Below are 43199 nucleotides of genomic sequence, written 5' to 3' on the forward strand. Positions count from 1 at the left end.
CTGACGCAAGGTCGTTTGTGCCTGAACCAGCACGGCGCGACGGCGCAGTAGACGCTGGACCGTGGCATAGCCCGCTGGCGGCGGGGTCCACGCCCGCAGATCGCTCTTCTCATGCGTGAGGTAGCGCAATAGCAAGGCGGCGTCCGACGCATCGGTCTTGGCTCGTCCGCCGATGCTTTCGCGGTAGCGCTTCAGCCGCAGGCCATCAATCACGTAGATCGAATGCCCCAACGCGTGAGCCCGCTCGACCAGCAGGACGTGAAAGACGTTGGTCGCTTCCACCGCCAGGCACACGGGGCCGGCCAGCGTCTTGAGGTAGCGGTCGATCGCCTTGCGTTCATTGCTCAACTTCACCCCATCCGACGACCAGGACTGGCGAATCACCAGCTCCGCCTTGGCCACATCGGCGCCAATCAATCGAGCTTCAACATGCATTGCCATGAGGGGTTCTCCCGGGTAGCTTTCAGGGCGCTTGCCGGGAACTCACCTGCGCTGGCTTGCCACAAATCGTCGGTCCCAAAGGCCGATAGATTCCTTATTGGCGCTGGTGGTGAGGGGCGGGACGAAGTCTCCTACCGTCTGTGCCTTTGGCCAGATGCGAACCTGGTCCCTCCACCCCGGCAAGCTCTTTCTCGCTTGCCGGGACCAAACATACAAGCGCACCCTGTGCGCGATGCTCTGATGTCGATCGAAGTGGAGAGCATCGCGCACAGGGTGCGCTCCTACACGATGTTTTGGAGCTGGATGTTCTGGAGCAGGGTGCGGACTGGGGCGGGTAGTCCCAGTGCGCCCAGGTCGTCGGCACCGCACCAGCGTAGCTGCGGATTATCGGCGATGCCGCGCTGCGCTGTCGCGTGGTCGAACAGCAGCGGCTCGATGGCGAGCCGGTAGTGGCTGAAGACGTGGGTGAACGGGGCTAGCGCCTGCGCGTCGTCGACCCGTGCGTGCTGCTGCGCGATGCGCCAGGCACCATCCGGGTCGCTGGCCTCGGGCAGGCTCCACAGGCCGGACCACACGCCATGCGGACCGCGCCGTTCCAGCAGCACGCGGCCATGGCGGTCGCGCAGGACCAGCATCACGGTGGCGCGGGTGGGAATGGATTTCGCCGGTTTGCGGCTGGGCAATAGCGCGGTGAGGCCGTCGCGGCGGGCGACGCAGTCGGCGGCCAGCGGGCAGGCTTCGCAGTGCGGGCGCGCGCGCATGCAGACGGTGGCGCCCAGATCCATGATCGCCTGGGTGTAGTCGGCCACGCGGGCCTTCGGCGTGTGCGCCTCGGCGTGTTGCCACAGCTGCTTTTCCACCGCGCTGTCGCCGGGATAGCCGTGGATGCCGTGCCAGCGCGCCAGCACGCGCTTGACGTTGCCGTCGAGGATGGGGAAGCGCAGCCCGTGCGCCTGGGCGAGGATCGCGCCAGCGGTGGAGCGGCCGATGCCGGGCAGGGCGGCGAGTGCGGCGAAGTCGCGCGGCAGTTCGCCGTCGTGCCGTTCCGCGCAGATCAGTGCGGCGCGATGCAGGAAGCGCGCGCGACGGTAGTAGCCGAGGCCCGACCACAGCGCCAGCACGGTGTCCTCGTCGGCGGCGGCAAGATCGCGCAGGGTGGGCAGCGCGCGGACGAAGCGCTCGAAGTAGCCGATCACGGTGGCCACCTGGGTCTGCTGCAGCATCACCTCGGACAGCCATACGCGATAGGCGTCGCGCCGACCGTCGTCGAGCGCGTGCTGCCAGGGCAGGTCCTTGCGGCCGTGCCGGTCGAACCAGCGCAGCAGGCGGGCAGCCAGCGACGCACTCATGGCGATGGTTTGCCGGCGACAGGCTTGCTCGCCGGCGCGGCGACCGTGGCGGCAGCCGCGGGCACGTCCGTGCCGGCACGGATGGTCAGGCCTTCGATGCTGATGCTGCCGGCCTGGAATTGCGCGATCTCGGCACGACCGCTGCCCGGCGGCACGCTCAGCTGCGGCCCCTGCGGGTTGTCCAGCTGGCTCCACCAATGCGCCAGCGCCAGCGGCGGCAGGCGCAGGTCGGCGTGATTGGCGGGGCCGTCGAGCTTCAGCGCAAGCAGCAGTGGATTGCTCTGGTCGGCAGGAGTCAGCAGCAGCGAGACGTCGTACTGGCCGGCATTGGCCTGGTCGAGTTTGCCGGCGAGGTTGGCGGCGGCGTCGGCGGCGCCGTGCCAGTGCGCATTGCCGGTGAGCGCTAGCGTGGTCGCGCTGCCCTGCGACAGGTGCAAGGTGATGTTGTCGAGCTGCAGCGCGTTGCCCTCGATGCGCGGCGTGGCGGACAGCCGCAGCCGCAGTGGCGTGCCCGCGGCGGTGGTGGCGGACAGGCTGAGCGGGAACGGCTGGCCGGAAACCAGGCTGCCGGCTTCGAGCGAGACATTGCCGAGCAGCACCTGGTTGCCGCGCACCACGCTGCCGCGGCTGACGCTGACACCGGTGTCGATGCGCGGGATGTTCGGCGGCACGCCGTCGGGCTGCGCGGGCAGCGCGGCGAGCCATTCCTGCAGCGCGTCGAGGTCGACCCGCGGCGACTCGATGTGCAGTTGTGAGATGACCGTGGGGCCGCCCAGCACGGTATGCCACGGCAGCACCAGCTGGCCGTGTGCGGCCAGCAGGATCGGTGCGCCGGCGCCTGCGGCATTGAGCGTGATGCCGTCCAGGTCCAGCGCCGGCCGCGGGAACAGGGTCGGGCTGGCCGGGCTGGCCAGGTTCAGTTCGAGTCCGGCGCTGCGCGCCTGGGACTGCAGCATGTGGGTGAAGCGTTCCGGCTGCAGCAGGATATAGACCGCGATCACCGCGGCCAGCAGCAACGCCAGCGCGAAGCCGCCGAGGACCAGCAGGGTCAGACGCAGTCGGCGCGGCATGCGCTCAGCCTCGCCGGCATGATTCAGTCATGGCCCTGCGCCCCGCCGCCGAGGCTGGCCGGCAGCAGACCGTCAACGAACGCCGCGGCCTCGAACGGACGCAGGTCGGTGGCGCTTTCGCCCAGGCCCACGAAGCGGATCGGCAGGCCGAACTCGCGTGCCAGCGCGAACACCACGCCGCCCTTGGCGGTGCCGTCGAGCTTGGTCACCGCCAGCCCGGTGACGCCGACGATCTGGCGGAACTGGCGCACCTGGCTGACCGCGTTCTGGCCGGTGGTGCCGTCGATCACCATCAGCACCTCGTGCGGCGCGTCGGCGTCGAGCTTCTTCAGCACGCGGGCGATCTTGCCCAGCTCGTCCATCAGCCCGCCCTGGGTGTGCAGCCGGCCGGCGGTGTCGGCGATCAGCAGGTCGGCGCCGCGCGAGCGCGCGGCCTGCAGCGCGTCGAAGATCACGCTGGCGGCGTCGGCGTCCTGGCCCTGCGAGATCACCGGCACCGCGTTGCGCTCGCCCCAGGTCTTCAGTTGCTCGACCGCGGCGGCGCGGAAGGTGTCGCCGGCGGCCAGCATCACCGCGCGCTGCTCGTCGCGCCAGCGGCGCGCCAGTTTGCCGATGGTGGTGGTCTTGCCGGCACCGTTGATGCCGACCACCAGCACTACGAACGGCTTCCTGCCGTCTACCTGCAGCGGCTGCTCGACCGGCTTGAGCAGGGCCAGCAGCGCCTGGCGCAGCGCGGCCAGCAGCGCCGGCGCGTCGGCGAATTCGCGCTTGTGCATGCGCTTGCGCAGGCTCTCGACCAGCTCGGTGCTGGCCTCGATGCCGACGTCGGCGGTGATCAGAGCGGTTTCCAGCTCGTCGAGCAGGTCGTCGTCGAGCTTCGGATGGCGCACGAACAGCGAGCCGAGGCTGCGTGCGAAGCCGCTGTCGGCCAACCGTTCGCGCCAGCTGCGCCTGGTCGGCGCCGCCGCTTCGGCAGCCACGGCGGCCGGCGCCACGAAACGCTCGGTTTCAGGCCAGGTTTCCGCCGGCGCGGCGATTTCGGCCAGCGCCTCGTGCAGCACGCCGTCGCCGCTTTCCGGCGCAACGGCGGCGGCGTGCTCTGCCTGCTTGTCGGCGGGCCCCGCTTCGGTGGGCTTTTTCTTCCAGAACTTGAGCATCGCGGCGGTGATTCAAAGACAATGGGCGGCATGCTAACACTCCAACCCGTACTGGCCGCTGAGGGCGCGACGGCATGAACGGTGCGCGCCGCAGCGCGTCGGGGCGCATCCGCATCATCGGCGGCAGCCTGCGCAATTCGCGGCTGGAAGTGCCGGAGCTGCCCGGCCTGCGGCCCACCCCCGAGCGGGTACGCGAAACCCTGTTCAACTGGCTGGCGCCGGTGCTCGGCGGCGCGCGTTGCCTGGACCTGTGCGCCGGCACCGGTGCGCTCGGCATCGAGGCGCTGTCGCGCGGCGCGGCCAGCGTGCAGTTCGTCGAGCGTGACAGGCAGGCGGCGCAGGCGCTGCGCGCAAACCTCGCGCGGCTCAAGGCCGACGGCGGCCAGGTGGCGGCGCTGGAGGCGGAGGCGTTCCTGCACGGCGCGGCGCAGGTGTACGACCTGGTCTTCCTCGACCCGCCGTTTGCGCTGCAGTTGTGGCCGACGCTGGCGCGCCAGTTGGAACAGGGCGGCTGGCTGGCCGAACGGAGCTGGATCTACGTGGAGTCGCCGCGCGGCCAGGCCCCGACCCTGCCGCCGACCTGGCAGCTGCATCGCGAGGGTCACGCCGGCGAGGTGCGCTTTGCGCTCTATCGGCGCGCGCTTCCGTTAAGCTAGGGCCACAACCACTGCCGCTTCCCTACTCGTGAGCAAAACTTTGGGCAACTCGCGCCTGGCCGTCTATCCAGGCACCTTCGATCCGATCACCAACGGGCACACCGACCTGGTGACGCGCGCCGCGCACCTGTTCGATCACGTGGTGGTGGCGGTGGCCGACAGTTCCAACAAGGGTCCGGGTTTCAGCATCGGCGAGCGGATCACCCTGGCGCGGCTGGCGCTGGCCGACCTGCCGAACGTGGAGGTGCGCGGCTTCGATTGCCTGCTGGCCACCTTCGTGCAGGAGGTCGGTGCCGGCGTGATCATCCGCGGGCTGCGCGCAGTGTCGGATTTCGAATACGAATTCCAGCTGGCCAGCATGAACCGGCATCTGATTCCGCAGGCGGAAACGCTGTTCCTGACGCCGGCCGAACAATACAGTTTCATCTCGTCCTCGCTGGTGCGCGAGATCGGTCGCCTCGGCGGCGACATCTCCAGTTTCGTGCATCCGGCGGTACAACAGGCCATGCGGCAGCGCTGGCAACAGAGCCGTTCCGACTTCAACAAGCAACCCGAAACAAAAGGTGACCACCATGCGTAAGTTCGCTCTCATCGCTGCCCTCGCGCTGACCGCCAGCCTGATCCTGAGCGCCTGCGGCAAGCAAGAATCCGCCGAGCAGGCCGGCCGGCAGACCAGCCAGCAGGCGACCAAGCCGACCGACCCGAACGACACCAAGGCGTGGAACGCCTACCTCGGCCAGATCGTGCAGAACAACATGCAGGGCATGAAGGCCGACCGCCCGTACCCGTACCTGGTGCCGGGCGGCGATTCGGAGGAGGCGGTGGCGGGTCGTGGCCGTCAGCTGTCGAACGTGGAGGACACCGTGGCTCGCGGCGTGCTGCCGGGCAACATGCTGGTGTTCGCCGGCCCGGATTCGGCCAAGACCGCGGACCTGGTGGCTGCGGCGTTCAAGGATGCCAAGCCCGGTTCGTTCAAGGACGTGATTGTCCTCTTCATCGGCAACCAGGCCGACCAGCAGCGCGTCGATGACGTGCTGAAGCCGACCGGCGCCACGGTGCGCTTCGTCGCGATGTAAGCACGCCGCCGCGGGTACAGGTGGGGGAAGGGGAGGCTGCGCGGTGGCCGTTTCTCCTTCCCGTTTCCCTCGTCCGCCGCGGCTCCGACCCCATGTCCCTGAAGATCCTCGACACCTGCGTCAATTGCGACGTCTGCGAACCGGCCTGCCCGAACCAGGCGATCTCGCTGGGCGAGGAGTTTTACGTGATCGACCCCTCGTTGTGCACCGAATGCGTCGGTCATCATGACGAACCGCAATGCGTGGCGGTATGCCCGGTCGAATGCATCGTCAGCGATTCCGAGCATGCCGAATCGCGCGAGCAGCTTGAACTCAAGTACCGTCAGCTGATGGCCAAGGAGTCCGCGGCATGAGGTTTTCCATGAACTGGCGCGTGCTCGCCCTGAGCCTGCTGCTGGCTGGCGGCAGCGCGTTCGCCGCCGACGGCGCGCCGAAGGCGGCGCCGCCCGCACCGGCCCACGCCGCGTCGCTGCGTCCCGGTCACGCGGCCGTCGCCAGCGCGAACTTCCACGCCACCGAAGCCGGCCTCGAAGTGCTGGCCAGGGGCGGCAATGCGTTCGACGCGGCGGTGGCGGTGGCGGCCACGTTGTCGATCGTGGAGCCGGAAAGCTCCGGCACCGGCGGCGGCTTCATGGCCGTGCTGCACCTGGCGAAGGACGGCCGCGACGTCTTCATCGACGCGCGCGAGACTGCACCGGCGGCAGTGAACCCGAAGGATTACCTCAACCCGGACGGCAGCCCGAACCGCGACGCCGCGCTGCGCGGACCGCTGTCGGCCGGCATTCCGGGCCAGCCGGCCGGGCTGGCGCTGCTGTCCAGCCGCTATGGACGGCTGCCGCTGGCGCAGTCGCTGGCGCCGGCGATCCGCATCGCGCGTGACGGCTTCCAGCCGGACGAGCGCCTGCGCGGCGCGATCGCCGGCACGCAGAAGGATCTCGAGCGCTGGCCCGCGTCGGCCGCCAAGTACCTGCCGGGCGGCAAGCCGCCGGCGGAAGGCGCGGTCTGGCGCGACCCGGACCAGGCGCGCACGCTGGAACTGCTCGCTGCGCACGGTCACGACGGTTTCTATCGGGGCGAGGTCGCGCAGAAGCTGGTCGAGGCGGTACGCGCCGCCGGCGGCAACTGGACGCCGGCCGACCTGGCCAGTTACCAGGCGAAGGAGCGCACGCCGATCAGCGTCGACTACCGCGGCTACAGGATCGTCACCGCACCGCCGCCGTCCTCCGGCGGCGTGGCGATCGCCGAGATCCTCAACATCCTGTCCGGCTACGACCTGACCAAGATGGATGCCGCCACGCGCGCGCACTACATCATCGAGGCGATGCGCCGCGCGTTCCGCGACCACAACGACTACCTGGGCGACCCGGACTTCGTGCAGATGCCGCTGGACATGCTGCTGTCGCCGTACTACGCCGCCGGCCTGCGCCAGGGCATCCTGCCCGACAAGGCCACGCCGTCGTCGATGCTGCCGCGCGCCGAGGCGCCGGAGCCGGGCATGCACACCACCCACTTCTCGATCATCGACGCCGACGGCAACATGGCCGCGGTGACTTCCACGGTGAACTACACGATGGGTTCGGGCTTCGTCGCCGCCGGCACCGGCGTGCTGCTCAACGACGAGATGGACGACTTCGCGCTGGTGCCGGACAAGCCGAATGTGTACGGCCTGCTAGGCAGCACGGCGAACGCGCCGAAGGGCGGCAAGCGCATGCTGTCGTCGATGTCGCCGAGCATCGTGATTGGCGCCGGCCGCACCGCGGTGATCGGCTCGCCTGGCGGCTCGACCATCATCACCCAGGTGCTGGAAGGCATCCTGCATTTCATCGACGGCGAGAGCGCGCAGCAGATCGCCGCGCACAAGCGCTTCCACCACCAGTACCTGCCGGACGTGGTGATGGTGGAGGACGGCACGTTCGACGCCGCCGCCAGCGGGGCGCTGACGAAGATGGGCTATACGTTGAAGCCGCGCGAATCGTGGGGCTTCATGAACGTGGTCACCTGGGACCGCAAGGCCAACCGGCTCGACGCCGCCAGCGACCCGCGCCGGCCCTCGGGGCTGGGCAAGGTGCAGTAGGCCCTTCGAAAACTGGCCATTGCTCGTCATTCCGGCGAAAGCCGGGATCCAGCGCCAAGGGTTTCGGTGAGCCAGAGTCACTGGGTCCCAGCTTTCGCTGGGACGACGGTCCAAATCGAGGTTTTTTCGAAGTTCCCAGCAAGGTCAGACCATGGAATTGTTCTCGCTCACCGGCAATTCGCAGCAATTGGACGGCGGCGCCATGTTTGTTCGGCCCATCCATGGGCCTCACCCTTCGGGCCAGCCTTCGGCTGTCCAAATCCGCTCCTTGCGGATTTGTGTTCGGCCCATCCATAGGTCTCACCCTGCGCTGCGCGCAGGGCCGCCTGCGGCGTCCGGATTCGTTCTTGACGAATCCGTGGCAACGCGAGGTATCTGAAAATGGAACTCTGGTCTCTGCTGGGCAACTCACAGCAATTGGACGGCGGCGCCATGTTTGGCAACGCTCCTCGGGTGCTGTGGTCGCGCTGGATTGCGCCGGATGCGGAGAACCGCATTCCGCTGGCCTGTCGCTGCCTGCTGGTGAAGGGTCTGGATGGGCGCAACGTGCTGTTCGAGGCCGGCATCGGCGCGTTCTTCGAGCCGGCGCTGCGCGAGCGTTACGGCGTGGTCGAGTCGCGGCATGTGCTGCTGGATTCGCTGGCCGAGGCCGGGCTCGGCCACGAGAACATCGATGTGGTGGTGCTGTCGCACCTGCACTTCGACCATGCCGGCGGCTTGCTGGCGGCGTGGGAAGAGGGCCAGCCACCGCGGCTGCTGTTCCCGAACGCACAGTTCGTAGTGGGCGCGGAGCACTGGCGCCGCGCGCTGCAGCCGCATCCGCGCGACCGCGCCTCGTTCGTGCCGGAGCTGCAGCCGCTGCTGGAAGCCAGCGGCCGGCTGGAGCTGGTCGATGGCGAACATTCGCGGACGCTGGGCGAGTCGGTGCGCCTGTTCTTTTCGGATGGCCATACGCCCGGCCTGATGCTGGCCGAGGTCGGCGGCGTGGTGTTCTGCGCCGACCTGATCCCCGGCCGCTTCTGGGTGCATCTGCCGATCACCATGGGCTACGACCGCTACCCGGAGAAGCTGATCGACGAGAAGCGCGTGTTCCTGGAGGACAAGCTGGCGCGCGGCGTGCAGCTGTTCTTCACCCATGACCACGATTGCGCGCTGGCGCGGGTGACCCGCGATGGGCGCGGCCGCTTCGGCACCGCCGACGAGCAGCGCATCCTGCGCGGCATGCCGCCGCCCCGCCAGGCGGAAGCGGGCTGATGAAAGGGCGCAGGACGGGCTCCCTGCAGGGGCTGGCATGGAACGTTATCGGTGCGCTGCTGCTGCTGGCCGGCATCGGCCTGGCGGCAACCACCGAACGCAGCCTGCTGAACTACCGCGTGGTAGCCGGCCTGCATGGTGGCGCGGTGATCGACCTCGGCACCAACTCGCCGCCAGCCGGCGGCGAGCACGGTGCGATGGCGCGCGTGACCGGTACGCCGACGGTGGTGGAGGCGCCGCGCGATCCGGATTTCAACCTGCGGGCGAATACCCCGGTGCTGGTGCGCCATGTGGAGATGTTCCAGTGGCGCGAGGTGCGCGTCGGCAGCGGCGTGCACTACGAACTGGACTGGGTCGACCACCTGCTCGACGCCGACCGTTTCGAGGAACCGCAGGGCCACGCGAATCCGGTTGGCTTCCCGCTCAGCGGTAAGCAGTTCGACGCCGGCCTGGTGCGACTCGGCGGGTTCGGGTTGGGGCCCGTGCTACTGCATGCGATACCGGGCACGCAGCAGGTCACGCCGGACCCTGGTGCACTGCCGGCGAATCTGGCGGCCAGCTTCAGTCGCTACCAGGACTACCTGGTGACCAGCGCGCAGCCGGGCGACCCGCGGCTGGGCGATGTGCGGGTGAGCTGGAGCGAGGTGCCGCTGCAGGAGCTGACCGTGGTCGCGCGCGTGGATGGCGACCGGCTGGTGGCGGCCACCGAAGCTGCCGACGGCAAGGGTTACGTCGTGCAGGTCGGCGACGTGCCGGTGCTGGACATCTTTCCGGATCTTCCGGTTCCACCGGAGTTCGTGACCGGCTGGCGGATCCTGGCGGTGCTGCTGGCGTCGCTGGGGGCGTTCGTGCTGCTCGCGGTCCAGCGTAACCGGTGCGAGCCGCTGCTGGCGCTGGGCCTGGCGGCGCTGGCCGTGGGCATCGTGGCCGGCGTGCTCTGGCTCGGCAACGACACGCGCAACATGCTTGGCTGGCTGGCGCTGGCGCTGGGCGGCCTGCTGCTCACCGGCTGGCGACTGCGCCGCGTGCGTTGAACGCGCGGGCGCTTCGCGCCTTCCCTCAGGCCGTCGCCGACTTGCCGTCGGCCGAGGCGAACACCTGATCGGCCCACTGCGTGGCACCCAGGTAGATCGTGGCCATGCGCTGGATGCGCTGCGGCACGGCGTGCTCGCTGGTCAGCTCGCCGGCTTCCCAGGCGAGGATCTGTTTCAACAGTGGCGCGAACGGCCCGCCGCGGCCGGTCAGCGCATCGCTGATCTCCGGCACCAGGCGCAGGTGGGTCAGCAGGAACTCCATCGGCGCGCACATCAGGGTATCGAGCAGCGAGAACAGGCCCACGGTGAAGGCCATCTCCGGATAGCCGTTGGGCATGCCGGTGGCCAGCTCCTCGCACATGTGCGCGCGGATCAGCGCGGCGCGCAGCAGTTCCGGCGGACGGTCGTCCATGCTGCACATGGACATGGTGTCGATCCAGTTGCGCATGCGCATGACACCGAAGAAGATCGCCGCCTGCTGCACCGACTTCAATTGCCGCGGCAGCGCGAAATAGGCCGAGTTGACGCAGCTGAGCAGCTTGTAGCTGAGTACCGCGTCGTCGCGCACAATGTTGCCCAGCTCCACCGGGCCGGGGTTGCTTTCCTGCAACACGCGCATCAGGCGCAGCATGCTCAGGCGATTGGCGGTGAGCACGGGTACCGCCACCGGTTGCGGGATCAGCAGGTAGCGGCCCTGGATCGCCTTCAGCGGCAGCTCCAGGCAGCGTTCGTAGGAGAGATGGTCGTTGACGTGGCCGGCCACCACCTGGATGCCGCGCTGGTGCAGCTCCCCGGCGCGTTCCTTCAGCCGTTCGGGGCTCAGGTGGCTGGCGTCCAGCCGCACCAGCTGCACCATCTGCAGCAGGGTTTCCAGCGCCAGGCTGCTTTCCAGGTCGGCGCCGGGCACGTCGAGCATGAACTGGCAGCCGCGCTGCGCCATCTGCTGCAGGTGCTTCATCAGCGGCGCGTCGGTAGCCACGTGCGGCAGCAGCACCACGCCGAGGCGCGGCTGGTGCAGCAGCACGTCGGAGTCTTCCGGCAACAGCTCGGCCGGCATGTTGAGGAATGCGCGGTTGCCGCGCACCAGCCGGGTCAGCGCGCCGTCGGTGATGGTCGACAGCACGCATTGCAGCAGGGTCTGCTCGTCGCCCGGCTCGCGGTGGAACACGATCTCGTAGGCGAACAGCTGGCGCTCGCGGTCGAGCATGGGCACGCGCAACACTGGCAGCGGCACCGAGGTCGGCAAGCCCTCGCGACCCGGCGTGTCGATGGAGGGGGAGGCAGCGGAGGAAGCGTTCGGTTGGCTCATGATCGGTCGTCGTGGTTGACGGTGGGCGTGCCGGGGGAGGGCTGCTTCGCAGTCAGTAGGGGGATCGTTTGCGTGGGCAGCCGGTGGCGTGGTCTCTCATCGCGAGGTCATACCGCCGCCAGTACCTGCGAGCGCAGGCTGGCATGCAGTTCGCCGGAGCGGCCGTAGAGTTCGTTCTCGCCGGCGTGGCCGGTCAATACGGCCAGCGCGCGGCGCGTCTGGCTCAGCCGCTGGCTGACCACGCTGCCGTTGCGCTGGTTGAGCAGGTGGCAGTACTGCAGCCGCTGCACGATGCGGCTCCAGCCAGCCGCCGAGGCGGCCGCCACCGCCGGCTGCTCGGCCGCCAGCTGCTGACGCTCGGCGTCGAGCTGCTCCAGTTGCAGCATCAGCGCCTGCTTGCGCGTGCCGGCCTGGTCCAGCGCGTCGCTGTCGCGGGCATCCAGCGCCGTGCGCTCGGCTTCGAGCACCTGCGCGAGCCGGTCGACCGCCTGCTGCATGTCGCCCAGCACCGCGGCCAGCGCGTCGTCCAGCTCGTGCTGCAGCGGCCGGTTCATGCCTTGCCCGTGCCGCCGAGCTGCTGTTCCAGCGCAAGCATGCGGTCGGCGATGCGCCCGGCATCGACCTTGTAGCTGCCGTCGGCCAGCGCCTGGCGCAGGCGTTCCACCCGCGCCGCGTCGATCACGGTGCTGTCGTCGGTCCGGGCGGCTTCCTGCAGCGCAAGGGCCGAGTCGGTCAGCTTGAGCTGGTCGCCGGCCTTGGGCACGGCGCTAGCGGCATCCGCCGAACCGCTGGCCGTGGTGGCCGGGCCGTTGCCCGCGCTGCCGGTGGTCTGCGTGAACTTCGGCAAGCCGTTGTTGGAAATGGTCGTATTCATGGGTCCGTGCTCGCTGGGGTGTGGCCCTGTAACCGACAGATCGGCTGCAGTCGCGGAAACTTTAGCGGTGAATGGCGGGCGTGGCGGCGCCGGCTGGCGGCGCTCATGGCAGCGCGACCACCGTGCCCGGGGCGCTGACCATCGCGTCGACCACCTTGCCCGAGCTTTCGTTGCGCACCCGCAGGCGGGCGCCGTTGTCGCCGCTGCCCATCGCCACGCCGGTCGCGCGTACCTCGATGCCGTCGAGCCTGGCCACCATCTCCACGCGGTCGCCGGCACGCACCATGCGGCGGCCGCCCAGTGCGCCGGGCGAAAGCACGCTGCCCTGCGCCAGCGAGCGGGCCAGCGTGCGGCCGGCCACCTGGGCGAGGTTGTCGATGTAGCCGTAGCCGAGCCGGGCAACGTCGCGTTCCTCCGCGTGCACGTCTGCGGCGCCCAGGCCGTCGCCGCGCAGCAGCGGCCGGCTGGTCACCAGCACGTGGCGGAACAGTTGCAGCTGCAGCGGCACGCGCACGGTCCAGCCGCCGGGTTGCGGGCAGCGCACCGGCACGGTCAGGCGCGACGAGGTCGCCGCATAGACAGGCACCACGGCGCGCAGCGGTTCGCGGCAGGCGTCCAGGCGCAGGCGCAGGTCGAGCGGCGCGGCGCTGACCACCACCCGGCTGCCCGGCAGCGCGTAGTGCTCGCGCACCGCCTGTTCGGCCGCGGCGCGTACGCTGTCGGGCGATTGCGTGGTGGCGGTGGTGCCGTCGGCACGGGCACTCTGCGGCCACGCGCCGAAGCCCAGCGCGGCGAGCAGCAAGCCGGTGACGAGGAGCCCGGTTTTGCTCATGCGTCCGCCAGCAAGGCGCCGAGTTGTCCGAGCAGCGCTTCGCGATCGGATTCCATCTGCTGCGACAGCGTGGCGGCCTGTTCGAGCTGGCCGTCGCAAAGCAGGGTGACGAAGCGGTTGCCCTGTTCGCACAGGCGGCTGCCGCTGCCGCTCAGGCCGGCGCTGGCGGGGTGGCCCTGGTACAGCGCGCCCAGTCGGTCGGCGCTGCGGTTGATCGCGTGGGTATCGAACCAGCGCCGATCCAGCGCGCCCGGTTCCAGCAAGGCCAGCTCCGCTGCCTGGCGCAGGTTCAGCGACGCCTCGCGCAGGGTCAGGCTGAGGCTGGCCGGGTCGCGGCCGCTTTCGCCTTCCAGCCAGTCCAGCCCCAGCCGGTGCGCCAGCAGGGCGGCGCGATGCAGCGCGTCGGACTGGCGCCGCGCCTCGTTGCCGCGGCGCTGCAGCGCGCCGAGCGCAGCCTGCGCCGCGGTGGCGCGCGCGTGCTGCACATCGTGGTTCTGCTGCAGCTTGTGGATGCGCGCGCCGGCGGCCTGCACGGCTTCGCCGCCTTCGCGCAGGGTGGCGCCGGACTGGCCGACGCCGGCCTGCGCGCGCTCCAGTTGCTGCAGGCTGTGCTGCACGTCACCGTCCAGCTGCAACGAAAAATCGCCGATCGAGCCGGTGACGGCCTCGATTTCGGTGGTGGTGAGCGTGGTTTTTTCCGCCAGCTGCTTGACCTCGTCGGCGACCACGGCGAAGCCGCGGCCCGCCTCGCCGGCACGCGCCGCCTCGATCGCCGCGTTCAGCGCCACCAGGTTGGTCTGGTGCGCGATCTCCTGCACCACGCCGATCAGCTGGCGGATCTGCGCTACCTGCTCGGCCAGCTTGCTCTGGTTGCGGTTCATCGCCGACAGCGCGCTGCGCAGCAGGCGCAGCTGGCCATCGAGCTCGCTGACGCTGCGTTCGCCGGCCTGCCCGGCCTGGCTGGCCTGGTCGAGTTCGGTGCCGATCTGCTGCAGCGCCGTCGAGATACCGGCGCTGCCATCCGTCAAACGATCGACGCTGCCGCAGCCCTCGCCGGCGGCCTTGGCCAGCGCCGCCTGTTCGCGCGACAGCTGCTGCACCGCGCCAAGCACCAGACTCTGCTGCTCCACGGTCTGCAGCGCCACCGAGGCAGGCGGCCGGGCGGCGACGCGGGCCAGCAGTGGAGCCAGCACGTGCGCCGCGCGCGGATACCGCCGTCGCAGCGCGGCGACCTTCGCGTCGTCGCCCGCGACGGCGGCCTCCACCAGGGCAGTGAGGTGCGTGGTCCAGGTCAGGCTCATGGGGCGGAGGTCACCTTGGGTATGTGGCGCGGAAGTGCAACCGCTGCATCGACAGCAAGCTGCGAAACTTGAGGAAGCAAGTCGCATGCCAGTGCGGCGAAGAGCGCACCCCTCCCGGTCTGTACACCCTGCTGCGCAGGGAGGGAGCGAAGCACGGCAGCGCTCAAGTGCGCCGTGTTGCGGCCGATAGCCACCGCGTACGGCCGCGGCGGCGGCAGCGCACCCGAGGAGAGCGCATGGGCGGCACGTTGCTGGAAAAGGTGGAGCAGCACACCCGGCTGGCCGGGCACAACCGGGTGGCCATGCTGCTGTTCCGGCTGGGCGACGAGCAGCTGTTCGGCATCAACGTGTTCAAGGTGCGCGAGGTGCTGCGCCGTCCACCGCTGGAGCGCATGCCGGGCGTGCACGCCTTGCTGGCCGGCAGCTGCGACTACCGCGGGCAGACCATTCCGGTGATCGATCTGGCCGCCGCACTCGGCTACGCGCCGCTGCGCGAGGTGGCTTCGGCGCATCTGATGGTGACCGAATTCAACCGCTCGGTGCAGGGCTTCCTGGTGGCGGACCTGCAGCGCATGGTGCAGTGCGCGGGCGAAACCCTGGTGGCGCCGCCGAGCAACCTGGGCTTCGGTGCGCGGGTCAATGCGGTAACCCGCATCGACGGCGCGCTGATGGCGGTGGTCGACGTGGAGCACGTGCTGGCCAGCATCGACGCCCCGCCGGCCGAGCTGTCCATGCAGATGCAGCGCGCCGCCGACACCCGTGCGCTGTCGCCGCGACGGGTGATGGTGGTGGACGATTCGCTGATCGCGCGCCGCCGGCTGGTCGGCTTGTTCAAGCAGATGAACATTGAATGCGTGGTGGCGACGGATGGCCGCGAAGCGCTCGAGCGCCTGCAGGAACTCGCGGCGGGCGACCCCGCCGATGGCGTCAGGCTGGTGGTGTCGGACATCGAGATGCCGCGCCTGGACGGCTACGCGCTGACCCGCGCGATCCGCGAGACGCCGGGCCTGCGCCAGCTCAAGGTGGTGCTGCACAGCTCGCTCAGCGGCATCTTCAACGAGGCGATGGTGAAGGAGGTCAAGGCCGACCGCTTCGTCGCCAAGTACCAGCCGGACCTGCTGGCGCAGGCGGTGCTGGAGCTGTTGCCCGAGCCGGCAGAAGTGTCGACGCGCTGACTCCGGCGCGGCTGGCGCCAGCAGTGCGTCAACAATCCGTCTTTTCGCCGGCGGCGCCCTCGCGGTGTCGCGGGCACGGCTTCGCCAGCCCAGTTGCAGCAACGCTTTCCCCGTGGTGGCATGCAATTTGCCTCCAGCTCCGTGCGGCAACTGCACGCGGAGCAAAGCGATGTCCCTGACCCCTGACAACCTGTTCGGTATCCACACCCGGGCTCTGGACCTGTGGCAGCGCCGCACCGAGGTGCTCGCCAACAACCTGGCCAACGCCGACACGCCCGGCTACCTGGCCCGCGACATCGACTTCCGCAAGGTGCTGGCGGACGTCGGCGGCAGCCAGGGCGAACTGCCGCTGCAGACCACCGCCGCCGGCCAGATCGGTACGGCCGGGCCGGTGGCCGACGGCGTGCTGGCATACCGCGTGCCGACCCAGCCGAGCATGGACGGCAACACCGTCGACGCCCAGGCCGAGCAGGCTGCGTTCGCCGCCAACGGCGTGCACTACCAGGCCAGCCTTTCCTTTATCACCGCGCGGATCCGCATGTTGCGCATGGCCATCAACGGAGGTCAGGGCTGATGTCACTGTTCTCGATCTTCAACGTAGCCGGTTCCGGCATGGCGGCGCAGTCGCTGCGCCTGAACACGGTGGCCAGCAACCTCGCCAATGCCGACAGCGTGGCGACCACGCCGGACGCGGCCTACCGCGCGCGCGAACCGCTGTTTGCCGCCGTGAAGAACCGGCAGGACGGCGGCGGCGATGCGCCAGGCGAGGGCGTGCAGGTGCTCGGCGTCACCGAGAGCCCGGCGGCGATCCCCAGCCGCTACGAACCCGGCAACCCGCTGGCCGACGCCGACGGCTACGTCTACAGCAGCAACGTCAACCCGGTGGACGAGCTGGTCAACATGATCTCTGCCTCGCGCTCGTACCAGAACAACGTCGAGGTGATGAATTCCACGCGCCAGCTGATGCAGAAGACGCTGGATCTTGGCAAGTGAGGCAGCTACCGATGAGGCACACGGCATGAGCGGCATGAATGTTTCGAACGTGGGCGCCAGCGCCGGCCAGGCGGTCCGCGCGGGCAAGGACAAGACCCTCAGCCAGGCTGACTTCCTGAGCCTGCTGACGCAGCAGATGCGCAACCAGGATCCGACCAAGCCGACGGATTCGTCGCAGATGGTCAGCCAGCTGGCGCAGATCAGCCAGGTCTCGGCGACGCAGGCGCTGCAGACATCGTTCGACGACCTGAGCAAATCGATGCAGGGCAACCAGATCCTGCAGGCCAGCGGCATGGTGGGGCGCAATGTGGTGGTGCCGTCCGCGGCCGGCACGCTGCGCGACGGCGGTATGGACGGCGCGGTGAACGTGCCCGACGGTCGCGGTCAGGTACTGGTGAAGATCAACGACACGCAGGGCAACGTGCTGCGCACGATCAGCCTGGGCACGCCGCCGGCGGGGCTGGCGCGTTTCCACTGGGACGGCATGGGCGACGATGGCCAGGCGTTGCCGGCGGGAACCTACGGCCTCGCGGCGCAGGCCGGCAACACCGCCGTGGCCACCTACGCCAGCGGCAAGGTCACCGGCGTGGGCATGACCGGCAGCGACGGTGTCTATCTGGATGTGGACGGTTTTGGCGGTGCCCTGCTGAGCCAGGTTGCGCAGATCAACTGACGGCCCCGCGGGGCTTCAATACAGAGGAATTATCCGATGCCTTTCAACATTGCCTTGAGCGGTCTCAACGCGGCCTCGAAGGATCTGGAGGTTACCGCCAACAACATCGCCAACACTGCCACCACCGGCTTCAAGGGCTCGCGCACGCAGTTCGCCGAGCTGTTCAACGCCGCCGGCCCCAACCTCAGCTCCAGCCAGACCGGCAGCGGTGTGCGGCTGACCAACGTGGCGCAGCAGTTCACCGCAGGCAGTGTCGAGACCACCAACAACAGCCTGGACTTCGCCATCAGCGGCAACGGCTTCTTCACCGTGCACGACGGCAAGGGCTATTCCTATACCCGTGCCGGCGCGTTCCAGAAGGACCAGAACGGCTACGTGATGAACGCCAGCGGCCAGCGCCTGCAGGTGTTCCCGCCGGTGGCCGGCGGCACGTTCGATACCAGCACGCTGACCGACCTGCAGCTGTTCACCGCGCAGAACGCGGCCAAGGCCACCGGCACCGTGCAGATGTCGCTGAACCTGCCGTCGGACGCCACACCGCCGGCGACCCCGTTCAAACCGCTCACCGATCCGTCGAGCTACAACCAGGCCACGCCGTTCACCGCCTACGACTCGCTCGGCGCCACCCACAGCGGCGTGGTGTACTTCGTCAAGGACCCGGCGGCCAACGTGTGGAACGCCAGCCTGTACATCGATGGCGGCTCCACCGGCGCCTCGCAGCAGCTCACCTTCAACAGCAGCGGCGCGCTGGTGAAGCCGGCGAACGGCATGCTGAATTTCCCGGCGGTGTCGGTCAGCCCCGGCGCCAACCCGATGCAGCTCACCCTGGACATGAGCAAGGCCACCCAGTTCGGCAACGCCTACGCGGCCAGCGCGATCAACCAGAACGGCTACCCCACCGGCATCCTTTCCAGCATCGACGTGTCGCGCGAGGGCGTGGTGCAGGCCAAATATTCCAACGGCCAGACCTCCGCGCTGGGCCAGCTGGCACTGGCGCAGTTCTCCAACGAGCAGGGCCTGCGCCAGCTGGACAACACCAATTGGGCCGCCTCCTACGACTCCGGCACGCCGGTGATGGGCGCCGCCGGCGGCGGCACCTTCGGCAGCGTGCAGGCCGGCGCGCTGGAGGCCTCCAACACCGCCGACCTCACCGCGCAGCTGGTCAACATGATCAAGGCGCAGCGCAACTACCAGGCCAATGCGCAGGTGATCTCCACCGACAACCAGCTCACGCAGACCATTATCAATATTCGTAACTAAAGGCTCGCTGCCACCCACCGCACCCGCGTTTCCTCGGCGTCATTCCCGCGAAAGCGGGAATCCAATTCGGCCGGGGAAGCCAAGGTCAGGATGGATTCCCGCTTTCGCGGGAATGACGTCCGGAAGGGGTCGCAACTCGCGAAGAACCGAGGCAATCCATGGATCGTTCGCTTTATGTAGCCATGACTGGCGCCACGCAGATGATGCGCGGGCAGTCGGAGGTGGCGCACAACCTGGCCAACGCCGACACGGTCGGCTTCAAGGCGCAACTGTCGGCGTTCCAGCCGCTGGCGGTGCAGGGCCCCGGCATGCCCACGCGGATCAACGGCGTGGCGCAGGGACTGGGCGTGGACCTGCGCGAGGGCGGCCAGATCGAGACCGGCCGCGAGCTGGACGTGGCCGTGCAGGGGCCGGGCTGGATCGCCGTGCAGGGCGCCGAGGGCAGCGAAGGCTATACCCGTGCCGGCGAGTTGCGGCTGACTCCCGACGGCCTGCTCACCGATGCCCGCGGCAACCTGGTGCTGGGCGACGGCGGTCCGATCAGCGTGCCGCAGAGCGCGCAGGTGAACATCGGCGCCGACGGCACCGTGTCGGTGGTGCCGATGGGACAGGGGCCGGAAACGATCGCCGCGGTCGGCCGCATCAAACTGGTCAACCCGGCCGCCGACCAGCTCGCGCTAGGCAGCGACGGGCTGATGCACCTGGCCGGCGGCGCCACGGCGGACACCGATCCCGCGGTCACCCTGAAGTCCGGCGTGCTCGAGTCCAGCAACGTCAACCCGGCGCAGACGCTGGTGCAGATGATTCAGCTGTCGCGCCAGTACGAGTTGCAGATCCGCGCCGTCCGCAGCGCCGACGAAAACGCGCAGTCGGCCTCGCGCCTGCTGCAGATGACCTGATCCCCATCGTTCAAACAGACATCCAGACATCCATTCGGAGTCCATCGACATGTTCTCATCCCTGTGGGTAGCCAAGACCGGCCTCGACGCGCAGCAGACGCGCATGGACGTGATCTCGAACAACCTCGCCAATGCCAACACCACCGGCTACAAGAGCGCGCGCGCCTCGTTCCAGGATCTGGTCTACCAGAACCTGCGCCAGCCCGGTGGCCAGACCACCGAGCAGACCCAGGCGCCGTCCGGCCTGATGCTGGGCACCGGCGTGCGCGTGGCCGGCAGCGAGAAGCTGTTCACCCAGGGCAACATCGAGCAGACCGGCAACTCGCTGGACCTGGCCGTGCAGGGGCGCGGCTTCCTGCAGGTGACCATGCCCGACGGCAGCATCGCCTACACCCGCGACGGCTCGCTGCACATGGATCAGAACGGCCAGATCGTCACCGCCAACGGCTACGCGCTCGACCCGGCCATCAGCGTGCCGGCCAACGCGCAGAGCATCACCATCGGCAGCGACGGCACCATCAGCGTGAGCGTGCCGGGCCAGGCCGCGACGCAGCAGATCGGCACGGTGCAGCTGGCCGACTTCATCAACTCGGCCGGCCTGCAGCCGAACGGCGACAACCTCTACCTGGAAACCGCCTCCAGCGGCTCGCCGCAGATCGGCCAGCCGGGCCTGAACGGTCTGGGCACGCTGGCGCAGGGCGCGCTGGAGTCCTCCAACGTCAACGTGGTGGAGCAGATGGTCGACATGATCGAGACCCAGCGCACCTACGAGATGAACTCCAAGGCGGTCTCCGCCGCCGACTCGATGCTGCAGTTCCTCACCAACAAGACCTGAGGCGCGCCGTGATGCCTGCCCGTCCTTCCTCCCTCTCGGGAGTCCCGAACAACCTCTTTTCCCCTCGTCATTCCCGCGAAAGCGGGAATCCATGTTGCTGTTCCGCAAAGCCGCGATGGAATCCCGCTTTCGCGGGAATGACGGTGTTGGGTGTGCTCCGCGGCTCCCTCGTGCTCTGCGCGCTGGCCCTGCTGGCCGGCTGCGCCAGCGGCCCGTACGCGCGCGACGATACCGAGTGGGCGCCGACGCCGCCGCCCGCGCCGCAGATCGCGGCGGAGCAGGCCAACGGCTCGATCTATCACGACCAGCAGAACATGGAGCTGTTCGCCGACCCGCGCGCGCACCGCGTGGGCGACATCCTCACCGTGGCGCTGGTGGAAAGCACCCAGGCCAGCAAGAAGGCCAGCACCAGCACCAGCAAGACCGACAAGGCCAAGATCGCTTCGCCTACCGTGCTTGGCCAGAACCTGTCGATCGGCGGCAACGCGGCGAACATCGGGCTGGACGGCGAGCGCAGCTTCGACGGCGCCGGCTCCAGCACGCAGAGCAACCAGCTGGTCGGGCAGATCACGGTCACCGTGGCGCAGCGCCTGACCAACGGCAACCTGCTGGTGCGCGGCGAGAAGTGGTTGACCATCAACCAGGGCCAGGAGCTGGTGCGCATCTCCGGCATCGTGCGCCCGCAGGACATCGGCCAGGACAACGTGGTGCCGTCCACCCGCGTCGCCGACGCGCGGATCAGCTACACCGGCCGCGGCACGCTGGCCGACGCGAATACGCGCGGCTGGCTGTCGCGCTTCTTCAATTCGAAGTGGATGCCGTTCTGATGAGTGCTATGAACACCACATCACACGCTTCTGCTCCCTCCCCTGCGACCGAAGGAAGTCCCTTTGGGGCAAGCAGGGGGAGGAGCTTGTTCGTGGCCGCCCTTGTGCTTTTCATGGGATTGATTACTCCCGCCCGCGCCGACAAGGTCCGCGACCTGGTGCAGGTCGCCGGCGTGCGCAGCAACCAGCTGATCGGCTACGGGCTGGTGGTGGGCCTGGACGGCTCAGGCGATCAGACCACGCAGGCGCCGTTCACCACCCAGAGCCTGGAGAATATGCTGCAGCAGTTCGGCATCACCGTGCCGGCCAGCGCGCGGCCGCAGCTGAAGAACGCGGCCGCGGTGATGGTGACGGCGGATCTGCCGCCGTTCGCCAAGCCCGGCCAGACCATCGACGTCACCGTCGCCTCGATCGGCAACGCCAAGAGCATCCGCGGCGGCCAACTGCTGATGGCGCCGCTGCGCGGCGCGGACGGCAACGTCTACGCGGTGGCGCAGGGCAGCGTGGTGGTTGGCGGCATCAGCGCGCAGGGCAAGAGCGGCTCCAGCGTGCAGGTGAATATCTCCGCCAGCGGGCGCATCCCCAACGGCGCCTCGGTGGAACGCACGGTGCCCTCGTCGTTCAGTGGTGGCGGCGACCTGATGCTGAACCTCAACACCGCCGACTTCACCACCGCCACGCGGATCGCCACGGCGATCAACCGGAGCTATGGTGCCGGCACCGCGCAGCCGCTCGACGGCGGCTCGGTCAGCGTGCGCGGGCCGCAGGACCCGGCGCAGAAAGTGGCGTGGCTGGGCGCGGTCCAGAACCTCGACGTGCAGCCGGGCGACGCGCCGGCGCGGATCGTGGTGAACTCGCGCACCGGCACGGTGGTGATCGGTTCGGACGTGCGGGTCAGCGCCGCCGCGGTGGCGCACGGCGCGATCCAGGTCACCATCAGCGAGCAGGCGCAGGTCAGCCAGCCGGCGCCGTTCAGCCGTGGCGGACAAACCGCGATCGTGCCCAGCAGCAGCGTGCAGGTCAGCGAGGAGGGCGCGCACATGTTCAAGTTCGGCCCCGGCGTGAGCCTGGACACCATCGTGCGCGCGGTGAACCAGGTCGGCGCCACGCCGAGCGACCTGATCTCGATCCTGCAGGCATTGAAGCAGGCCGGCGCGCTGCATGCCGACCTGGTGGTGATCTGAGCCGGCCCGCAATCATGACGCCCATCACCAGCAACGCGCCCGCACTCGACACCTGGACCGAACTGTCCGGCTTCCAGCAGCTGCGCGCGCAGGCGCGCAGCGACGAGGGCAAGAGTGCGCTGCCGGCGGTGGCCAGGCAGTTCGAGGCGATCTTCACCCAGATGATGCTGAAGTCGATGCGCGACGCGAACGCCAGCATGGGCAGCGACTTGGCCGGCAGCGAACAGGTCGACTCGTACCGCGAGATGTTCGACCACCAGCTCGCGTTGAGCCTGGCCAACGGCAACAACGGTCTGGGCATCGCGAAGATGCTGGTGCGCCAGCTTGGCGGCAAGCCGGCTGCCGCCGCCGACGCCCACGGCACGCTGCCGACGCCCGTCGCCGGTGTGCCCAATGCCGACGTGCGCGCGCTGCTGCAACTGGGCGCCGGCGACGATGCGAGCGACGCAACGGCCGGCATCATGGCCATGCCGTCGACGGCCGACGCCGGTTCGGCGTGGAGCCAGACGCTCGACCGCATGGCGCAGGGTGCGCTCGATGCGGCGGGCGCCGCGGCGGAACTGCTGCCGGGCGGCGACCCGGTGGGCTTCGTCCGCACGCTGGCACCGCACGCCGAAGTGGCGGCGAAGCAGCTGGGCGTGTCGGTGCGCGCGCTGCTGGCGCAGGCGGCGCTGGAAACCGGCTGGGGCAAGCACCTGCCCAGCCACCGCGACGGCAGCAGCAGTTTCAACCTGTTCGGCATCAAGGCCGGCGGCAACTGGAGCGGCGACAAGGTCAGCGTACCCACGCTGGAGTACGAGAACGGCGTGGCGGTGCGCCGGCACGATGCGTTCCGCGCCTACGACTCGCCGGCGGATGCGTTCGCCGACTACGCGCGCTTGCTGGTCGACAGCCCGCGCTATGCGCAGGCGTTGGGCCAGGGCGAGAACGTGGCCGGCTTCGCGCGGGCGCTGGTGCGCGGCGGCTACGCGACCGATCCGTCGTACGCGGCCAAGATCACCGCGATCGCCAACAGCCCGCAGATGCGCGAGGCGCTGGCGGCGCGGCGGCGGCCGGGCGAATTCAAGTGAACACGCGCCCGGCCGTTACCGTGACCACATGCCGCGTCCTTCCGGCGGCGCCCCAGTTGTTGAGGATGGACCACCATGGCTGACATGCTTTCGACCGGCGTGTCCGGGCTGCTCGCCGCGCAGATCGGGCTCGGTACGGTGAGCCACAACGTGGCCAACGCGAACACCGACGGCTACAGCCGCCAGCAGGTGTCGTTCAGTGCCAGGCTGCCCGAGGGGCAGGCCAATTACTACGTCGGCACCGGCGTCAATACCGTGGCGGTGCAGCGCGCCTACAGCCAGTTCCTCAACAGCTCGCTGTGGTCGGCCACCTCGGCGCAGGGCCGCGCCGGCAGCATGGCCAGCCTCACTGGTCAGCTCAACGACCAGCTTTCCGGCAGCAGCAACCTGCAGACCTCGCTGGACAGCTTCTTCGGCGCCGTGCAGGACATGGCCAACGCGCCGTCGGACGCCGCCTCGCGGCAGGTGCTGCTGGCCCGCGCGGGCGGGCTGGCCAGCACGTTCCGCGCGCTGTCCGGCCAGTTCAACCAGCTCTCCGGCCAGGTGCAGCAGCAGATCGGCGAAGCCGTCGATGCGATCAACAGCGACAGCCGGTCGATCGCCAAGTTGAATGGGCTGATCCGCTCCTCGCAGGCTACCGACGGTACGCCGCCGGCCGACCTGCTCGACCAGCGCGATGCACTGGTGAAGAAGCTGGCTGGCCAGGTCGGCATCAGCGTGGTGCCGCAGAACGACAACACCATCAGCGTGTTCGTGGGCAATGGCCAGGCGTTGGTCACCGGCACCGAGGCGCATGCATTGGGCACCGCGCCCAACGCGTACGACGCCACCCGGCTGGAAGTGGTGGGCGCGGCGTCCGGCGCGGTGCTGAGCGGGCGCATCGGCGGTGGCACGCTGGGCGCGCTGCTGGATTTCCGCGGCAACGTGCTCGATCCCGCGCAGAACCAGCTGGGTCGCAGCGCGCAGGCGCTGGCCAGCGCGTTCAACGCGCAGCACGCGCAGGGCATGGACCTGCGCGGCAAGCTCGGCGGCAGCTTTTTCGACGTGGCCGGCCCGGCTGTGCAGGCAGCCGCCACCAACAGCGGCAGCGGCACGCTGAGTGCCGGCATTGGCGACATCGGCGCGCTGACCGGCAAGGATTACGTGCTGAGCTACAACGGCAGCAGCTGGAGCATGCGCGACACCAGCGGCAATAGTGTCGCGCTGGCCGGCAGTGGCACCAACGCCGCCCCGTTCACCGCCGCCGGGCTGAGCCTGGTGGTGGGCGGCAGCGCCAGCGCCGGCGACAGTTTCCGCGTGCAGCCCAGCCGCAACGCCGCTGCGAGTTTTTCGGTGGCGATCGACGACCCCGACAAGGTTGCGGCCGCGGCGCCGCTCAAGGTCGCGGCGGCGGCCGGCAATACCGGCACGGCATCGCCCACCGTCAGTGTCAGCAACGGCAGCGATCCCAACCTGTTCAGCAGCAGCTCCGTCGTGTTCGCCTCGGCCACCAGCTACAGCATCGACGGTGGCCCGGCGCAGGTGTTTGCTCCCGGCCAGACTATCGTCCACAACGGCTGGAGCATGCAGCTCGGTGGCGCGCCGCAGGCCGGCAACCGTTTCAGCGTGCAGGCCAACAGCAACGCGCAGGGCGACAACAGCAATGCGCTGATGCTGGGCAAGGTGGCCAATCTCGGCGTGCTCGACGGCGGCGTCACCAGCGCCGGTCGCGCCTACAGCCAGCTGGTCGGCCAGGTCGGCAGCGCCGGTGCGCTGGCCAAGGACGACCTGAGCACGCAGACCGCGGTGTACAGCCAGGCGATGAGCTCGCAGCAGAGCGTGTCCGGCGTGAACCTGGACGAAGAGGCCGCCAACCTGTTGCGCTACCAGCAGGCCTACCAGGCTTCCGCCCAGGTCATCAGCACCGCCAACAATATCTTCGGCGCGCTGCTCAGCGCCGTGAGGGGGTAAGTCATGCGAGTCTCCACCAGCTGGATGCAGCAGCAGTCCGTCGGCAGCATGATGGACCGGCAGAGCGAGCTGTCCGGCCTCAACATCCAGTTGAGCACCGGCAAGCGCATCAACCAGCCGTCCGACGATCCGGTGGGCGCGGCGCGCGCGCTCGACCTCACCCACCTCACCGCCGACGCCGCGCAGTACCAGCGCAACATCACCAGCGCCAACGCGCGCCTGGGGCTGGAAGACCAGACCCTGTCCAACGTCACCAACGTGCTGGGCCGCGTGCGCACGCTGCTGCTGCAGGCCGCCAACGGTTCGCAGACCGACACCACCCGCGGCGACATCGCCGCCGAAATGGCGCAGTTGCGCCAGCAGCTGCTCGGCCAGGCCAACAGCAAGGACGGCCAGGGCGATTACCTGTTCGCCGGCAACCGCACCGGCACGATGCCGTTCGTCGCGCAGAACGGCGTGAGCTATGTCGGCGACGACGGCCAGCGCATGGTCGCCGCCGGCCCCGGCCTGCAGGTGGCCACCGGCGACCCCGGCAGCGCGGTGTTCGCCGGGATTCCCACCGGCAACGGCAGCTTCGCGGTCAGCGCCGGCGCGGCCAACACCGGCAGCGCGGTGGCCGGCGCCAGCAGCGTCAGCAATCCCAACGCGATTCCCTCGGCGTGGGACGGCGGCAGCTACCGCATCGTGTTCACCGCCGCCGACGCGTACGAAGTGCGCGACGGCGCCGGCACCGTACTGGACAGCGGCAGCTACGACGCCAGCCGCGGCGGCAGCGTCAGCTTCCGCGGTGCGCAGGTGGCCTTCAGCGGCACGCCCGCCGCGGGCGACCAGTTCTCGCTGGGCGCCTCCGCGAAGCAGGACGTGTTCACCACGCTGGACAACATCATCAAGACGCTGCGCACGCCCAACGGCGGCGGTGCGCCGATGCAGAACGACATCAACACGCAGTTCGCCAGCCTCGACCAGGCGATCGACAACATCAGCCGCACGCGCGGCATGGTCGGTGCGCGCATGAATGCGCTGGACCAGCAGAGCGGACTCAACGACGACCTCACGCTGCAGTACAAGAGCGCGCTGTCCGGCGTGCAGGACCTGAACTACTACGACACGATCAGCCAGCTCGGCGCGCAGACCACGGCGCTGCAGGCCGCGCAACAGACGTTCACGAAAATCCAGGGTTCAAAGTTGTTCGACTATCTGCGTTGACAAGGCTCAAGTTTCCATGGTGGGGGTCGAAACAGTCACTGAGGCGGCGGTGTTCCCATCGGAATCCCCGCTGGCTGCCACCGCCGGCCACCGGCACCTACGACCCTTTCTGGAGATACTCCCATGGTCATGAGCGTCAACACCAACATCAGCTCGCTGAATGCCCAGAACAACCTGGCCAAGTCGCAGAGCAAACTCGCCACCGCGATCATGCGTCTGTCCTCGGGCATGCGCATCAACAGCGCGAAGGACGATGCCGCGGGCCTCGCCATCTCGACCCGCTTCACCACCCAGATCAACGGCCTCAACCAGGCGGTCAGCAACGCCAACGACGGCATCTCGCTGGCGCAGACCACCGAGTCGGCGCTGAACGAGGTGACCAACAACATGCAGCGCATCCGCACCCTGGCGGTGCAGTCGGCCAACGCCACCAACTCCGACAGCGACCGCGCCGCGCTCGACGCCGAAGTGCAGCAGCGCCTGTCGGAAATCACCCGCATCTCGCAGCAGACCACTTTCAATGGCCGCCACGTGCTCGACGGCACCTTCGGCAGCGCCGCGTTCCAGATCGGCGCCAACGTGGGCGAGACGATCTCGGTCAACCTCAGCCAGGGTGCGGGCGCCAAGCAGGTCGGCCAGATGGCCAGCTCGGCGACCGGCGACCTGACTGCGATGTTCACCGCCAGCGCGGCGACGCCGGGCACCGCGACCAGCCTGGCCGTGGGCGCCTCGACCGTCGTCGCCGCGGGCGACCTGACCATCGGCGGCACCGGCGTGGCCGCCGGCACCTACACCGGTGCCCAGTTCGCCGCCGCGATCCAGACCGCGGGCGGTGCCGGCGTCACCGCGACCTTCAACTCCACCACCAACCAGATCACCATCAGCAATACCAATGCGACGGCAGTGGCGATCGCCGGCACCAAGCAGGCGACCTATTTCAGCACCACCAGCGTGGCGGCGCAGACGCCGGCCAACAGCGGCATCCTGACCCTGGCTACCGGCGACCTGACGATCCAGGCGGCGGGCGGCGGTGCCGCGGCCGACATGGCCGGCACGTACAGCAGTGCGCAGAGCCTGGTCGATGCGATCAATGCCAAAGGCGTCGCCGGCGTCTCGGCCTACTACGACAGCACCAACCACGCGGTGCACCTGAACTCGCAGGCGGCGCTGACCGTGAACGGCGCCAAGTCCGGCACGGGTGCGGGCAACCTGGGCTTCGCCGGCGCGGGTGCCACCGCGATCGCCGTCGGCGGCAATCTGGCCAGCAGCGACGTGAAGACGGTGACCACCGCCAACGACACCATCAGCCGCATCGACGCCGCGCTGAGCACGGTCAGCTCGATGCGCAGCGACCTGGGCGCGGTGCAGAACCGCTTCCAGTCCACCATCGCCAACCTGCAGACCATCTCGCAGAACCTGAGCGCGTCGCGCAGCCAGATCCAGGATGCCGACTTCGCCGCGGAGACCGCGAACATGTCCAGCGCGAACATCTTGCAGCAGGCGGGTGTCTCGGTGCTGGCGCAAGCCAACGCTTCCACCCAGAGCGTACTCAAGCTGCTGCAGTAAGTTGCCACCGGAGCGGCCGCGATGCATCGCGGCCGCTCCATCCATTTTTGAGGAACCCCGCACATGGCGATCACCGTCGGCTCCACCAGTACGCCAACCACCGGTCTGCTGACTTCGCTGGGCGTGGGTTCCGGGCTCGACGTAGCCACCCTGGTCAGCCAGCTGGTCGCCGCCAAGAAGGCGCCGCAGCAGAACCAGATCACCAGCCAGACCAACACGGCGAACACCCAGCTTTCGGCGCTGGGCCAGGTCAGCGCCGCGCTTTCCGCGCTGCAGTCGGCGATGGCCACGCTGACCGACGGCAGTGCCTTCACCGCCCGCACGGTGGCCGCCAGCGACACCACCGTACTCGGCGCCAGCGCCACCGGCACTCCGGTCAACGGCAGCTACAACATCGTCGTGACGCAGCTGGCCACCGCGCTGAAGGCCTCGTCCGGCGCATTCGCCAACAGCAGCACCGCGGTCGGTACCGGCACGCTGACCATCGCGGTGGGCAGCCAGTCGATGAGCCTCACCCTGGACAGCACCAACAATTCGCTGGCGGCGATCCGCGACGCGATCAACGGTGCCAGCAGCAACCCCGGCGTGAGCGCCACCATCGTCACCGGCACCGACGGCGCGCACCTGGTGCTGAGCGGTACCCGCACCGGCGCTGCCAACGGCTTCTCGGTCAGCAGCAGCGGTGGCGACGGCAAGCTGGCGGCACTGAACTACAACCCGGCGGCCACCAGCGGCAACGGACTGACCGTGGTCACCGCCGCCGCCGATGCCAAATACAGCATCGACGGGCTGGCCGCCAGCAGCGCCGGCAACACCGTCAGCACCGCCATCGACGGCCTCACCCTGAACCTGGTCAAGGCCGGCAGCAGCACGCTGAGCGTATCCAGCGACACCAGCAAGGCCACCAGCGCGCTGACCAACCTGGTCAACACCTACAACAGCTTCGTCGGGATCTACCAGAACCTGACCAAGTACGACGCCACCAGCGGTACTGCCGGCGCATTGCTCGGCGACGCCACGCTCAACCGCATCAACAACACCCTGTCGAGCGTCATCGGCGGCACCGCCAACGGCGCCGCGCTGTCCTCGATCGGCATCTCGCTGCAGGTGGACGGCACCCTGCGCCTGGACAGCGCCAAGCTGGCGACCGCGCTATCCGACGGCGGCAAGCAGGTCGGCAGCCTGTTCGGCGGCACCAACGGCTTCGCCGCGAAGCTGAATACTCCGCTGACCAGCTGGGTCGGCACCCAGGGCGTGCTGGCCAGCCGCACCAGCAGCATCAACCGGCAGCTGAGCGACCTGGCCAATCAGCAGACCACGCTGAACAGCCGCATGGCCAGCCTCACCGCGATGTACCAGGCGCAGTTCAGCGCGCTCGACACGCTGATGTCCAAGCTCAACAGCACCAGCACTTATCTGCAGCAGCAGTTCGATGCGCTTACCAACAGCAGCAAGAAGTAAGAGGACACGGTCATGGGATTCGGCTACGGTGCTGGCGCCTATCAGCAAGTCCGCTCGCACGGCGGAGTGGAATCGGCCGATCCGCACGGGTTGATCACACTGCTGATGGATGGCGCACTGGAGCGCCTGGTGAAGGCCCGCGCGCACATGCTGCGCGGCGAGGTCGCGGCGAAGGGTGAGGCGATCTCACGTTGCATCGAGATCATCGGCGGGCTGCGCGGCAGCCTCGATCCCAAGGCGGACCCGGTGCTGGTCGGCCGGCTGGATTCGCTCTACGACTACATGAGCCGCCGCCTGCTGCAGGCGAACCTGCGCGACGACGCCAGCCTGATCGACGAGGTCAGCAGCCTGCTGCAGCCGATCCGCGACAGCTGGGTGCAGATTGCTCCCGCGGCCAGCCAGCGGGCTGCCGGCGCGTGAGCATGGGCGTGCTCGAACTCGCGCTCGGGCTGACCCGCGCGATGCTGGCCGCCGCGCAGACGCAGGAATGGTCGCGGCTGGTCGAGCTGGAGGCCGAGCGCGAGCCGTTGCTGCTGCGCCAGCATGCGTCCGACCCGGACAGCCTGGCCCGGCTGGACGAAATTCTGGCGTACGATCGCCAGCTGCAGGCCATCGTCGGCTGCGCGCGGGATTCGGCGGCCGTGCAGTGGCAGCAGGAAACCGATCGCGCCCGTGCGATCGCGGCCTATACCCGGCCCTGACCACCGGCGTCGGCCGCCGACGTGGCGGTTTCGGCCTCAACGCGTCGCGGAGCCACGCCATGACCTCAGACAGCACGCCCCCGGGCGATACCTCGTCGGCCAGCGCTGCAGTGGCGGCCTGGGACGACTTCGAGCAGCGGGTCAGCTGCGAGGAGAGCCTGCATGCCGATTGCGAGCCGCTGGCCTGGCCGCCCTCGCCGGCGTTGCTGCAGCAGTTGGCCGAGCGCAACGCGAACGTGCTGGCGGCGATCGCCGCGCTGGAGGAGCGCCGCGCCGACGGCGGCGAGGACGACAGCCCGCTGATGCAGGAAATGCTGCGCATGGACGCCAAGCTCAGCGTGCTGATGGAGATCGTCAACAACTTGCTGGTGCCCGCCAGCGTGCTGCCGCCGCGGCAGCCGCTGCGCTTCAACGCGATCGGCGCACTGCTGCCCGCGGGCCTGGCGCCGACCGCCGGCGGGCTGCTGCTGCGCATCCGTTTCGACCTGTGCCGCAGCCTGCCGCTGGAACTCGCCGCGCAGGTGCAGCGGCAATTCGACGATGGCCGGACGTTCGTGGCTTTTGCGCCGCTGGGCGACGCACTGGGTGACGCAATTGAGCGTCTGGTTTTCCGCCATCACCGACGCAAAGTGGCAGGGGCGCGCCAGCCGGTTGCGTAAGCAGTGATCCGGCCGACGCACAGTATGTGATGCAGTTCGCAATTGTGGAATTCCGCCGGCGCTTCCCATGACGCCGCTCACACTTGGCATGTGCGCCAGGCCATGCCCGGGATGTCGCGCAAATCGTTCATGTTTCATGCAGTTAGGAAACACGACCGGACGTGTTTGCCGATGCGTCGGTGTCGGTTTTTCCGACGCGCGACGTTTTACCGACGCAATGGTCGGAAAGTTGGCCTCCTAATTGCTCTTGGTTCATCACGCCGGCAATGGAAACCCGGCAGCGATGAGAAGGCGTTCCCGACGGAAGCATGGGGCCGCCAAAACGAGCAGTGTGGTAAGGAGAGAAAGCGGTGCAGAAATTCGACTTCCTGGTCATCGAATCCGACGAGACGCGTGTGGACTCCGTACTCTCGGCCCTTCACTTCCTGGGCTACCGGCCGCAGCACGGCGCCGCCTGTGCCGCGGTGGACGAAGCCACCCATGCCTGGCGCGCGGTTTACGTCGGCAGCGTCGCCGACGCCGCCGAGGCCGAGCGCCAGTTCGCCCTGCTGGGCGCCGCCGCGTCGCACGTGCCGGTGCTGCTGGCGGCCGATTCGCCCTGGCTCGATCGCTTCGGCGCGGCGTCGTCGACGTTTGCCACGCGCATGGCCATGCTGGAGTTTCCCCTGCGTTACGAGAAGATGGCCGAAGCCATGCGCAACATCTATGCGCGCCTGCTCGGCGGCCAGTCCGGCGCGCTGCGCTTCGTCGGCAACGCGGCGCCGATGCTGCGCGTCAATGCGTTGATCCGCCAGGTTGCACCGTTCGATTCCACCGTGCTGGTGCTGGGCGAGTCGGGCACCGGCAAGGAGATGGTGGCGCGGGCGATCCACGCGCATTCGCCGCGCCGCGACAAGCCGTTCGTGGCGATCAACTGCGGGGCGATCCCGGCGGAGCTGCTGGAGAGCGAGCTGTTCGGCCACGAAAAGGGCTCCTTCACCGGCGCGATCAGCGCGCGCAAGGGCCGCTTCGAGATGGCCGAAGGCGGCACGCTGTTCCTCGACGAGGTCGGCGACATGAGCCTGCCGATGCAGGTGAAGCTGCTGCGCGTGCTGCAGGAGCGCGCCTATGAGCGGGTGGGCGGCAGCAAGACCCTGCGTTGCGACGTGCGCATCGTCGCCGCCACCCACCGCAACCTGGAGGAGTCGATCGCCAGCGACCGCTTCCGCGAGGACCTGTTCTACCGGCTCAGCGTGTTCCCGCTCGAACTGCCGTCGCTGCGTGAACGGCTGGACGACCTGCCGGTGCTGATCGCCGAGTTCAACCAGCGCCTCGCCCGCCGCGGGCTGGGCGTGGTGCGCTTCAGCGCCAGCGCGATGCAGTCGTTGTGCGCGCATGCCTGGCCGGGTAACGTGCGCGAGCTTTCCAACCTGGTCGAGCGCATGGCCATCCTGTTCCCGCACGGCGAGGTGCGCAGCAGCGACCTGCCGACGAAGTACCGCGGTCAGCAGGCCGTCGACGAGGTGCACGGCGCGGCGTTGCTGGCGCTGATGGAAGACGAGCTGCCGCCGAGCGAAGCCGCCGTGCAGCCGGTGGCCGAGACGCTGCGCACGCTGCCGGAGCAGGGCCTGGACCTGAAGGACCATCTGGCCGACATCGAGGTGGGACTGATCCGCCAGGCGCTCGATGCCACTGGCGGCGTGGTGGCGCATGCCGCGCGCCTGCTGCACATGCAGCGCACCACCCTGGTGGAAAAGCTGCGCAAGTACGGCTTGCAGAACAGCCTGGCGGCTTGAGAAGCCGGGATTCGGGATTCGAAATTCGGGATTCGTAGGAGCCCGCTCGCGGGCGATGCCGTTAGCTTTTGCGAATCCCGAATCCCGAATCCCGAATCCCGAATCCCGAATCCCGAATCCCGAATCCCGGCAACAGCTGGCACGCCTCGTGCAATCACTCACTCGAAATCCCGTCACGCGTCGGGAATCCGTCATGAGGACGCATCGCGATGAGCACCATCGACGTCAACAACCTGCTGTCCCAGATGCGCCAGATGAGCGCGCAGGTACGTGCGCCGGAAACGGCGTTCAAGCCGGCGGCTGTCGCCGGGCAGGCAGATTTCTCCGACGTGTTCAGGCAGTCGCTGTCCGCCGTGGGCCGCAACCAGATGGAAGCCGATCGCATGGCGGCGAGTTTCGAGCGTGGCGACCCGGGCGCGGACCTTGGCCGCACCATGATCGCGATGCAGAAGGCCGACCTCTCGCTGCGCACCGTGGTCGAGGTGCGCAACAAGCTGGTCGATGCCTACAAGGAAATCATGAACATGCCGGTCTGACGCGTTCGCGTCGATCCGCTTCCATCCCCTAGCCGAAGAGCAGCAGCATGGCCGACAACGCCGTCGCGACCACCGCCAACAACGGTACGCGCCTGGACCCCTTCAAGCAGATCGCCCGCAACCCGGCGACGCGGCAGCTGGTGCTGCTGGTGGCGGTGGCCGCGGCGGTGGCGCTGGGCGTGGCGGTGGTGCTGTGGTCGCGCGGCCCGAACTACGGTTTGCTGTACGCCGGCCTGGAGCAGAAGGACGCTTCGGCGATCACCCAGGAGTTGCAGGCGAACAACACGCCCTACCGGTTGAGCAGCGACGGCTCGTCGATCATGGCGCCGGCGGCCGACCTGGCGGCACTGCGGCTGAAGCTGGCGGCGAAGGGCTTGCCGCAGGGCAGCGCCAGCAGCAGCACGCTGCCGGCCGCCGATTCGCCGTTCGGCATGAGCGATCTGGCCGAGCGCACCCGCTACCAGCAACTGCTGGAGGCGGATCTGGGCACCACCATCGGCGGGCTGCAATCGGTGCGCGCCGCACGCGTGCATCTGGCCTTGCCGAAGCCTTCCGCGTTCATCCGCGACAGCCGCGAAGCCAGCGCCTCGGTGCTGGTCACATTGTACCCCGGCCGCCAGCTCGATGCCGGCCAGGTGGCGGCGATCGTGCACCTGGTGGCGGCCAGCGTGCCGAACCTGGAAGCGCGCCAGGTTTCCGTGATCGACCAGCAGGGCCAGCTGCTCACCGCCGACCCGGAAAGCCCGGGCGCGGTGGGCGACAACCGCCTGCGCATCGCTACGCGGATCGAGAACACCTACGCCCAGCGCATCGAGGAACTGTTGACGCCGCTGGTCGGTCCCGGCCGGGTGCATGCGCAGGTGCATGCGGACCTGGACTTCAGCCGCACCGAGAAAGCCACCGAGACCTTCGGCCACGACCACCCGGCGCTGCGCAGCGAGCAGACCAGCAGCGAGCAGCGCGGGGCAGGCGCTGCCGCCGCGGGCGGCGTGCCCGGCGCGCTCAGCAACCAGCCGCCGGTGATGGTTGCGCAACCCACCGCGGCGAAGCCCGACGCCGGCAAGGCCTCCGCTGCCGCCACCGCCACGGCCGCGACCGCCAGCCCGGGCGAGAGCTCCGGCAGCGCCACCCGCAACTACGAGCTGGATCGCACCATCAGCCATGTCAGCGACCCGGCGGGACGGCTGGCCCGGCTGACCGTAGCGGTAGCGCTGGACGACAAGCTGGCCGCTGCCGGCAAAGCGGACAATCCGGATGATCCCGCTGGCGATGCGGCGGCAGCGCCCAAGAGCGTGCCGTTCAGCGCGCAGGAACTGCAGCACCTGACCGAGCTGACCAAGAACGCGGTGGGCTTCGACGCCGCCCGCGGCGACAGCGTCAGCGTGGTCAACCAGGCATTCCAGCGCGGCCCGGCGGTCGATGCCTTGCCCGAGACCCCGCTGTGGGGCCGGCCCGGGGTGCTGGACCTGCTCAAGCAGGGCGCCGGCGTGCTGATCGCGCTGCTGGTGGCGTTCGGCCTGCTGCGTCCGCTGCTGAAGGGCTTGCTGCGCGGCGAGACGGCGACCCGCGCGATGCCCTCGCCGATGCCGCAGATCTCGGTGCGCGTCGACGACGAGCTGGCGGCCAACGAACCGGCCCGGCTCGGCGGCGCCATGCCGACGCTTTCGTACGAGCAGCGTGTCGGCCAGGCCAGGCGGATGGTTGGCGAAAACTCCAAGCAGGTGGCGCAAGTGGTGAGGAACTGGGTGAGCGAAGATGGCAACTAATCGTTCCGACGCATCCGTCACCGGTGCGCAGCGCGCGGCAATTCTGCTGCTGACGCTGGGTGAGCAGGATGCCGCCGAGGTGCTCAAGCACCTCAGCGCGCGCGACGTGCAGGCGGTGGGTACCGCGATGGCGGGGCTCACCAGCGTCTCGCGCGAACACGTCGAGCACGCACTGACCCGGCTCAACCAGGACATGGGCCAGCAGACTTCACTGGGTGTCGGCACCGAGGAATACATCCGCAAGATCCTCACCAATGCGCTGGGCGAGACCAAGGCCGGCGGGCTGATCGACCGCATCCTGCTCGGGCGCAGCAGCAAGGGGCTGGAATCGCTCAAGTGGATGGAAAGCCGCGCCATCGCCGAGATGATCAGCCAGGAACACCCGCAGATCATCGCGCTGGTGCTGGCACACCTGGAGCCCGACCAGGCCGCCGAGGTGATCGGCTACCTGCCGCCGCGCGTGCGTTCGGACGCGGTGATGCGCATCGCCACGCTCGATGGCGTGCAGCCGCATGCGCTGAACGAGCTGGACGAGATCATGGAGCGCCAGTTCTCCGGCAACAACAAGAAGCTCAAGTCCGCCAGCGTCGGCGGGCTGAAAGCCGCCGCCGACATCCTCAACGCGATGGAGACCAGCCGCGAAACCGAACTGATGGCGGCCATCCGCAGCCAGGACGACGCGCTGGGCGGGCGCATCGAGGACTTGATGTTCGTGTTCGAGGACCTCGCCGAACTGGACGACCGCGGCATGCAGCTGCTGCTGCGCGAGGTGCCATCGGGCACCCTGATCACCGCCCTCAAGGGCGCCGAACCGGCGGTGCGCGAGAAGATCTTCGCCAACATGTCCAAGCGCGCCGCCGACATGATGCGCGACGACCTCGAGGTGAAGGGGCCGGTGCGCCTGAGCGAAGTCGACGCGGCGCAGAAGGAGGTGCTGGGTATCGCCCGCAAGCTTTCCGACGCCGGCCAGCTCAGCCTCACCTCGGGCGGGGATGAATTCGTCTGATGACCGCCACCATCCACAACGTGGCGGCGGATTTCCAGCGCTGGGAGCTGCCGAACGTGGGCACCGGGCCGACCGCGTCGGCAGCGGCCAATGCGCCGCCACCGCCGACCGTACGCGAGCTGGCGGCGCTCGAGCAGCAGGCGCGCGAGGAAGGCTATGCGGCAGGCCACGCCGAAGGCGCCGCCGCGGCGCAGCAGCAGCTGCGCCAGCGCCTGGCCGAACTCGACGCGCTGTACGACGCGGCCGCGCGCCCGCTGCAGCAGCTCGACGAGCAGACTGGGCAGGAGCTGGCGCGGCTGGCCATGATCGTGGCGCAGCGGGTGATCGCGCACGAACTGCAGCTGTCACCCGCGCTGGTCATCCAGGCGGTGCGCCAGGCGGCCACCGCCCTGCCGGCGGCCACGCGCGAGTTGCGCGTGCACCTGCATCCTGACGACTTGGCCCTGCTGCGCGAATCGGGCGCCGCCGAAACGCACTGGCAGCTGCTGGCCGACGCAACACTCGCGCGCGGCGACTGCCGTCTGGAAAGCGAGCGTTCGCGGCTGGATGCACGGGTGGAAACCCGCCTGGCGGCATTGATCGACGCCGTCCTCGGCGACAGCACAGGATCCGTCGAATGATCGCCGCGACCGCCCTTGTAGGAGCCCGCTGGCGGGCGATGCTTTTCTGGCCGGGATTCGGGATTCGGGATTCGGGATTCGCAAAAGCGGAAGCGAGAGCATCACCCGCCAGCGGGCTCCTACAAAAGCGGTGGGGCGCTGAGTGAATACGGAGGCGTTCATCGCCGCGCGGCGGGCGAACTGGCAGCGCCAGTTTGCGCGGCAGGGCGCGCGTGCCGAAGTGGCGCGCACGCTGGTGGTGGAGGGCAGCCTGCGCCGCGTGGTCGGCCTGACCCTGGAGGCGGAAGGCTGCGAGGCCGCGCTCGGCGCGCGTTGCCTGGTCGACACCGCCGACGGCGCCGCGCTGGAGACCGAAGTGGTCGGCTTTGCCGACGAACGCCTGCTGCTGATGCCGGTGGGCGACATGCACGGCGTGCTGCCGAACGCGCGCGTGCGCCCGTACGCGCGCAGCGGCGGCCTGCCGGTCGGCATGGGCCTGCTCGGCCGCGTGGTCGGCGCCGACGGCGTGCCGCTGGACGGGCTGGGCGCGCTGGCGTCGGACGAGCACGCCGCGCTCAAGCGCGAACCGATCAACCCGATGGCGCGCAAGCCGATCGACGCGCCGCTGGACGTCGGCGTGCGCGCGATCAACGCATTGCTTACCGTCGGCCGCGGCCAGCGGCTGGGCCTGTTCGCCGGTTCCGGCGTGGGCAAGTCGACCCTGCTCGGCATGATGACCCGTTACACCAACGCCGACGTGGTGGTGGTCGGCCTGATCGGCGAGCGCGGTCGCGAGGTGAAGGAATTCGTCGAGCACACGCTGGGGCCGGAGGGCAGGGCGCGCGCGGTGATCGTCGCCGCGCCGGCCGACGCGCCGCCGCTGAAGCGCCTGCGCGGCGCGCAGTACGCCACTGCGATCGCCGAATGGTTCCGCGACCGCGGCCAGCGCGTGCTGCTGCTGATGGATTCGCTGACCCGCTACGCCCAGGCGCAGCGCGAGATCGCGCTGGCGATCGGCGAGCCGCCGGCGACCAAGGGCTACCCGCCGTCGGTGTTCGCGATGATGCCGGCGCTGGTCGAGCGCGCCGGCAACGACGCTGAGGGGCGCGGCTCGATCACCGCGTTCTACACCGTGCTCACCGAGGGCGACGACTACCGCCACGACCCGATCGCCGACGCCGCGCGCGCGATCCTGGACGGCCATGTCGTGCTGTCGCGCGACCTCGCCGAAGCCGGCCACTACCCGGCGATCGACATCGAGGCCTCGATCAGCCGCGTGATGCCGGCGGTGGTGAGCCGCGAGCACCTGCGCGCGGCGCAACGCTTCCGCCAGGTCTATTCCGCCTATCGCCAGCAGCGCGACCTGATCGCGGTGGGCGCGTACCAGAAAGGCTCCGACCCGCAGGTCGACCAGGCGATCGAGATGTGGCCGCAACTGCGCGCGTTCCTGCAGCAGGAAGTCGACGAACCGATGACGCTCGAAGCGGCGGCGGAAAACCTTGACGCCCTTGCCGCGCAGGTGGCTGCATGAACTCGCGCGCGAAACAGCTGGAGCCTGCGGTGGAACAGGCCCGCCAGCGCAGCGAGGCTGCGCTGGCGCAGCTGGCGACGCAGCAGCAATTGCTGGCCCGGGCCGAGCATCAGCTCGCCGAGCTGCAACGCTACCGGCTGGAGTACGCGGCGGCCGGCGGCGCGGCGCAGAGCGTGACGGCGCTGCTCAACCGGCAGCAATTCGTGGAGCGCATCGACCGCGCGATCGTGCAGCAGCAGGCCGAGCTGGACCGCCAGCACCGCCAGTTGAGCCGGCTGCGCGAGCAATGGCGCCATGCGCATGCGCGCGAGAGCGCGCTGGACAGCGTGGTCTCGCAGCACCGCGAGGAAGAGCGCCGTGCCGCCGACCGCCACGAGCAGGCCGAGCTCGACGAACGCATGCAATACCGGAGGCTGCGATGAACATCGAGCCCGCCCTGCCGTCGCCCGTGCGGGTTGGTTGGCCGCGCCGCCGCCCGTCGTGCGCATCCCTTGCCGAAGGATGGTCCACGCCATGACTGTTTCCGCCCCCGCTGCACCCAACGCCGCCAGCGCGGCCGCCTCGCGAGCCGCCGCCGAGCCGCGCGACGGCAACGCGACACCGACCGGTTTCGACAGCCAGCTGCACGCGGCGCGACAGCGGCAAGAACCCGACAGCGCGAACGAGGCATCGGGCGGGCAGCAGGACGAGCGCCAGCCGACGTCGGCAGCGCGCTCACCGCGCGACCCCTCGGCCGCTGCCGTGCCCGCGGCGAAACCGGACGTCGCGGCGGCAGTACCGGTACCCGTACCCGTGCAGGTGGAACTGGCGGACGTGACCGCAGCGGACGGATCGGCGCCACGGCGCGAGCCGGGCGACGAGCCGGCACCCGCCGTGGCGGATGCCATGCTCGCCTTGCTCGGCTCGTCGCTGGCCGGCGTGTGGCCGCCCGTCGCCGGTGGCGCCAGAGCGGTCGCCGGCGCGCCGCCGTCGGGCGGCAAGGGGGCGACCGGCGACGCGCAGGCTGCCGCCATGCTGCAGCTCGCGGTGGCGGCCAGCCCGGCCGCTGCGCCCGTCAACGTCACACCGCTGGTGGCCAATACGCTGGCGCCGGTTGCCCCGCCGGCCGCGGATGCGCTCGACAAGCAGACGGGGCCGGCGCACGCCGCCGCCGCGGTACTGTCGGCGCCGCCCGCGGCCGCCGCGCCGCTTGCGGCGCATCAGCTGCAACTGCCCACGCCGCCGACAAACCCGTCGTTCGCCCAGGATCTGGGCCAGCAGTTGGTCTGGCTGAGCGGACAGAACGTCAAGCAGGCGCGGATTCGCCTGCATCCGGAGGAACTCGGTTCGCTCGATGTCAGCGTCAGCGTGAGCCACGGTCGCGTCGACGTGGTGTTCAGCGCGCAGCACGCGGCAGCAGTGCCGGCGGTGCAGCAGAGTCTGCCGCTGCTGGACCAGATGCTGGCGCGGCATGGCCTGTCGCTCGGCCACGCCGAAGTCGGTCAGCACGATCGCGGCGACCGCCGCGGGCACGCCGGCGGTGGCGGCGGCGCGCTGGAGGAGATCGCCGACATCCATGGCGCCGCGCCGATGACCCTGGCCAGGATCGGCCTGCTCGACGCGTTCGCCTGAGTTCGCCCGCACTTCGTCCTGCCGCTGCCTCTTGGCCGGCGGCCTCGACTGTCGCGCGCGGGCGGAACTTTTGCGGGAAACACCGCGCCGAGATCGCGTCGCGACAACCTGCCGGCGCCCGTCAAGAAAGCGCCGCGCACGCCGCCTCGTTCGTCATGAAGCGAGCTGGTACAAGGTTTTCCGCCGATGGCACGCGGCTTGCTTATGATGCTGGGCACGCGCGTTGCGCGTGTCTTTCAATCATCTGTGGATCGAGGTTTTCATGGTCGACGAGGAACAAGCTGGCGAGGTGGTGGATACCCCGCCCGAGCGCAAGAGCCGCAAGCCGCTGGTGATCGCAGTGTCGGTGGTGCTGCTGCTGGCGTTGGGCATCGGCGGCTATGTGTGGCGGTCGCGCCAGTCCGTGCCGGGCAAGGCCGGCAAGTCGACACCGAAGGTTGCCCAGGCCGAACTCTACCTGCCGCTGGACCCGGCCTTCGTGGTGAATTTCCGTGACGCCGAATCGCTGCGCTACCTGCAGGTCGGCGTCACCCTGATGTCGCACGACCCTGCCGCGATCGAGGTGGCCAAGGGCGCCGACCCGGTGATCCGCGATGCGCTGGTGGCGCTGTTCAGCACAACCAGGACTTCGCCATCATCAGCGATACCGCCGGGCGCCAGAAGGTGCAGGCCGATGCGCTGGTCGCCGTGCGCAAGATCGTCAGGGCGCGGCTCGGCCGTCCCGGCATCGACGCGCTGTACTTCACCAGTTTCGTGATGCAGTGACGGAAGGGCCGCAGGCATGAGCGATCTGCTTTCCCAGGACGAGATCGACGCGCTGCTGGACGGCGTCAGCGGCGGCGCGGTGGCCACCGGCGGCGACGAGCCGCCGCCCAGCGACGCGGTGGTCACGTACGACTTCACCCAGCAGGACCGCATCGTGCGCGGGCGGTTGCCCACGCTGGAGATGGTCAACGAGCGCTTCGCGCGGTTCTTCCGGCTGGGCGTGTTCAACGTGCTGCGCAAGACCTGCGAGGTCTCGGTGCTGGGCGTGAAGATGGTCAAGTTCGCCGAGTACGTGCACAGCCTGGCGGTGCCGAGCAACCTGAACCTGGTGCGCATCAAGCCGTTGCGCGGCACCGCGCTGGTAGTGTTCGAGCCGCGCCTGGTGTTCACCGTGATCGACAACTTTTTCGGCGGCGACGGGCGCTTCCATGCCCGCATCGAGGGCCGCGACTTCACCGCCACCGAGAACCGGGTGATCCAGATCATGCTGGAGGAGCTGTTCGGTGCGATGGTCGAAGCATGGGCGCCGGTGCTGGAACTGCAGTTCGAATACCAAAACTCCGAGATCAACCCGCAGTTCGCCAACATCGTCAGCCCGACCGAGACGGTGGTGGTGTCGCGCTTCCACGTCGAGCTCGACGGCGGTGGCGGCGAGATCCACCTGACCCTGCCGTACGCGATGGTCGAGCCGATCCGCACCCTGCTCGACGCCGGCGTGCAGAGCGACCGCGCCGACCGCGACGACCGCTGGGCGGAGATGCTGCAGGAGGAAGTGTTCGACGCGGAGGTAGACCTGAGTTCGCTGCTGCTCGACGTGCGCCTCAGTCTCGGCGAGTTCCTGCACCTGCGCCCGGGCGACGTGATCCCGGTGCAACTGCCGGAGCTGGCCACCGTCTACGCCGAGGACGTGCCGGTGTTCCGCGGTCACTACGGCCAGTCAGGCGGCCGCAACGCCGTGCGTTTCCATGCCCAGGCCGGTCGGCGCGAGAAGCGCGCGGCCGGCGATCAATTCAAAGAGAAGAATCCAGCATGAGCCAGCCCACAGAAGTTGCGTCGGCCCCCGCCGGCGAGCGCGTCGAGTTCGATTCGCTGCACGGCCTCGCCGCCGGCAGCGGCGACGTCAACCTCGACATGATCCTCGACGTGCCGGTGACCCTGGCGATGGAAGTCGGGCGCACCCGCATCAGTATCCGCAACCTGCTGCAGTTGAACCAGGGCTCGGTGGTGGAACTGGACCGCGCCGCCGGCGAGCCGCTGGACGTGTTCGTCAACGGCACCCTGGTCGCGCACGGCGAGGTGGTGGTGATCAACGAGAAGTTCGGCATCCGCCTGACCGACGTGATCAGCCCGGCCGAGCGCGTGCGCAAGTTGAGGTAGAGCCGTGATTCGGGATTCGGGATTCGGGATTCGGAGAGCGCTCACGGTGGCACCTGTCGCGGTTCCGGCGGCTGAGGTCAATGTCGGCGGCGAGCTGGTGCGGGTGTTGCTGAGCCTGGCGGCGGTGGTGGCGATGATTTTCGTCGCGGGCTGGCTGAGCCGTCGGCTGCAGGCGCGCAGCCGGCCGGGCGGGCGGCGCATTCGCTGCGTGGAGGCGATGGCGGTGGGCGCGCGCGACCGCGTGCTGCTGCTCGACGCCGACGGCAAGCGCCTGCTGGTCGGCGTGGGTCCGGGCGGCATGCGCACGCTGCACGTCTACGAGGGCGTACCGACCGAACCCGCGGCAGCCGAACCCGCCGCGGCGCCGCTGCCTGCGTTCGGCGAACTGCTGGCGCGCTGGAAGCGCGGCGCATGAGGATCTGGCGCTGGATCGTTGCCGTGTCGCTGCTGCTGTTGCCGCTGGCGGCGCTGGCGGCGCCGCCTGGCATTCCGCTGGTCAACGTGCAGAACGTGCCCGGCGGCGGGCAGAACTGGACGCTGTCGCTGCAGGTGCTGGCGCTGATGACCGCGCTGACCCTGCTGCCGGCGATCGCGCTGATGATGACCTCGTTCACCCGCATCATCATCGTGCTCGGTTTCCTGCGCCAGGCGCTGGGCACGCAATCGACCCCGCCGAACCAGGTGCTGCTGGGGCTGGCGCTGTTCCTCACCCTGTTCGTGATGTCGCCGGTGCTGAACAAGTCTTACGCCGACGGCGTGAAACCGTACATGGACGGCCAGCTCACCGCCGAGCAGGCGCTGCCGGTGGCCTCCGCGCCGTTCAAGCAATTCATGCTAGATCAGACCCGCGAGGCGGATCTGGCGCTGTTCACCCGGCTGGCCGGCGAGAAGCCCTATGCCAGCAAGGCCGACGTGCCGTTCAAGGTGGCGATGCCGGCGTTCCTCACCTCGGAACTTAAGACCGCGTTCCAGATGGGCTTTCTGCTGTTCATTCCGTTCCTGATCATCGACCTGGTGGTGGCCAGCGTGCTGATGTCGATGGGCATGCTGATGGTCTCGCCGGTGATCATCTCGCTGCCGTTCAAGATCATGCTGTTCGTGCTGGTGGATGGGTGGACGCTGCTGCTCGGGACCCTGGCCGGGAGCTTCTACACGTGACCGCGCATCGGCGGCCCGGAGCCCTCGTAGGAGCCCGCTCGCGGGCGATGCTCTCGCTTGTCTCCGCGTTCGGAGCGAAGAGCTTTCAGAGCAAGAGCTTTCGTCTGCCTTTGGCAGCCGAGTTACTTTCTCTTTGCGTGGCCAAAGAGAAAGTAACCCAAGAGAAAGGCCACCCCGCTTCCGCGCCTT

The 43199-nt window shown here is 69.2% G+C and carries 46 protein-coding genes and 1 pseudogene; 38 read left to right on the top strand and 9 right to left on the bottom strand.

Annotated features, from left to right (window positions below; all coding sequences use genetic code 11):
* The 4 genes from AC3WTD_RS16315 to ftsY all read right to left on the bottom strand — a co-directional run.
* The coding region (locus AC3WTD_RS16315) for an IS110 family transposase (protein ID WP_492614415.1) at positions 1–441 on the bottom strand (441 nt) is incomplete at its 3' end.
* 281 nt (positions 442–722) lie between these two features.
* Complete coding sequence (mutY, locus tag AC3WTD_RS16320; protein ID WP_492614416.1) at positions 723–1790, bottom strand: A/G-specific adenine glycosylase; 1068 nt, start codon at positions 1788–1790, stop codon at positions 723–725.
* Positions 1787–2860: an AsmA family protein gene (locus AC3WTD_RS16325; RefSeq protein WP_492614417.1), complete on the bottom strand. Its 1074-nt coding sequence runs from the start codon at positions 2858–2860 to the stop codon at positions 1787–1789. Before AC3WTD_RS16325 ends, mutY begins: the two co-directional genes overlap by 4 nt.
* A 23-nt stretch (positions 2861–2883) precedes the next feature.
* Complete coding sequence (gene ftsY / locus AC3WTD_RS16330; RefSeq protein ID WP_492614418.1) at positions 2884–4017, bottom strand: signal recognition particle-docking protein FtsY; 1134 nt, start codon at positions 4015–4017, stop codon at positions 2884–2886.
* Positions 4018–4091: 74 nt separating this feature from the next.
* On the opposite strand from ftsY, the gene rsmD reads away from it, so the two are divergent.
* The 7 genes from rsmD (at position 4092) to AC3WTD_RS16365 (ending at position 10111) form a co-directional block, all read left to right on the top strand.
* On the top strand, positions 4092–4673 hold the full coding sequence (gene rsmD, locus AC3WTD_RS16335; protein WP_027491068.1) for a 16S rRNA (guanine(966)-N(2))-methyltransferase RsmD: 582 nt from the start codon (positions 4092–4094) through the stop codon (positions 4671–4673).
* 28 nt (positions 4674–4701) lie between these two features.
* Complete coding sequence (gene coaD, locus AC3WTD_RS16340; protein WP_235642365.1) at positions 4702–5253, top strand: pantetheine-phosphate adenylyltransferase; 552 nt, start codon at positions 4702–4704, stop codon at positions 5251–5253.
* Positions 5246–5749, top strand: a complete 504-nt coding sequence (locus AC3WTD_RS16345) for a hypothetical protein (RefSeq protein WP_492614419.1) — start codon at positions 5246–5248, stop codon at positions 5747–5749. The genes coaD and AC3WTD_RS16345 overlap by 8 nt, the downstream gene beginning before the upstream one ends.
* 92 nt (positions 5750–5841) lie before the next feature.
* Complete coding sequence (locus tag AC3WTD_RS16350; RefSeq protein WP_027491065.1) at positions 5842–6102, top strand: YfhL family 4Fe-4S dicluster ferredoxin; 261 nt, start codon at positions 5842–5844, stop codon at positions 6100–6102.
* On the top strand, positions 6099–7823 hold the full coding sequence (gene ggt / locus AC3WTD_RS16355; protein ID WP_492614420.1) for a gamma-glutamyltransferase: 1725 nt from the start codon (positions 6099–6101) through the stop codon (positions 7821–7823). The genes AC3WTD_RS16350 and ggt overlap by 4 nt, the downstream gene beginning before the upstream one ends.
* 381 nt (positions 7824–8204) lie before the next feature.
* Positions 8205–9077 (top strand): MBL fold metallo-hydrolase, encoded by an 873-nt coding sequence (locus AC3WTD_RS16360; protein WP_492614421.1) that lies wholly within the window; start codon positions 8205–8207, stop codon positions 9075–9077.
* A complete protein-coding gene (locus tag AC3WTD_RS16365) occupies positions 9077–10111 on the top strand; it encodes a TMEM43 family protein (RefSeq protein ID WP_492614422.1) in 1035 nt (344 codons plus the stop codon). The genes AC3WTD_RS16360 and AC3WTD_RS16365 overlap by 1 nt, the downstream gene beginning before the upstream one ends.
* A gap of 25 nt (positions 10112–10136) precedes the next feature.
* On the opposite strand, the gene AC3WTD_RS16370 is transcribed toward AC3WTD_RS16365, so the two are convergent.
* The 5 genes from AC3WTD_RS16370 to AC3WTD_RS16390 form a co-directional block, all read right to left on the bottom strand.
* Positions 10137–11420: an EAL and HDOD domain-containing protein gene (locus tag AC3WTD_RS16370; RefSeq protein WP_492614423.1), complete on the bottom strand. Its 1284-nt coding sequence runs from the start codon at positions 11418–11420 to the stop codon at positions 10137–10139.
* 107 nt (positions 11421–11527) lie between these two features.
* On the bottom strand, positions 11528–11974 hold the full coding sequence (locus AC3WTD_RS16375; protein WP_492614424.1) for a flagella synthesis protein FlgN: 447 nt from the start codon (positions 11972–11974) through the stop codon (positions 11528–11530).
* Entirely contained in the window at positions 11971–12294 is a 324-nt protein-coding gene (gene flgM, locus AC3WTD_RS16380; RefSeq protein ID WP_037089290.1) for a flagellar biosynthesis anti-sigma factor FlgM, read from the bottom strand. The genes AC3WTD_RS16375 and flgM overlap by 4 nt, the downstream gene beginning before the upstream one ends.
* A 103-nt stretch (positions 12295–12397) precedes the next feature.
* Positions 12398–13126, bottom strand: coding sequence for a flagellar basal body P-ring formation chaperone FlgA (flgA, locus tag AC3WTD_RS16385; protein WP_235642363.1), 729 nt, complete (start codon positions 13124–13126; stop codon positions 12398–12400).
* The gene (locus tag AC3WTD_RS16390; RefSeq protein ID WP_492614425.1) at positions 13123–14427 is read right to left on the bottom strand and encodes a methyl-accepting chemotaxis protein; all 1305 of its coding nucleotides are present in this window, start codon (positions 14425–14427) and stop codon (positions 13123–13125) included. Before AC3WTD_RS16390 ends, flgA begins: the two co-directional genes overlap by 4 nt.
* A 236-nt stretch (positions 14428–14663) precedes the next feature.
* On the opposite strand from AC3WTD_RS16390, the gene AC3WTD_RS16395 reads away from it, so the two are divergent.
* From AC3WTD_RS16395 to fliP, 31 genes and pseudogenes are all read left to right on the top strand, one after another.
* On the top strand, positions 14664–15602 hold the full coding sequence (locus tag AC3WTD_RS16395; RefSeq protein WP_492614426.1) for a chemotaxis protein: 939 nt from the start codon (positions 14664–14666) through the stop codon (positions 15600–15602).
* Between the two features lie 169 nt (positions 15603–15771).
* Positions 15772–16176 (top strand): flagellar basal body rod protein FlgB, encoded by a 405-nt coding sequence (gene flgB / locus AC3WTD_RS16400; RefSeq protein WP_027492134.1) that lies wholly within the window; start codon positions 15772–15774, stop codon positions 16174–16176.
* Complete coding sequence (gene flgC / locus AC3WTD_RS16405) at positions 16176–16595, top strand: flagellar basal body rod protein FlgC (protein WP_027492133.1); 420 nt, start codon at positions 16176–16178, stop codon at positions 16593–16595. Before flgB ends, flgC begins: the two co-directional genes overlap by 1 nt.
* Positions 16596–16629: 34 nt before the next feature.
* Positions 16630–17268, top strand: coding sequence for a flagellar hook assembly protein FlgD (locus tag AC3WTD_RS16410; protein WP_492614427.1), 639 nt, complete (start codon positions 16630–16632; stop codon positions 17266–17268).
* A 36-nt stretch (positions 17269–17304) separates the two neighbouring features.
* Positions 17305–18528, top strand: coding sequence for a flagellar hook protein FlgE (flgE, locus tag AC3WTD_RS16415; RefSeq protein WP_027492131.1), 1224 nt, complete (start codon positions 17305–17307; stop codon positions 18526–18528).
* A gap of 158 nt (positions 18529–18686) precedes the next feature.
* Positions 18687–19427, top strand: coding sequence for a flagellar basal-body rod protein FlgF (gene flgF, locus AC3WTD_RS16420; RefSeq protein ID WP_492614428.1), 741 nt, complete (start codon positions 18687–18689; stop codon positions 19425–19427).
* Positions 19428–19476: 49 nt separating this feature from the next.
* Complete coding sequence (gene flgG, locus AC3WTD_RS16425; protein ID WP_027492129.1) at positions 19477–20262, top strand: flagellar basal-body rod protein FlgG; 786 nt, start codon at positions 19477–19479, stop codon at positions 20260–20262.
* A 137-nt stretch (positions 20263–20399) separates the two neighbouring features.
* Positions 20400–21089, top strand: coding sequence for a flagellar basal body L-ring protein FlgH (gene flgH, locus AC3WTD_RS16430; RefSeq protein ID WP_492614429.1), 690 nt, complete (start codon positions 20400–20402; stop codon positions 21087–21089).
* Between the two features lie 113 nt (positions 21090–21202).
* The gene (locus AC3WTD_RS16435) at positions 21203–22273 is read left to right on the top strand and encodes a flagellar basal body P-ring protein FlgI (protein ID WP_492614430.1); all 1071 of its coding nucleotides are present in this window, start codon (positions 21203–21205) and stop codon (positions 22271–22273) included.
* Positions 22274–22287: 14 nt separating this feature from the next.
* Positions 22288–23343, top strand: coding sequence for a flagellar assembly peptidoglycan hydrolase FlgJ (gene flgJ, locus AC3WTD_RS16440; RefSeq protein ID WP_492614431.1), 1056 nt, complete (start codon positions 22288–22290; stop codon positions 23341–23343).
* Between the two features lie 75 nt (positions 23344–23418).
* Entirely contained in the window at positions 23419–25293 is a 1875-nt protein-coding gene (gene flgK / locus AC3WTD_RS16445) for a flagellar hook-associated protein FlgK (RefSeq protein ID WP_492614432.1), read from the top strand.
* A gap of 3 nt (positions 25294–25296) precedes the next feature.
* Positions 25297–26499 (top strand): flagellar hook-associated protein FlgL, encoded by a 1203-nt coding sequence (flgL, locus tag AC3WTD_RS16450; protein WP_492614433.1) that lies wholly within the window; start codon positions 25297–25299, stop codon positions 26497–26499.
* Positions 26500–26622: 123 nt separating this feature from the next.
* Complete coding sequence (locus AC3WTD_RS16455; RefSeq protein ID WP_027492123.1) at positions 26623–28065, top strand: flagellin N-terminal helical domain-containing protein; 1443 nt, start codon at positions 26623–26625, stop codon at positions 28063–28065.
* A gap of 63 nt (positions 28066–28128) precedes the next feature.
* On the top strand, positions 28129–29526 hold the full coding sequence (gene fliD / locus AC3WTD_RS16460) for a flagellar filament capping protein FliD (protein WP_492614434.1): 1398 nt from the start codon (positions 28129–28131) through the stop codon (positions 29524–29526).
* Between the two features lie 12 nt (positions 29527–29538).
* Entirely contained in the window at positions 29539–29946 is a 408-nt protein-coding gene (gene fliS / locus AC3WTD_RS16465; protein WP_492614435.1) for a flagellar export chaperone FliS, read from the top strand.
* A gap of 2 nt (positions 29947–29948) precedes the next feature.
* A complete protein-coding gene (gene fliT, locus AC3WTD_RS16470) occupies positions 29949–30227 on the top strand; it encodes a flagellar protein FliT (protein WP_027492120.1) in 279 nt (92 codons plus the stop codon).
* A gap of 59 nt (positions 30228–30286) precedes the next feature.
* Positions 30287–30886, top strand: a complete 600-nt coding sequence (locus tag AC3WTD_RS16475; protein ID WP_027492119.1) for a PilZ domain-containing protein — start codon at positions 30287–30289, stop codon at positions 30884–30886.
* Positions 30887–31236: 350 nt separating this feature from the next.
* The gene (locus AC3WTD_RS16480; RefSeq protein ID WP_492614436.1) at positions 31237–32661 is read left to right on the top strand and encodes a sigma-54 dependent transcriptional regulator; all 1425 of its coding nucleotides are present in this window, start codon (positions 31237–31239) and stop codon (positions 32659–32661) included.
* 209 nt (positions 32662–32870) lie between these two features.
* Complete coding sequence (gene fliE, locus AC3WTD_RS16485) at positions 32871–33197, top strand: flagellar hook-basal body complex protein FliE (protein ID WP_027492117.1); 327 nt, start codon at positions 32871–32873, stop codon at positions 33195–33197.
* Positions 33198–33244: 47 nt separating this feature from the next.
* On the top strand, positions 33245–34963 hold the full coding sequence (gene fliF, locus AC3WTD_RS16490; RefSeq protein WP_027492116.1) for a flagellar basal-body MS-ring/collar protein FliF: 1719 nt from the start codon (positions 33245–33247) through the stop codon (positions 34961–34963).
* Positions 34953–35969, top strand: coding sequence for a flagellar motor switch protein FliG (gene fliG / locus AC3WTD_RS16495; RefSeq protein ID WP_027492115.1), 1017 nt, complete (start codon positions 34953–34955; stop codon positions 35967–35969). Before fliF ends, fliG begins: the two co-directional genes overlap by 11 nt.
* Positions 35969–36589, top strand: a complete 621-nt coding sequence (locus tag AC3WTD_RS16500) for a FliH/SctL family protein (protein WP_492614437.1) — start codon at positions 35969–35971, stop codon at positions 36587–36589. Before fliG ends, AC3WTD_RS16500 begins: the two co-directional genes overlap by 1 nt.
* Before the next feature lie 142 nt (positions 36590–36731).
* Complete coding sequence (fliI, locus tag AC3WTD_RS16505; protein WP_492614438.1) at positions 36732–38099, top strand: flagellar protein export ATPase FliI; 1368 nt, start codon at positions 36732–36734, stop codon at positions 38097–38099.
* Positions 38096–38521 (top strand): flagellar export protein FliJ, encoded by a 426-nt coding sequence (gene fliJ / locus AC3WTD_RS16510; RefSeq protein WP_492614439.1) that lies wholly within the window; start codon positions 38096–38098, stop codon positions 38519–38521. The genes fliI and fliJ overlap by 4 nt, the downstream gene beginning before the upstream one ends.
* A gap of 91 nt (positions 38522–38612) precedes the next feature.
* Entirely contained in the window at positions 38613–39710 is a 1098-nt protein-coding gene (locus AC3WTD_RS16515) for a flagellar hook-length control protein FliK (protein ID WP_492614440.1), read from the top strand.
* 262 nt (positions 39711–39972) lie between these two features.
* A pseudogene (locus AC3WTD_RS16520) lies at positions 39973–40266 on the top strand (flagellar basal body-associated FliL family protein); the annotation flags it as partial.
* 107 nt (positions 40267–40373) lie between these two features.
* Positions 40374–40475, top strand: a complete 102-nt coding sequence (locus tag AC3WTD_RS16525; protein WP_492614441.1) for a flagellar basal body-associated FliL family protein — start codon at positions 40374–40376, stop codon at positions 40473–40475.
* Between the two features lie 16 nt (positions 40476–40491).
* Positions 40492–41508, top strand: coding sequence for a flagellar motor switch protein FliM (gene fliM, locus AC3WTD_RS16530; protein WP_027492110.1), 1017 nt, complete (start codon positions 40492–40494; stop codon positions 41506–41508).
* Complete coding sequence (gene fliN, locus AC3WTD_RS16535) at positions 41505–41852, top strand: flagellar motor switch protein FliN (RefSeq protein ID WP_027492109.1); 348 nt, start codon at positions 41505–41507, stop codon at positions 41850–41852. The genes fliM and fliN overlap by 4 nt, the downstream gene beginning before the upstream one ends.
* A 46-nt stretch (positions 41853–41898) precedes the next feature.
* A complete protein-coding gene (fliO, locus tag AC3WTD_RS16540; protein WP_492614442.1) occupies positions 41899–42267 on the top strand; it encodes a flagellar biosynthetic protein FliO in 369 nt (122 codons plus the stop codon).
* On the top strand, positions 42264–43010 hold the full coding sequence (fliP, locus tag AC3WTD_RS16545) for a flagellar type III secretion system pore protein FliP (protein ID WP_492614443.1): 747 nt from the start codon (positions 42264–42266) through the stop codon (positions 43008–43010). Before fliO ends, fliP begins: the two co-directional genes overlap by 4 nt.
* Positions 43011–43199: the final 189 nt, after the last annotated feature.

Source organism: Rhodanobacter sp. FW106-PBR-R2A-1-15 (assembly GCF_058789735.1).

Excerpts from the sequence above, each read along its gene's own strand:
- flgC (WP_027492133.1), top strand. The coding sequence starts at position 16,176 with ATGTCACTGTTCTCGATCTTCAACGTAGCCGGTTCCGGCATGGCGGCG.
- flgH (WP_492614429.1), top strand. The coding sequence starts at position 20,400 with ATGACGGTGTTGGGTGTGCTCCGCGGCTCCCTCGTGCTCTGCGCGCTG.
- flgM (WP_037089290.1), bottom strand. The coding sequence starts at position 12,294 with ATGAATACGACCATTTCCAACAACGGCTTGCCGAAGTTCACGCAGACC.
- fliD (WP_492614434.1), top strand. The coding sequence starts at position 28,129 with ATGGCGATCACCGTCGGCTCCACCAGTACGCCAACCACCGGTCTGCTG.
- fliM (WP_027492110.1), top strand. The coding sequence starts at position 40,492 with ATGAGCGATCTGCTTTCCCAGGACGAGATCGACGCGCTGCTGGACGGC.
- flgB (WP_027492134.1), top strand. The coding sequence starts at position 15,772 with ATGTCCCTGACCCCTGACAACCTGTTCGGTATCCACACCCGGGCTCTG.
- AC3WTD_RS16370 (WP_492614423.1), bottom strand. The coding sequence starts at position 11,420 with ATGAGCCAACCGAACGCTTCCTCCGCTGCCTCCCCCTCCATCGACACG.
- AC3WTD_RS16435 (WP_492614430.1), top strand. The coding sequence starts at position 21,203 with ATGGGATTGATTACTCCCGCCCGCGCCGACAAGGTCCGCGACCTGGTG.
- AC3WTD_RS16455 (WP_027492123.1), top strand. The coding sequence starts at position 26,623 with ATGGTCATGAGCGTCAACACCAACATCAGCTCGCTGAATGCCCAGAAC.
- AC3WTD_RS16500 (WP_492614437.1), top strand. The coding sequence starts at position 35,969 with ATGACCGCCACCATCCACAACGTGGCGGCGGATTTCCAGCGCTGGGAG.
- AC3WTD_RS16365 (WP_492614422.1), top strand. The coding sequence starts at position 9,077 with ATGAAAGGGCGCAGGACGGGCTCCCTGCAGGGGCTGGCATGGAACGTT.
- flgF (WP_492614428.1), top strand. The coding sequence starts at position 18,687 with ATGGATCGTTCGCTTTATGTAGCCATGACTGGCGCCACGCAGATGATG.
- flgA (WP_235642363.1), bottom strand. The coding sequence starts at position 13,126 with ATGAGCAAAACCGGGCTCCTCGTCACCGGCTTGCTGCTCGCCGCGCTG.
- fliJ (WP_492614439.1), top strand. The coding sequence starts at position 38,096 with ATGAACTCGCGCGCGAAACAGCTGGAGCCTGCGGTGGAACAGGCCCGC.
- AC3WTD_RS16395 (WP_492614426.1), top strand. The coding sequence starts at position 14,664 with ATGGGCGGCACGTTGCTGGAAAAGGTGGAGCAGCACACCCGGCTGGCC.
- ggt (WP_492614420.1), top strand. The coding sequence starts at position 6,099 with ATGAGGTTTTCCATGAACTGGCGCGTGCTCGCCCTGAGCCTGCTGCTG.
- flgG (WP_027492129.1), top strand. The coding sequence starts at position 19,477 with ATGTTCTCATCCCTGTGGGTAGCCAAGACCGGCCTCGACGCGCAGCAG.
- flgE (WP_027492131.1), top strand. The coding sequence starts at position 17,305 with ATGCCTTTCAACATTGCCTTGAGCGGTCTCAACGCGGCCTCGAAGGAT.
- fliN (WP_027492109.1), top strand. The coding sequence starts at position 41,505 with ATGAGCCAGCCCACAGAAGTTGCGTCGGCCCCCGCCGGCGAGCGCGTC.
- fliP (WP_492614443.1), top strand. The coding sequence starts at position 42,264 with ATGAGGATCTGGCGCTGGATCGTTGCCGTGTCGCTGCTGCTGTTGCCG.
- ftsY (WP_492614418.1), bottom strand. The coding sequence starts at position 4,017 with ATGCTCAAGTTCTGGAAGAAAAAGCCCACCGAAGCGGGGCCCGCCGAC.
- AC3WTD_RS16360 (WP_492614421.1), top strand. The coding sequence starts at position 8,205 with ATGGAACTCTGGTCTCTGCTGGGCAACTCACAGCAATTGGACGGCGGC.
- mutY (WP_492614416.1), bottom strand. The coding sequence starts at position 1,790 with ATGAGTGCGTCGCTGGCTGCCCGCCTGCTGCGCTGGTTCGACCGGCAC.
- AC3WTD_RS16345 (WP_492614419.1), top strand. The coding sequence starts at position 5,246 with ATGCGTAAGTTCGCTCTCATCGCTGCCCTCGCGCTGACCGCCAGCCTG.
- fliE (WP_027492117.1), top strand. The coding sequence starts at position 32,871 with ATGAGCACCATCGACGTCAACAACCTGCTGTCCCAGATGCGCCAGATG.
- flgJ (WP_492614431.1), top strand. The coding sequence starts at position 22,288 with ATGACGCCCATCACCAGCAACGCGCCCGCACTCGACACCTGGACCGAA.
- flgK (WP_492614432.1), top strand. The coding sequence starts at position 23,419 with ATGGCTGACATGCTTTCGACCGGCGTGTCCGGGCTGCTCGCCGCGCAG.
- AC3WTD_RS16515 (WP_492614440.1), top strand. The coding sequence starts at position 38,613 with ATGACTGTTTCCGCCCCCGCTGCACCCAACGCCGCCAGCGCGGCCGCC.
- fliF (WP_027492116.1), top strand. The coding sequence starts at position 33,245 with ATGGCCGACAACGCCGTCGCGACCACCGCCAACAACGGTACGCGCCTG.
- flgL (WP_492614433.1), top strand. The coding sequence starts at position 25,297 with ATGCGAGTCTCCACCAGCTGGATGCAGCAGCAGTCCGTCGGCAGCATG.
- AC3WTD_RS16390 (WP_492614425.1), bottom strand. The coding sequence starts at position 14,427 with ATGAGCCTGACCTGGACCACGCACCTCACTGCCCTGGTGGAGGCCGCC.
- AC3WTD_RS16325 (WP_492614417.1), bottom strand. The coding sequence starts at position 2,860 with ATGCCGCGCCGACTGCGTCTGACCCTGCTGGTCCTCGGCGGCTTCGCG.
- fliS (WP_492614435.1), top strand. The coding sequence starts at position 29,539 with ATGGGATTCGGCTACGGTGCTGGCGCCTATCAGCAAGTCCGCTCGCAC.
- AC3WTD_RS16410 (WP_492614427.1), top strand. The coding sequence starts at position 16,630 with ATGAATGTTTCGAACGTGGGCGCCAGCGCCGGCCAGGCGGTCCGCGCG.
- rsmD (WP_027491068.1), top strand. The coding sequence starts at position 4,092 with ATGAACGGTGCGCGCCGCAGCGCGTCGGGGCGCATCCGCATCATCGGC.
- AC3WTD_RS16375 (WP_492614424.1), bottom strand. The coding sequence starts at position 11,974 with ATGAACCGGCCGCTGCAGCACGAGCTGGACGACGCGCTGGCCGCGGTG.
- AC3WTD_RS16475 (WP_027492119.1), top strand. The coding sequence starts at position 30,287 with ATGACCTCAGACAGCACGCCCCCGGGCGATACCTCGTCGGCCAGCGCT.
- fliT (WP_027492120.1), top strand. The coding sequence starts at position 29,949 with ATGGGCGTGCTCGAACTCGCGCTCGGGCTGACCCGCGCGATGCTGGCC.
- fliG (WP_027492115.1), top strand. The coding sequence starts at position 34,953 with ATGGCAACTAATCGTTCCGACGCATCCGTCACCGGTGCGCAGCGCGCG.
- AC3WTD_RS16350 (WP_027491065.1), top strand. The coding sequence starts at position 5,842 with ATGTCCCTGAAGATCCTCGACACCTGCGTCAATTGCGACGTCTGCGAA.